Source organism: Streptomyces sp. NPDC059003, assembly GCF_042740445.1.
Taxonomy (GTDB): Bacteria; Actinomycetota; Actinomycetes; order Streptomycetales; family Streptomycetaceae; genus Streptomyces.
Window position 1 is genome coordinate 1 of sequence record NZ_JBHYJH010000008.1, and the last position, 57,671, is coordinate 57,671.

A 57,671-nucleotide genomic window follows, 5' to 3' on the forward strand; every position below is an offset into this window, starting at 1 on the left:
GGTGGAGGGGGCGGCGAACGAGCCGAGGGCGCGCTGTCCGGGCTCCTGGAAGACGAGGCCCGTCGCGAACCGGGTGACCCGGTTCAGGAGCGTCTGGAAGACGCCCTCGCTGAGGATCTGCGGCAGGTTGCCGCGCAGGATCTCCAGGAGGCCGCTGCTCCACACGAAGAACACCGGGTCCGCGCCCGCGGCCGTGTACACGGGGTCGAGCCGCTCGGCCGTCGCGAAGCCGAGCTCGTCGTCGATGAGGCCGCCGTGGAAGTGCAGGACGACGCGCGGCCGGCCCTTCAGGCGGGCGACGAGCGCGTCGATGTCGTCGGTGGTGGTCGAGGCGAGCCGCCCGCTCGTCCCGGTGTGGATGCAGCGCGTGCGGGAAGGGTGCATGTCCGAACCTCCGGCCCGCCCGAGCCTTCCGCAGCCTTCTGCGGAACCCCCTGTGCTCCTGGCGGGAGCCCACCGTAGAACCGCGGGGGGCGCCGCGTCCCCGGGGGCGGGCCCAGGGATTACCCCGGGAAACGGCCCCCGCGTGTCCCCGTGCGCCCTCTCGTGCCTCCTGGGGCGGCGCCGCCCCGGAGCGGTGCCTTCCATGGGGCGGCGCCTTCCATAGGGCATCGCCGCACGCGCTGCCAAGCGATCGGCCGGTTCGTCATGCTCCCGCGTGACGCGCCGCGCACGGCGGCGGCGGGCTCGGGACAATGCCGCCATGGCTGACGACTGGAAGCGTCAGATCGACGCGCTGCACGACGAGTTGGTCCGCCGTGACGACCCGGCCGCGTGGGTCAGCGAGGCCGACGCGGTGGACGCCTCGTATCTGTATCCGCATCTCGCGGTGCGCGGCCCCGTCTTCGGCCTTGCCGCGCGGGAGGCCGGGGACCCGGCGCCGTGGCGGCTGCTCAGCGACGTCGCGGACGGCACCCCGCAGCAGGCGCGGGACGCGCTGAACTCCTTGCTGTGGTTCCGGGCCAAGGACGCCGCCGACGGGCGGGCCCAGCGCCGCCAGCTGCTCACGGCCGTCGGCGCGCTCGAGCGGGAGCGCGTGAACGAGGTGACGGTGCTCGGCACCCGCTACCGGGTCGTGCGCGGCGAGGAGTTCGCGCGCGTCGGCGAGCGCGGCCTGGAACCGCCGCGGCCGACCGACCCCGAGCCCGCCGTGCCGTCGTGGGACGAGACGCCGTCGCCGCCGTCGCACGACGTGGGCTTCGCGCTCGACCCCGGCCGGGACTGCGGCCTCATGGCGGGCGCGTTACGGATCGCGCTGCGCGGCTTCGCGTACGTGGGCGACGACTACCCGGCGGCGACGCGCGAGGACGCGGAGCAGGCCGTGCGGGAGTACCCGGACGTGGTGCTGCTTCCGGTCAGTTTCGGGGTCGCCGAGCGGCACGGCGAGCGGTGGCGGCCGCGCGGCGCCCTGATGCCGACGCCGCACGACGCGCGGCGGCTCCTCGTGCACGGCCTGACCGAGTTCTGGCCTCTCCTGTACGACCTCGGCGAGGCCGACCGGGCCGCGTTCGCCCGCGCCGCCCACGAGTTCAAGGCGGCCGGGCGCGCGAACGAGGTCGTCGTGGGCGACCAGTGCTTCCGGATCTGCCGCGTGGAGCGCATGGTCCGGGTCGGCCCCGGCGGCCCCGAGCCCGCGCGCCCGTCGGACGTGGAGACGACGGAGCCGATGAAGCTCCATCCGACGATGGACGAGGACGGGACGATCCACTACGACGACTGAGCGCGCGGCGCGTACGGCGCTGTGTGCGGCGGCCGCGTACGACGGCTGCGTACGGCGCTGGGTGCGACGGGGCTGCGTACGACGACTGCGTACGTGCCGTGTGCGACGGCTGAGCGCGCTCCGCGCCGCGGTGGCGGCCCCCGCGTCAGGCGATCCGGCGCGGGCGGCGGGCGGTGGCCGCGCGGGGCGTGCCGTCCGCGGCCAGCGCCGCGGCCATGCGGCGCACGGCCTCGCGCAGCGCATCGGCGGGCGCGGTGTACGGGATGCGCAGGCGCTGCTCGAAGACGCCCGGGTGGGCGGCGAAGCAGCCGCCGCTCTCGATCCGCACCCCGCCCGCCAGGGCCCGTTCGGCCAGGGCCGACGCGACCGGCTCGCCGAGGTCGACCCAGAGCGAGAGGCCGCCGGGCGGCGGGCGCCAGGTCCAGTGCGGCAGGTGCTCGGTGAGGGCGGCGCCGAGGGCGGCACGCTGGGCGCGCAGCCGGGCGAGCCGGGGCGGCAGGAGTTCCCCGGCGCGGTCGAGCAGGCGCAGGGCGAGGAGCTGGTCCACCACGGATCCGCCCAGGTCGTTGGCCATGCGCTGCCCGGCGAGTTCGGTCACCACCTGCGTGGGGGCGCGCAGCCAGCCGATGCGCAGGCCGCCCCAGTGGCTCTTGCTCATCGAGCCGACGGTGATGACCCGGCCGCCGCCCCCGGGCCTGGCGAGCGAGGCGAAGGGCGGCGGGGCGGGGACGTCGAGGGCGAGGTCGGTGAGGGTCTCGTCGACGACGAGCCAGGTGCCGGAGCGCTCGGCGGCGCGCAGCACGCGGACCCGCTCGTCGGCGGGCATGAGGCAGCCGGTCGGGTTGTGGAAGTCGGGGACGAGGAAGGCCAGGTGCGGCGCCACCTGCCGCAGCGTCGACTCGACGGTCCCGATGTCCCAGCCGGTGTCGGTCACCGGGACGGAGACGGTGCGCAGCCGGGCGCGGCGCAGGGACTCCAGGGCGTTGGGGTAGGACGGGTTCTCGACCAGGACGCGGTCGCCGGGGCGGCACAGGAGTCCCACGGTCAGCGTGAGCGCGTGCTGGGCCCCGGCGGTCACCAGGATCTGCTCGGGCACGGTGGCGAGGCCCCGCCGGGTGAAGCGGTCGGCGACGGCCGCGCGCAGCTCGGGGAGGCCGTAGGGGTGGTAACCGGGGGTGTCCGCGTGTTCGGCGAGTTGCGGGGCGATGTGCGTGAGCGCGTCGACGAGCGTCCGTTCGGGGAATCCGGGGGCGGCCCGCGCGAGGTCGATGGCGGCGTCCGGTGCCGCGAGGACCCGCGCGATGCCCCGGGGCGTACGGCTCGGGGGCAGGGCCGTCCAGGTGCCCGCGCCCTGGCGGCTGTGGGCGTGGCCGCTCTCGCGCAGCAGGTCGTAGGCGGCGGTGACGGTGGCCCTGCTGGTGCCGATGGCGGCCGCGAGCTCCCGTTCGGCCGGGAGCCTGACGTGCGGCGCGACCCTGCCGTCGAGGATCAGCGCGCCGATCCCTCCCGCGAGGTGCCGGAAGGCGGGCTTCACGCCCGTCAGGTCGGGCAGCATCGCGGCCAGTTGCCGGCCGCCCAGGGTTCCGCCCGCGCGTCCTGACCGGTCTCCGTGCGCCGCTGGAGATCGCCGAGCGATTCCGACCACTCCCCCACGATTGGTCATGTCGTACCGGCCGATCAATGTACAGACTCGCCGCCCATGACCTCGCGACACCTCGGCGGGCGCCGTACGCCCACGACCGCACGGCGTGCGTCCGCGCCGCCCCTGGCCTATGTCCCCCTCGGCGAGCGCCCGCTGCGGCGGCTCCCCCAGCTCCTGCTCGGGCTCGCGCTGTACGGCTTCAGCATCGCGGTCCTGATCCGGGCCTCGCTGGGCGCGAACCCCTGGAGCGTGCTGCACGAAGGCGTGGCGCGGCGCACTCCGCTGAGCTTCGGCGGGGCCAACGCGGTCCTGGGTGTGCTCGTGCTCCTGCTGTGGATTCCCCTCAGGCAGCGGCCGCGCCTCGGGACGGTCGCCAACGTCGTGGTCGTGGCGGTCATGTCGGACGTCGGGCTCGCGCTCGTGCCCGCGTACCAGGACCTGCTCGTCCGGGCGGGCCTGCTCGGCGGCGCGGTCGTCCTCAACGGGCTCTCCGTGGCCGTCTATGTCGGCGCGCGGCTCGGCCCCGGTCCCCGCGACGGCCTGATGACCGGCGCCGCCGAGGTGACGGGCCGGTCCCTGCGGTTCGTGCGCACCCTGATCGAGCTGACCGTGCTCGCGGCGGGCTGGCTGCTCGGCGGGACGGTGGGCGCGGGGACGGTTCTGTACGCGGTGGCGGTGGGGCCGGTCACCCAGGTCTTCGTCGCGCGCGCCGCCTATCGGGGCGTCGGCGAGGCGCCCGTACGCGACACGCCCTCGCCCGCACGCGACACGCCCTCGCCCGCACGCGGCGCATCCTCGCCCCCACGCGACACACACCCGTCACCCCGAACCCGCCCATTCCGCCGTAACCGCATGAAACGCCTGTAACGGACAGTGGTGTCGGTGTCCGGGTGACCGGACAAAGCCGCACCGTCCGGATACCGGTTCCCGCCATCTATCCGGGTTGCGGCCCCTGCCCGGCTTCTGGTTCCGTCGCGCGGGCGACACTTGAACCGCGGCCCGACCGCCTGCCCGACCCGACGGAGTGCTGATGACCACCGAACCAAAGACGCCGACCTCGCCCGCCTGGGTCAACTCGACTCCCCCCGCGGCCCGTTGGCTGCGCCGGCCCCAGCCGCGGCCGGGGGCCCGCACCACCCTGGTGTGCTTCCCGCACGCGGGCGGCACCGCCTCCTTCTTCCTGCCGTGGGCGAGCCTGCTGCCCCTGGACGTGGAGTTGGTCGCCGTGCAGTACCCGGGCCGTCAGGACCGCCTCGCGGAGCGGCCCTTCACGACCATGACCGAGCTCGCCGACGCCGTCACGGAGATCCTGCGCACCAGCCTGCGCACCGACCGCGACGTCGTCTTCTTCGGCCACAGCATGGGCGCGGCGCTCGCCTGGGAGACGGCACTGCGCCTGGAGGCGGGACCGGGTCCCGCGCCGCGGCAGGTCTTCGTGTCGGGCCGTCAGGGCCCGCGCCTCATGCGCCCCGGCACGGTGCACCTGCTGCCGGAGGAGGGGCTCGTCGAGGAGGTGCGGAAGCTGGGCGGCACCGACCCGCAGCTCCTTGCGGACCCGGACGTGCGCGAGATGGTGCTCCCCGCCATCCGGGCCGACTACCGGCTCATCGAGACCTACCGCCCCGACCTGACCGCCCGACTCCGCTGCCCGCTCGGCGTGTTCACCGGCGACGAGGACATCGAGGTGTCGCCCGAGGACGTGGAGGCGTGGCGCGAGGCGAGCAGCGGTGACTTCTCCGCGGAGGTGCTGCCCGGCGACCACTTCTACCTCGCCACGCAGCCGGGCCGGATCATCTCGTCCATGTTCGGCACCCGGTACGGCGCCGAACACGGGCGCGCGGGCGAGGAGTCGACGGCGCCGGGCGACCACGGCGGCCCCGCGCGTCCGTGAGCGGGTCACGCCCGGCGTCGGGGGGCGGCGCGTGGTCGTGCCGTGCCTCGGCGGGGGCGCCGCAGGGGTGCGGGAGCGCCGTCGGGGCGTGGAGGGCGGAGAAGCGCATCCGGGCATGGGACTGCGCCACGAGGGCCCGGGGCAACCCGAGTTGCCGCCCTCGCGTCCCGCGCGCGTCCGCCCGGCTATGCCAGCGGTGCCGTCACCCCCTGCCGTCCCGCCCGTATACCAGCGGGCAGTTGACCGTCCGGACGGTGAGCGAGCACGCCGAGCGTGGGCGCCGGGGCGGGCACGGCCCATCCCGACGGACAGATGCACTCCACCCTGCCGCAGTACGGGCAGACGGGAACCTTGGTCGTCATGAACGGCACTATGCCCTGCCGAAGTCAAGATTCCGTTAGAACCTGATGATTATCGGCTCTCACGTTCCGCCACGTGCCTTCACCATCCGGTCACCCCGCACAGCGTATTCGGCCATCAGCGCAACGCCGGACGGACCTGACCCCCTCCGTTTTAAGGTGACCATGTGACCGAAAAACACCGTCGTGTGACCGAAACGTGGGGACCTGGTGACGCAGGGGTATTACGGCTGCCGTCGGGCCGGCTAGTGCGCGGACGCGGTCTGCGCCGGCCGCTTCCCGAAGGCCCCGAACCGGCGTTCGCCGTCTATCTCCTGGGCAAGCCCGCGCCCGCGGTCGACTGGGAGGCGCGCTGGCTGCGGTGGCCCGACTTCCGGCTGCCGTCGGACCGGGAGCAGACGCGGCAGGCGCTCGCCGAGGCGTGGGCGCGGGCGGCCGTCGAGCGCGTCGAGATCGCGTGCGGCGGGGGCGTCGGCCGCACCGGGACGGCGCTCGCGTGCCTCGCCGTCATCGACGGCGTGCCGCCGGGGCGGGCGGTGGCGTACGTCCGCGAGCACTATCACCGGCGGGCCGTGGAGACGCCGTGGCAGCGTCGCTTCGTACGTGACTTCCGCGTGGACTCGACGACGCCGCCGCCCTGAGGCACCCTCAGTTCACCCTCTTCCGCCCTCAGTCGTCGAGGGCTTCGAGCGTGGCGTCCAGGTCCACGGACCTGGGCTTGTTGTGCGGGAGCAGGGACAGGACGCGGGCCATGCCGCAGGTGTCGGTGACCGCAGAGAAGACCAGGCCGCCCGCGACGCCCGCGGCCAGCCAGCGGGCCCGCGGCCGCAGCAGTCCGACGGCGAGCCCCGTCAGGACGAGGGCCCCCGCGGCGAACCGGACTTGGCGCTCCATGGACCAGGTGGCGCGGGCGCCCGCGACGCGCTGGACGTCGTACCCGTGCCGTGACCAGCCGGTGGTGCCGCCGGTCAGGCTCGCGGCGGTGATGCCGTGCTCGGCCAGCGTGGCGCAGGCGGTGGCGGACCGGACTCCGGACGCGCACACCAGGAGCAGGTCGCGGCGGGCGGCGGCGCTCTTCAGGGCGGGCAGGGCGGCCGTGAGGTGGTCGAGGGGGATGTTGTGGGCGCCGGGCAGGTGTCCTCCGGCGTATTCGCCGGGGGCGCGTACGTCGATGACCATCAGCTCGGCCAGGCGGGTCCAGGCCTGCTCGGGGCCGATTTCGGTGGGGGACGTCATGGTGGTTCTCCTGTTCGTCACGGCGGTGCGCACCCTTCGCTACGGTACCCGCAGGGGTATGTCGGGGCGGGACGCCCGGGACCGGGCAGCACCGAGGAGCGTCGTGTGGAACTGACGATGGCGGCTGAGGAACTCAAGACCGCGGTGAACCGGCTGCGCCGGGCACAGGGGCAGATCTCCGGCGTGATCCGGATGATCGAGGAGGGGCGCGACTGCGAGGAGGTCGTCACGCAACTGGCCGCCGCGTCCAAGGCGTTGGACCGGGCGGGGTTCGCGATCATCGCCACGGGGCTGCAGCACTGTCTGGCCGACTCGGGCCCGGCGGAGGACGGCGACCGGGAGCGGATGCGGGCGCGGCTCGAGAAGCTGTTCCTGTCGCTGGCCTGAGCGGGGGCCGCGGCGGCCCGGGGCCGGCCCGGGCGTGGGCGTGGGCCGGGGAGCCGTCAGCCCGCGGCGCGCACCACCGCGTCGACCAGCATCGCGCCCGCCACCACGAGCAGCACTCCGGCGAACGTACGCCGCAGCGCGTCGCCCGAGAGGCGGGACGCGAGGCGCTTGCCGTCCCAGGCGCCGAGGACGGCCGCGCCGGTGAAGGGCGCGACGACCGCCCAGTCGAGGCCCGTCGTGGTGGAGCCGCGGGTGGCGAGGGAGGCCAGGGAGTTGACCGCGATGACGAGCAGGCTGGTGCCGGTCGCGGCCCGCATCTCGAACGCGAGGACGCCGACGAGGGCGGGCACGACGAGGAACCCGCCGCCGACGCCGAGCAGCCCGGTGAGCGCCCCGAGCCCGGCCCCCACCGCACCGGCCCGCCCCGGCCGCACGCCGCGAGCCGAGTTCCCGGTGGTGCGGTCGGATCGAGTGGGGCGCACCCGATCACGGACGGCCCGCCCGAGGTGAGCCCGAGCCGCCCCCGCATCGCCCTCCCCTCCCGCCGACAGCCCCGCCGCAGGGCCACCGAGGCCAGCGCCAGCCGACCGATCCCCAGCGGCCCCGTCAGATCGACTGCGACGTACCCAATCGCGAATGACACGCCTGAGGTGAGCGACGGCCGACGGCCGCCCCGACCCCACATCACCCACCCCACCCGCCGACAGCCCCGCCACAGGACAACCAGACCGGACGTTGCCCGACGACCTCGCCGCAAGGCCACCGAGGCCAGCCCCAGCCGACCGGTCCCCAGCAGCCCCGTCAGATCGACTACGACGTACCCAATCACGAATGACACGCCTGAGGTGAGCGTGGACCGACGGCCGCCCCGACCCCACATCACCCACCCCACCCGCCGACGGCCCCTCCGTAGGGCAGTCAGGTCGGACGTTGCCCGACGGCTCCGCCGATTCCGTCGACCCCGCCCCCGCCGCCCGCGCAGGCCTCCCCACCTCCGATCCCGCCGCCCGCGTAAACCCCTCAACCCCCGATCCCGTCCCCGACCCCACCGCCCCCGAAGCCGTCCCCGAAGTCGCCGTCCCCTCCCCCAGAGCCCCGCGCGGGCGCAGCATCAGTGCTGCCGCCAATGCCGCGACCGCGGCGAACGCTGCTGTCAGGGTGGCTTGGGGGAGGTGGCCCGCGACGGCGCCCGCCGCTGCGGCCGGTGGGATTCCGGCGGCGGCGAACAGGCCGCCGGCGCGCCAGCGGACGTGGCCCGCGCGGGCGTGGGCGTACAGCGCGCTGGCGGAGGTGGCGGCGACGATCAGGAGCCCCGCCGTGGTGGCGTCGGCCGGGGTGAAGCCGAGGCCGTAGATCAGCGCGGGCACCGCGAGCATGCTGCCCCCGCCGCCGAGTCCGCCGAGCGCGAGGCCGACCACCGCGCCGGAGACCAGGGCCAGGACGAGCACGCTCACGTCGGGGCGCCCCACCGCGCACCCACCATCGGGAGGCCGGCCGCACCCGCCGCGTCGAAGGCGTCGTCGACGGCGACCACGCGCCGCCCGGCGGCGTCGAGGAAGGAGGCGCCGATCGCCGCGCGCATGCCGCTGCCGCAGTGCACCCACACCTCGCCGCCCGGCACGTCGCCGATGCGGCGGGGCAGTTCGTGGAGGGGGACGTGCACGGATCCGTCGACGTACCCGGTGGCGCGCTCGGCGTCGCGGCGCACGTCGAGGACCACCACGCCGTGGCCATCGGCGCGGGCGGCGGCGAGCGAGGCGAACGTGCCGCGCGGGAAGGAGGCGAGCCGTTCGCCCGCGAGCACCCATGACTGCGGCGCGCCGGTGGCGCAGGCGGCGGGCCGGTCGATGCCGACGCGCACGAGTTCCCGCTGGGCGTCGGCGATCCGCGCGGGCGTCCCGGCGAGCAGGGTGACGGGCTTGCCCCACGGGATGAGCCAGGCCAGATAGGTGGCGAGCCCGCCGTCGCCCTCGAAGTTGACCGCGCCCGTGACGTGCCCGGCGGCGAAGGCAACGCGGCCCCGCAGGTCCACGACCCACTCGCCGGCCGCGAGGCGCGCCGCGATGTCCGCGGCGTCGGCGGGCCGCGGCGGGGTCAGGTCGACCGGGGCCGGGCCCGCCGCGTTGGCCGGGGCCATGTGCGCGTAGTACGCGGGCACGTCGTCGAGCCCGGCGAGCAGCGCCGCGACGAAGGCGTCGACGTCCTGGGTGAGCGCGGGGTTGCAGGACCGCTCCGCGCCGACGGTGGTCGCGTGGCCCTCGGCGCGGGCCGACGCACAGAAGCTCCCGAAGCCGTGGGTCGGCAGGACGCGGACCGCGTCGTCGAGGGCGTCCGCGAGGCGGCGCGCGGAGGCGTGCTGGGCGCGCGCCAACCGCTCGGTGAGCCGCGGCTCCACCAGGTCGGGCCGCCCCACGGTGCCGATGAGCAGGGACCCGCCGGTGAACGCCGCCACGGCGCGGCCGCGCTCTTCGAGGACGTACGCGGTGTGGTGCGGGGTGTGGCCGGGCGTCGCCATGGCGCGCAGCACCAGGTCCTCGTCGACGGTCAGGGTGTCGCCGTCGGCGACGGAGGTGTGCGGGAAGGACACGGAGGCGCCCGCCGGCACGAGATAGGTGGCCCCGCAGACGCGGGCGAGCTCCAGGCCGCCGCTGATGTAGTCGTTGTGGACGTGGGTTTCGGCCACGTACGCGATGCGGACGCCGCGCCGGGCGGCGAGCGCGATGACCTGGTCGATGTCGCGCTGCGGGTCGACCGCGACGGCCGCGTTGGCGCCTCCGGCGAGATAGCTGTGGTTCCCCAGGCCCGTGAGCTCCAGGGTGTCTACGAAGTGCACGACGACGCCTCCTTCCCGACGGTATGGGTCGCATACCCAGGGGGGTATCGTCGACGCCCCGTCGGCGGGAGTTGGCGCGGTTCTTTCGCTCGCCGCCGTCTCCCGCCCCCGCGCGCGGGGGCGGGAGGCCCACGTCGGGCTCAGGCGCGGCGGAAGACCGCGACGGTGCGGGCGGGAACGCGGAAGGTGCCGGAACTCTCCGCGTACGCCGCGCCCTTGACCACGGCGTCGGCGCCCCGCGCCTGTGCGGGGTGGAGCGTGTACGCGCTGCCTGCGAGCGCCGCGACGCGCTGGCTGTGCTCCTGGGGCGTGGCGTTGAAGACGACCACCAAGTCACCGAGGCGCATCGTGATGACGCCGGGGGTCTCGTCCGGTGTGCCGGAGAGAGGGAAGGACAGCGTCGACTGGACCTGCTCGCGGGTCGCGAGCGCGAAGTCCGGCTCGGTGGCACGCAGTTTCAGCAGGTCGCGGTACGCGGCCGCCGCGCCGTCGATCTGCGCGCAGCCGGGCACGAGGGCCGGGTCCGCGAGCAGGGGCTCGGCGTAGGGCCACTTGTCCTTGTTGTCGGCAGCGGGCGGCAGACCGCGGCCGAAGCCGTTGCCGTCGGCGCAGCGCCAGTGGAGGGCGTTGAACCAGTCGCCGCTGTCGTACGAGTTGCGGTCGAGGGACTTGGAGCGGAGCAGGTCGCTGCCCGCCTGGGAGAGCGCCGGGCCCTGGGAGAGCGCGGCGGTGGCGAGGGCGATGACCTGCATGCGGGCCCGGTCGTCGGCGGAGGTGCCCTGGGGGAGCTTGTAGGCGAGGGCGTCGTAGAGGGTCTCGTTGTCGTGGGCGTCGACGTAGGCGAGCGCGTCGCCGGGGGCGGCGGCGTATCCGGCGGGGGCGCCGTTGTAGTCGACGTCCGCGCCCTTGACCTCGCGTCCGGAGGAGTCGGTGAAGCGGTAGGCGGCCAGGTTGCCGGTGAGGCCGACCTTGACGAGGTCCTGGTAGCGCAGGAGCCGGGCCTTCTGTTCGGCGCGGCTGCCGTTGGCGGGCGAGGAGTTGGGGTCGGTGTAGAGCCCGCTCGCGAAGCCCTGGACGCGCGGGTCGGCGTCGAAGGGGCCGCCGCCGCGCACCGCGTCGCGGGCGCGGTCGGAGAAGGTCGCGATGCCCGTGCCCGCCATGTTGCGCTGGGTGGCCTGCGGGAAGCGGGCGTCGTCGGCGACCTCGCCGAAGTTCCAGCCCTCTCCGTAGAGGACGATCTTCTTGCCGTCGACGCCGTCCTTCGCGGGCGTCAGGGCGTCGAGGGCCCTGCGCACCGCGAGGATGTTGGCCTTCGGGTGGTGGCCCATGAGGTCGAAGCGGAAGCCGTCGACCTTGTACGCGCGGGCCCAGGTGACGACCGAGTCGACGACCAGCTTGCCCATCATGGCGTTCTCCGGCGCGGTGCCGGCGCAGCATGTGGAGGTGGCGACGGAGCCGTCGGCGAGCAGGCGCTGGTAGTAGCCGGGCACGATCTTGTCGAGGACGGACCTGTCGGCCTGCCCGCTGGCGACGGTGTGGTTGTAGACGACGTCCATCACGGTGCGCAGGCCCGCGCGGTTGAGGCCCTGGACCATCTCGCGGAACTCGACGGTGCGGCGGGTGCCGTCGGGGTCGCCGGCGTAGCTGCCTTCGGGGACGGTGTAGTGCAGCGGGTCGTAGCCCCAGTTGTACGCGTCCTTCGCCGCGGTGCGGGCGACGCAGGCCTGCTGTTCGTCGGACGCGGGCCCGAAGGACGCCAAGTCGCAGTCGGGGTCGGCCTGTTCGGCGGCCTTCTCCGGGACGGTGCCGATGTCGAAGGCGGGCAGCAGGTGCACGTACGACGTGCCGGACTCGGCGAGCTTGCGCAGGTGCCGCATGCCGTCGGAGCGCGTGTCCGTGAACGCCCAGTACTTTCCGGGGTGCTTGGCGGTGCGGTCGCCGATCGAGAAGTCGCGGATGTGCAGCTCCTGGATGCGCGCCGCGCGCAGCGGGGTCGCCGGCGGCTTGCGCAAGTCCTTCCAGCCCTTCGGGGCGAGCTTCGGGTCGCGCAGGTCGACGACGAGGCTGCGGTCCGAGTCGGCGGTGAGGGCGGTCGCGTACGGGTCGGTGACCTTGTTCGTGACGACCTTCCGGACGCTGGGCGCCCACACCTTCACCACGTACCGGTACGGCTTGCCCGCCCAGCTCCTGGGGCCGCTCGCCGACCAGACGCCGGAGTCCGCGTCGCGGCGCATCGGCACCGTGCGGCCGCCGATGGCGAGCCGCACGTCCTGCGCGGTGGGCGCCCACACCGACAGGGAGGGCCGCCCGCGCGTGAACACCGGGCCGAGGCCGGCCCGGGTGGCGGCCCGGCTGTACAGGTCGTCGAGGACGCCCTGGGTCTGTACGCCGGTCGCGGCGCGCGCGGTGCCGTCGGCGTCGCGCAGGACCGCCGCGAGCTGGCCGGTCAGGGCGGTGCGGACCCGGTTCCGGTCGCGCGGGTCGACGCGGAAGGCGGCGTAGTCCTTCAGGTGCGGGTACGCCGCCCGCTGCGCGTCGGTGAGGCCGCCGGGGACCCGGTCCAGACGGATGCGGTGCGCCGGGCCGCGCACGTCGCCGCCGTCGGTGGTGAGGCCGCCGTCCCGCGCGTACAGGACCTCGGCGGCCTTGCCTTCGGCGCCGTCGCGGGGCCAGGCGAGGGTGGCACGGTCGAGCCACTGGGCCCTGGACGTCGTGAGGTCGAGCGCCGCCCGGGGTGCCGCCGGGGCCGGGGAGGCGAGGGGCACGGCGGCCGCGAGCAGCGCGAGGGCCACGGCCGCCGTCAGACAGGTGCGGGACATCAGCAGCTCCTCGCCCCGGTGTGCAGGGCGAGGGCGGTGTTCGGGGCCACGGACGCCGTGAACCGGCCCGAGCCGTCGACGGTGACGCTCCGGCCGCTCTGCACGTCGCAGTAGCCGCCCGCGGGCAGGGACGTCTGGAAGGTGCGGTCCACCGCCGCGCCCTCGTGGTTGACGACGACGTACGCCTTGTCGCCGCGCCCGAACGCGATGGCGTCGTTGCCGTTGTCCCACCAGTTCGTCACGCCCGTGCCGCGCGCGGTGTTGCGGAGCTTCACCATGCCGCGGATCTCGGGCCAGGCGTGCTGGCACTTCCAGCCGTCGCGGTAACAGGCGTCGACCCGGCCGCCGTTCGGGGGCCCGGCGTCGCGGTCGGTGAACTCGTAGCCGGAGTGCACGTCCGGGGCGCCGTACGGCCAGGCCAGCATGAACACATGGGCCAGGGTGTGGTCGGCGCCGTCCTTGTACGTGAGGGTGTCGCCGCCGCGCTCGGTGTCGTGGTTGGCGACGAACACCGCGGAGCTGTTCGAGGGCAGGTATCCCCAGCCCTCGCCGTAGTTCTTCAGGTACGCCAGCTTCTCGCCCTGGAAGACCCGCTTGAGGTCGCGCGCGTACCGGAACTCCTGCACGTCGCCGTTGCCGAGGTACTCGTCCGGCGCCACCGCCTCGCCCGCGCCGAAGATGGCCTCCTGCTTCCAGTAGGCGTTCGGTTCCTTCAGGCGGGACTTGATGTTCTTCAGGTCGCCCGCGGCCATGTGCTTGGCGGCGTCCACGCGGAACCCGTCGACGCCGAGAGTCAGCAGGTCGTTCAGGTACGCGGCGATCCGGCCGCGCACGTGGTCCTCGCCGGTGTCCAGGTCCGCGAGGCCGACGAGCTCGCACTCCTGGACGTCGAAGCGGTCCCGGTAGTTGGAGATCGGCGCGGTGCAGTTGTCGAAGTCGGGGCGTGAGTAGACGCCCGGATAGCCGTACTTGGTGTACGACGAGCCGCCCGTGCCGGTGCCGTCCCCGGCCGCCATGTGGTTGATGACGGTGTCGACGACGACCTTCACGCCCGCCGCGTGACAGGTGTCGACCATGCTCCTGAACGCGGCCCGGTCGCCGAGCCGTCCGGCGATCCGGTAGCTCACGGGCTGGTACGAGGTCCACCACTGCGACCCCTGGATGTGCTCCTGGGGCGGCGACACCTGGACGTAGCCGTAGCCGTCCGGGCCGAGCCGGTCGGTGCACGCCTTCGCCACCGAGCTGAACGTCCACTCGAAGAGCACGGCGGTGACGTCCTTGCCGCCGGGCGGCGCGGCCTCGGCCTGCGGGGCGGCGACGACGCTGCCGCCGACTGCCGCGCACAGGGCGAGCGTTACGACGTGCGCCGGTGCACGGCGCGAGCCGCTCCTCCGGGATATCAGGGGTGTCACGGGGGCCTCCTGAAGGTTCTTGCAGCAAACTTGCGGCTCAGTTTTCGCCCGTGACCGTACGGCGCTCAACAACCCCGGTCAACCCTTCGGACATGCCTCCGTCACACCGCTGAAATCCTTCACCTGCGCCGTGGAACCGCGCACGACCAGCTCCGGCTGGAAGACGAACTCGGTGCGCTGCACGGGGTTTCCCTCGATCTCCTCGACGAGGGCGCCCACCGCGGCCGACGCCATCGCCCGCACCGGCTGCCGCACCGTGGTCAGCGGCGGGTCCGTGAAGGCGATCAGCGGCGAGTCGTCGAAGCCCACCACCGAGAAGTCGCCGGGCACGCTGAGGCCGCGCTGGCGGGCCGCCCTGACCGCGCCGAGCGCCATCATGTCGCTGCCGCACACCACGGCCGTGCAGCCGCTGTCGAGCAGTGCGCCGGCCGCCGCGTGCCCGCCCTCGACCGTGAACAGCGTGCGCCGCACGAGCAGTTCGGCCTCCCCCTGCTCCAGGCCGAAGTGCTCGTGCAGGGCCGCCGCGAACCCCTCGGCCTTGCGCCGCGAGGGCACGTACCGGGTCGGCCCGATGGCGAGGCCGATCCGCTCGTGTCCCAGGTCCACCAGATGGCGCACCGCCATCCGCACGGCGGCCCGGTCGTCGGACGACACGAAGGAGACGGGGACGTGCTCGTTGTAGCCGTTGACGAGGACGAACGGCACGCCCCTGCCCGCGAGTCCGAGATAGCGCCCGGGGTCGGCCGTCGTGTCGGAGTGCAGTCCCGAGAGGAAGACGATGCCGCTGACGCCGCGCGCCTCCAGCTGCTCGACCAGCTCGTCCTCGGTGGCACCGCCCGGCAGCTGCGTGCACAGCATCGGCGTGTAGCCGTGCCCGGCGAGGACCTGCTCGATGACCTGCGCGAAGGCCGGGAAGATCGGGTTGGTGAGCTCGGGGATCACCAGGCCCACCAGGCCCGCGCTGCGCCGTTTCAGACGCAGCGGCCGCTCGTAGCCGAGGACGTCGAGCGCGGCGAGGACCCGGCGCCGGGTGGCGTCGGCCACGCCCGCCCTGCCGTTGAGCACGCGGCTCGCGGTGGCCTCGCTGACCTCGGCCTGGGCGGCGATGTCCGCGAGCCGCGGGGCGCCGCGCTCAACGTCACGAGGGCTCCGGTCGGCGTCCCGCGGCGGGGACGTCGTCACACCTCCCACCAGACGGTGGTGTCGGCGGGCAGGTTCACGAGACCGTCCACGGCTTCGACGACGTCGCCGCTCGAAAGGAGTGCCCGGCCGGGGGCCGGAATCCGCACCGCCGCGCCCGTGGTGTTGGCGGTGCACACGAATCCGTCGCGCCGGAACGCGAGGACGCCGTCGGGCGCGTCCAGCCACTCCAGCGCGTCGCCCGCGCCGAGCCCCGCCCGCGCACGCCGGACGGCGAGCGCCTCGCGGTACAGCTCCAGGGTCGAGCCGGGCACGCCGGTCTGCGCCTCGACGCTCAGCTCGCCCCAGCCGGACGGCTGCGGCAGCCAGCTGCCGCCGGACCCGAAGCCGTACGACGAGCCGTCCTTGGTCCAGGGGATCGGCACGCGGCAGCCGTCGCGGAACCCGTCCTGGCCCTGCGCCCGGTGGAACGACGGGTCCTGGCGGGCCTCGTCGGGCAGGTCGGTGACGTCGGGCAGGCCGAGCTCCTCGCCCTGGTAGAGGTACGCGGAGCCGGGCAGCGCCAGCATCAGGAGCGTCGCGGCCCGGGCGCGCCGCAGGCCGAGCTCCCGGTCCCCGGGGGTGCGCAGCTGGGTGCCGAGCCCCGGCTCGTTGGCGAAGCGGGTGGCGTGCCGGGTGACGTCGTGGTTGGACAGGACCCAGGTGGCGGGGGCGCCGACGGGGCGCATCGCGGAGAGGGAGCCGTCGATGACCGCGCGCAGCTCGGCGGCGTCCCAAGGGGTGCCCAGGTACTGGAAGTTGAAGGCCTGGTGCATCTCGTCGGGGCGCACGTACAGGGCGGTGCGCTCGACGGTCGGGGTCCACGCCTCGGCGACCAGGACCTTGTCGCCCGCGTACTCGGCGAGGACCTGCCGCCAGCTGCGGTAGATCTCGTGCACGCCGTCCTGGTCGAAGAACGGCATGGTGTCGTTGCCGAGCAGCTTCAGCTGGTCGCGGTGGCCGATGTCGGGCAGTCCCGCGGCCTTGACGAGGCCGTGGGCGACGTCGACGCGGAAGCCGTCGACGCCCATGTCGAGCCAGAAGCGCAGGATCGAGCGGAACTCGTCGCGTACGGCGGGGTGGTCCCAGTCGAAGTCGGGCTGCTCGGGGGCGAACAGGTGGAGGTACCACTCGCCGGGGGTGCCGTCGGGGTTCTCGGTGCGGGTCCAGGCGGGCCCGCCGAAGATGGACTCCCAGTCGTTGGGCGGGAGTTCGCCGCGCTCACCCTTGCCGGTACGGAAGTGGTAGCGGTCCCTGAGGGGCGAGCCCGGTCCTTCCTTGAGGGCGCGCCGGAACCAGTCGTGCCGGTCGGAGGAGTGGTTGGGCACCAGGTCGACGATGACGCGCAGGCCGAGCCCGTGCGCGTCGCGGATCACCGCGTCGGCGTCGTGGAGGGTGCCGAACATGGGGTCGATGGCGCGGTAGTCGGCGACGTCGTAGCCCGCGTCGGCCTGCGGCGACGCGTAGAACGGGCTGAGCCAGACGGCGTCGACGCCGAGGTCCTTCAGATAGGGCAGGCGGGCGCGGATGCCCGCCAGGTCGCCCATGCCGTCGCCGTCGCCGTCGGCGAAGCTGCGCGGATAGACCTGGTAGATCACCGCGTCGCGCCACCAGTCCGTACGCGTACCGGAGGCGGGGGCGGCGGGGGCAGCGAGGTCCTTGGTCATGTCGTCCCTGTGAGATGGAGGCAGAAGAGAGCGGCGGAGCGGAGAGCGGGGGCGGGCGTCAGGACTTCGTGGCCCCGGCCGTCAGGCCGGAGACGAGGTGGCGCTGCACCAGGCCGAAGATCACCGCGGCGGGCACGGCCACGATCACGGCGGCGGCCGTGAGCGAACCCCAGTCGCTGGTGTACTGGTTGACGAAGGTCTGCAGGCCGCCCGCGAGCGTCAGGTTCTCCTCGCCCGTCATGAAAGCGGAGGCGTAGGCGACCTCGGCCCAGCCGGTGATGAAGCTGTAGAAGGCGGTGACGGCGAGGCCGGGCTTGGCGAGCGGCAGGATCAGCCGCCAGAACGTGCCGAACGGGTTGAGCCCGTCCACGCGGCCCGCCTCGTCGATCTCCACCGGGATGGTGTCGAAGTACCCCTTCATCATCCAGGCGCTGAACGGCACCGCGATGGTCAGGTAGGTGAGGACCAGGCCCATGGGCTGGTTGAGCAGCTCCAGGCTCGCGAGCAGGTTGTACAGCGGCACGATGAGCACGGCGACCGGGAACATCTGGGTGATCAGGAGCAGCCACATCAGGGGGCGCATGCCGGGGAACCTGAACCGGCTGACGGCGTACCCGGTGGTCGCGGAGATGAACACGCCGATGACGGTGGTCAGGCCGACGACGAGCAGGGAGTTGACGACCCAGTCGAGGAACTTGGTCTCGTTGAGTACGTGGTCGTAGTTGCCGAGCGTGAAGTCCTTCACGAGGGCCGTGGAGAACGCCTCGCTCTCGGGCTTGAACGAGGTGACGAGCAGCCACAGCGGCGGAAGCACCGCGACGGCGCTGGCGATGAGCAGGGTCGTGTGCAGCGCGACGGACGCGAGCGGCCCGCGCTCGCCGCGCGCCCTGACCTTCTTCGGTGTCACGGAGGTCACCACACCTCTCCTTGCTTGCGGAGCGCGCGGCGGTAGACCACCGCGAAGAGCGAAAGGAGCAGCAGGATGAGCACGCCCCAGGCCGCGGACCCGGCGAAGTCGCGGGGGCTGACGACGAACGAGAGCCGGTAGGCGTACGTCACCAGGATCTCCGTGGCGTCGCCAGGACCGCCCCGGGTGAGCAGGAAGATCACCGGGAACATGTTGAAGGTCCAGATGGCGCTGATGAGGACCACGGTCGTGGCGACGGGCCTGAGCCCCGGCAGGGTCACGTACCGGAAGCGCTGCCAGGCGCTCGCGCCGTCCATCTCCGCGGCCTCGTACAGCTCGCCCGGGATGGACTGGAGCCCGCCGAGCATGGCGACCAGCATGAACGGCACGCCGAGCCAGACGTTGACGGCGATCACCGAGAGCTTCGCCCAGGTCGGGTCGTTCAGCCACGGGACCGCGTCGATGCCGCCGCCTTCGAGGATCTTGTTGAGGAGGCCCTTCTTCTCGTTGAAGAGCAGCCGCCAGGTGAAGACGGAGACGAACGCGGGCACCGCCCAGGGCAGGATCAGCGCCATCCGGTAGACGGAGCGGCCCTTGAGCTTGCGGTTGAGCATGTTCGCGAGGACGAGTCCGAGGGCGAACGACAGGGCGACGCAGGACACCGTCCAGACGACGGTCCAGGTCAGCCGGTCCCAGAAGACGCCGTCGTCGAGGATCGCCCGGTAGTTGTCGAGGCCCACCGACTCGTACGTCGCCGGGATGTGGTTGACGCCGATGGTCCGCTCGACGTTCGCCTCGTTGGCGTTCGTCGTCGAGAGGAAGACGCCGCGGGCCAGCGGATAGCCGACGATCACGCCGATGACGATCACCACGGGGGCGACCATGGCCCAGGCGTACCAGTGGGTGGTGAGCGTCCTGCGCAGGCGCCCCGGGTTCTTGCCGTGGCCGCGGGCGCGGCCGCGCTCGGCGGCCGCGCCCCGCTGTGCCTTCACGACCGGCCGGCCGCTGTCGACAGCCATGCCTACTTGTAGTCCTTCAGGAGCTTGCGGTACGCGTCGCCGATGCCCTTGGCGCCGTCGCCGGGCGAGGTGTCGCCGTTCAGGACCTTGCCCATCTGCAGCCGGATCGGCTCGAACAGGGAGTTGGCCTCGGGGATCCACGGCCGCTGCACGGACTTGTCGACGGCCGGCTTGAAGAACTGGACCATCTGGTTGCCCTTGACGGACTTGACCTCGTACACGGAGGTGCGGGTCGGAAGGAGGCTGAGCTTCTCGGTGGTCTGCTGCTGCACCTTCGCCGAGCTCATGTACTTGATGAACGCGTAGGAGGCGTCGAGGTTCTTGGAGCCCGCGTACGCGGCGAGGTTCCAGCCGCCCTGCGGCGAGGCCTGGCGCGCGCTGCCGCCGGGCACGGGCGCGACGCCCAGGTTGGCCTTGTCCTTCTTGAACTGCTTGCCCTGCAGGGCGCCCTCGATGGACCAGGGGCCGTCGAGGGCCATCGCGACGTCGCCGTCCTTGAAGGCGTTCAGCTGGTTGTTGTAGCCGTCGCTGGCGTCGGTGACCGCGGCCTTGGAGTCGACGAGGTCCTTCATGACCTTGAAGGCGGCCTCGCCCTCGGCGTCGTCGACGGTGATCTCCTTCTTCTTGGTGTCGAGGAGGTCACCGCCCTCGCCGTAGAGGTACGGCAGGTAGAAGTACGGGTCGTCGCCGCGCAGGTACAAGCCCGTCTTGCCGGACTTCGACTTGATCTTCTTGGCGGCGGACTTGACGTCGGCGAAGGTCTTGGGGACCGCGACGCCCGCCTGCTTGAGCATCTTCTTGTTGTAGAAGAGCGCGAGGGTGTCGATGGTCTGCGGAGCCGCGTAGGTCTTGCCCTTGAACTTGGTGCTCGCGGCGGCCTGCGGCAGGTAGTCGTCCGGCTTGTCGAGGGCGGCGGTGCCGTCGAGGGGCGCCAGGTAGCCGAGGTTGGCGAAGTCGGCGACCCAGGCGACCTCGGTGCGCATCACGTCGGGGGCACCGGAGTTGCCGCCCGCGGCGTTCTTGAACTTGGCGTTGGCCTCGCCGAACGGGACGCTGACGTAGTTGACCTTGACGCCCGGGTGCAGGTCCTCGAAGCCCTTGGCCAGCTTCTCGTACGTGCCCTTCTCCGCGTCGTTCGAGGTGTCCCAGAACGTCACGGTGCCGGAGAGCTTGCCGCCGCTCTTCTTCCCGCCGTCGCCGTCGTCGCCGCCGCACGCTGCCGCTGTCAACGTGAGGGCGGCGACCAGTGCGGTGGCCGCTGTGCCACGCCGCATGTGAACTCCTTCAACTGGTCCCGGAAAGGCCCGGGATGATCCCGGAATGACCCGCAGACGAGGGGAGACGAAGAGGTGCCTCCCGGGGCCGCACCAGGACCTGTCCGAGGGGTCGGCGCGGCGTCGGGCTGGCAGGAACGTAACAGGCTTGAAAACGTCTCGAAAGACCTTGCGGGAAATTTCTGCAAGAGACGGCAATCGTTACCGCCGCGTGTCCTGTCCATTACCGATGCGCCCCGGACCACCCATGCTCAGTTCTTGCTGCAAGCTTTCGCAAGACGTGGGCAAGACGCCGTCCGGCCTGTACAGTCCGCTGCATGACCGCACGGCTCGTCGACATCGCAGCCCAGGCGGGGGTCAGCGAAGCGACGGTGAGCCGGGTCCTGAACGGCAGGCCCGGCGTGGCCGTGGCCACCCGCGAGGCCGTCCTCGCCGCGCTCGACGTGCTCGGCTACGAGCGCCCCGTCCGGCTCCGCCGCCGCGACAGCGCGGGCCTGGTCGGCCTGATCACGCCCGAGCTGGACAACCCGATCTTCCCCGCGCTCGCCCAGGTCGTCGGCCAGGCCCTGACGCGCCAGGGCTACACACCGGTCCTCGCCACCCAGACCCCGGGCGGCTCCACCGAGGACGAGCTCACGGAGATGCTGGTGGACCGCGGTGTCGCCGGGATCATCTTCGTGTCGGGCCTGCACGCCGACACCACCGCCGACATGGGCCGCTACGAGGCGCTGCGCGCCCAGGGCGTCCCCCACGTCCTGGTCAACGGCTTCTCCCCCAAGGTCGACGCGCCCTTCGTGTCGACCGACGACCGGGCCGCGGTGCGGCTGGCCGTGCGGCACCTGGCCTCGCTCGGCCACACCCGCATCGGCCTCGCGGTCGGGCCCAAGCGCTTCGTGCCCGTCGTCCGCAAGATCGAGGGCTTCCACCTCGGCATGCGCGAGCTCCTCGGCCTGTCCACGGCGGAGTCCGAGGAGCTGGTCGAGCACTCCCTCTACACGCTGGAGGGCGGGCAGGCGGCCGCGACCGCGCTGATCGCCCGCGGCTGCACGGGCGTCGTGTGCGCCAGCGACATGATGGCGCTCGGCGCCGTCCGCGCCGCCCGCGAACAGGGCCTCGACGTGCCGCGCGACATCTCGGTGGTCGGCTTCGACGACTCGCCGCTCATCGCGTTCACCGACCCGCCCCTGACCACGATCCGCCAGCCCGTGCAGGCGATGGGCCAGGCGGCGGTGCGCGCGCTCCTGGAGGAGGTCGGCGGCACGCCCGCCCCGCACAGCGAGTTCGTCTTCCTGCCGGAGCTGGTGGTGCGCGGCTCCACCGCGTCGGGGCGGCGGGCCGCCCGCTAGCGGGACCCGGCGAGGCGGCGGCCCGCCGCCCCGTACACGTACTTGACGGGCAGCCTGACCACCAGGCGCCGCTCCCTGACCATCGCCGAGCGGAAGCGCTCCCAGTCGGGGTGCTCGCCCTGGAACCCCCGGAACACCTCGACGAGTTCGTCGGCGACCGCGTCGTGCGGGTCCGTCGTGATGGGGGTGAGCTCGGCCTCGCCCTCAGCAGCCATGTACGCGTAGCCGTTGGGGCTGCTCACGAAGAAGGTCGCGCGCGGATCACGGCGCAGGTTGCGGGTCTTGGCGCGGTCGTAGGTGACCATGAGCCGGACGACGCGCGCGTGCGGGTCGTACGCGTAGCCGACGTTCGACAGCTGCGGGCGGCCGTCGCGCTTGAGGGTCACGAGCGTGCCGACGCGCTGCGCGGCGAGCAGCTCGAACAGGGCGTCGTCGCCGGTCTTCCCCCTGTGGTCAGCCATGGGTCTTCCCCCCTGTGGTCAGCCGTGGGTCACTCCCCGAGTGCTCGGGCACGGGGCTCCCCCGAGTGTTCGGTCGTGGGGCGAGCGTAGGGCGGACGGGTGGGTGTCCACCGCTTTCGCGGGCGCGTGCACCTTCCGCGGAGGGGGACGAAGCGGTGCCCTCGCCGTCCTGCGGGGGATTCGGACGTGCGAAGGCACCGCGGCAGGGGGTGTCACGTGGTGGCGAGGGCCTCCGTCGGGGGCAGCCGGGCGGCGCGGACGGCCGGGTAGAAGCCGGCCAGGCCGCCGATGACCAGGGTCGCGCCGACACCGCCCGCCATCGCCCACACCGGCACCACCGAGGGCCAGCCCTGGTAGGCGGCGTACCCGGAGGTGACGGCGATGCCGAGCAGGACGCCCCCGAGCCCGCCGAGCGCGGAGAGCAGCAGCGCCTCGCACAGGAACTGGGTGCGGACCTGCCCGCGCGTCGCGCCGAGGGAGCGGCGCAGGCCGATCTCGGAACGGCGCTCAAGGACGGAGATGACCATGGTGTTGGCCACGCCGACGCCGCCGACGAGCAGGGCGACCGCGCCGAGCCCGAGGAGCAGGCCGCTGAGCGTGTCGTCGGTGGCCTCCTTGGCCTCCAGGGCGTCGGACGGCCGCGAGACGTTGGCCTCGCCGGGGTTCTCGGGGTTGGCGGTGGCGCCGAGCACGGACTGGACGTCGGTGACGGCCGCGTCGTCGGTGCGCGTGTACACGGTCGTCGGGTAGCCGTCGAAGTCCAGCTCCGCCTCCGCGACCGGCCAGCCGACGAGGGCGGCGGAGTCGAGGTCCGGCACCAGTTCGTTGGGCGCGAGCAGGCCGACGACGGTGAACCACCGGCCGCCCAGCCACACCTTCGTGTCGGCCCCTGCCCGGAAGACCCCGAGCTGCTCGGCGGCCTTGGGGCCGAGGACCACCGCCGGATAGCGGGCGTTGGCGGCGTTCAGCCAGCGGCCGTCGACGACCTTCGCGCCCGCGGGTCCCGGCAGATCCGTGCGGGCCGCGTACACGGTGAGGCCGCCGGTCTCCTCCTTCGGCACGTGGTCGTTGCGGTACACCTTCGCCGCCGTCCTGCCGACGGCGGAGACCGCGTCGACGCCGTCGATGTTGCCGATCATCTCCACGGACTCGTCGGGCAGATGGGCGGCGCCGCCCGCGAAGGACTGGCCGGGGGTGACCGTGAGCAGATTGGTGCCGAGCGCGGCGAGGCGCCGGTCGAGGTCCTCCGTGCTCGACGTCGAGATGCCGACCACGCTCACCATCGCGGCGATGCCGATCGCGATGCCGAGGGCCGAGAGGAACACGCGCAGCGGCCGCGAGCGCAGGCCCGAGCCGCCGACCCGCAGCACGTCGGCGGGGCGCAGCCGGGCGGGTTTGGGGCGCGGCCGGTCAGGGCCCTGCCGCGGGGCGGGAGACGTGCGCTCCTTCGCCGTACTCGCTGTCACGGGCCGCTTCGCCGTCCTCCTTGTCGCGAGCTCCTTCGCCGTACGCATCGTCGCGAGCCCCTTCGTCGTACTCACCGCGCGGCCTCCCCCGTCAGCGGTCCGGCCGGGACGAGTGCGCCGCCGTCGTGCCGCCCGGACGCCGTGTCGTGCTCGACGCGGCCGTCCTTGATCCGCACCTCGCGCGGCAGGGCGCCCGCGATGTCCCGGTCGTGGGTGATCACGACGATCGTGGTCCCGGCCCGGTGCAGCTCGTGCAGCAGGTCGATGACCACCGCGCCGGAGCGCGAGTCCAGGGCGCCCGTCGGCTCGTCGGCGAGCAGGAGCATGGGGCCTCCCCTGCTCGAAGAGCTTGGGGAAGGGTCGCCGAGCACCGCGCGGGCGAGGGCCACGCGCTGCTTCTCGCCGCCGGAGAGCTGGTGCGGCTCGTGCTGGAGGCGGTGGCCGAGCCCGACCCTGCGCAGCGCGCGCTCGGCGAGGCGGCGCCGCTCGCCGCGGGAACGGCCGCTGTACAGGAGCCCGTCCGCGACGGAGTCCACCGCCGGGACGCCCGGCGCGAGATGGAACTGCTGGAAGACGAACCCGATCGTCTGGGCCCGGAGCGCGGACAGCTCCCGGTCGGTGAGGCTCCCGACGTCGTGGCCGTCGATGCGGACGCTCCCCGTGCTGGGCCGGTCCAGGGTGCCCATGATGTTGAGCATCGTGGACTTGCCGGAGCCGGACGGGCCGACGACCGCGAGGAGTTCGCCGCGCCGGACGACCAGGTCCACGTCCTTCAGGGCGTGCACGTCCCCGTACGTCTTGGAGACCCCGGAGAGCTCCACCACCGGGTGGTCCCCCGCGCTCACTTGGGCACCCCCACGACCGTGCCGACGGAGATCCCCTTGCCGGAGACCTCGACCGTGCTGTCGGCGAACATGCCGACCTCGACCGGCACGCGCCGCACGTCGCCGTCGGACTCGACGACCTCCAGGGCGTAGCCTCCGCCGCGCCGGGCCACCAGGGCGGTGACGGGGACGACGAGGACGTTCTCCCGGGTCTCGGCCTTCAGGGAGACGTCGACGGACGCGGCCTGGTAGCGGCCGAGGCCCCGCTGCGACGCGACCTTCAGCTCGACGGGCAGCGTGGCCTTGTCGTCAGCGCCGTTCCCGGAGTTCCCCGAGCCCTCGCCGGACGAGCCGCCGTCCCGCGGCGTGGTCGGCGTGCCGACGTCGGTGACCTCGGCCCGCACGGTGGTGTCGTCGGGCAGCGTGACCGTGGCCTTGGTGCCCTTCTCGACCAGGTCCTCGTACTGCGCGTCCAGGTCGACGGTCACGGCGCGTTCGGTGCCGGTCCAGCTCAGGACGGTGCCGCCGAGGGGTGCGCCGGGCTGGGCCCGGACGTCGGCGACGCGCCGGGCTCCGGAGGCGACCACGGCGTCCCCCGGCCGCACGGCGCCGGTCTCCTCGCGGCCCAGGTCGCCCTGCCAGTCGCGGACGGCGGCGGCGGTGTCGGAGGTGTACGTGTCGTCGACGGTGAAGCCGGTGTGGCCGAGCGCGGCGAGGTTCCGCTCCAGGACGCGGACGTCCGGGCCCTCGCTGCCTGTCTGCAGCGGCCGGTAGAGCGGCAACGAGCCGTACAGGAGCGGCACTTCGCGTTCGGCGACCTTGTAGACCGGGTCGCCGCGCTCGATGACGTCGCCGTCGTCGGGCACCCAGGTGACGACTCCGGCGCTCCCCCGCGCCCCCGCCGGTGCCTGAACGGCCGTCACATCGCCGTACCCCAGGGTGCCCTTGACGGTCTCGGTGCGGGTCAGCGTCGTCCGCTGCACCTTGGCGGTCCGCGGCGGCGCGGAGGGCGCGGAGCCGTCGGAGCCGTCCCCGTCACCTCCGAAGACCCCGGCGCTCGCGGCGCCCGCGGCGGCGACCACGACGACCGCGACAGCGACGATGACGGTGGTGCGCAGGGGGCGGCGCCTGCGGTGGCCGGTGGGCGCCGCAGCCTCGCCGTCGCCGCCGTCGCCGACCTCGCCGCCCTGTCCCGCGCTCATCTCCACGTCGGTGGAGGGCGGTTCAGGGGACTCGGCCAGCTCGCCCGGTTTACGCAGCTCCAGGGCGCCGGAGGTGTCGGCGGACCGGTGCGGTTCCTGGGCGCCCGCACGGCCTGCGGACTCGGCGGACTCCGCGTCGTGTTCCCGTTCTCTGGTCTCGTCGGGTGCGGTCACTGGCCGCCGCCCGTGCCGGTGAGGCCGCCGCCGGGCCACTTGTCCTGGCAGGCGACCCTGGCCTTCTGGAACGCGTCGCCGCCGGGGTTGATGCCGCTGCCCGCGAAGTCGATGGCCATGGAGCCGCCGTTGATCTCCGGGTCGGGCAGGTTGGGCAGTCCGTTCTTGCGCATGCACTTGGCCCACGCGGCGACCTTGCCCGAGTCGAGCGGCTTGCCGCCGCCCGCGCCGCCCCCGCCGAGCTGGCCCTGGGGCATCTTGTCGCGGCAGGCCTCCATCGCCTTCTGGAACTCGGGGGAGTTGGGGTCGACGCCCTCGCCCGGCGAGAGCTGGAGGCCGCCGCTCCCGGCCTGCTGCGGGTCGGGGAAGCCGGGTACGCCGTTCGCGCGCATGCACTTGGAGAAGGCGAGGGCCTGGTCGAAGGGGCTCGTCGGGGAGGGGTCGGCGCCGGCCGACGCGTTCGACTTGGCCTCGTTCGACGACCCGCCGTCGTCGGAACAGCCGACGAGCAGGGCTCCGGCGACGACCGCCGAAGCCACGAGCACAAAGGGTGCGGTTCGCTTGGGTGAGGTGGACATGGGGCCAAGTTGTACGCGGGCGCCGGTCACACGGCGGACACAAGCGGCGCCCCGCGTACAGACACCGCAGGGCGCCGCAGGACACCGCAGGACACCGGGCGCGCCGCGGGCCGTCGGCGTCGTTCACCGGCGGGCCGTCAGCGTCGTTCACCCAGCTCCCCCACCCCGGCGACACCCCGCTCCAGGAGGTCCACGAGCGTGTGCCTGCTCTTGCCGCGGGCCTCCGGCGCCAGGCCGCCGTCGTCCGGTTCGGCGAGGTCGTACAGCGCGGCGACGACGCCGGCGAGTTCCTCCTGGAGCCGGGTGAGGACGCCCGCGACCGCCGCCGCGTTGGACTCCACGATGTCGCCCCACAGGCGCGAGTCGCCGCCCGCGATCCGCGTGACGTCGCGCAGGCCCTGCCCGGCGAGCCGCGCCGCCGTACCCGGTCCGTCCCTGAGCCGTGCGGCCATCAGGCTGGCCACCAGGTGCGGCGCGTGGGAGATGAGGGCGACGGCGTCGTCGTGCGCGCGGGCCCGCATCACGCGCGGCACCCCGCCGCACAGCGCGATCAGGCCGAGGGCCCGGTCGAAGGCGGGCTTCGCGGTGCGCCGGGTCGGCGTGAGCACCCAGGGCCGGTCCCGGAACAGCTCCGCGCGGGCGGCGAGCGGCCCGGACCGCTCGCGCCCGGCCATGGGGTGGCCGCCGACGAAGGCGGACGGGTCCGGCGCGGTGTCCAGGATCTCGCGCTCGGGCCGCGCCTTCACGCTGGCCACGTCGGTGTAGCTGAGCGCGAGGCCGCGCGCCTGCTCCGCGGCGAGCACGGGCGCGATCTGGCTGGGCGGCACCGCGAGCACCGCCAGGTCCACGGGGTGCGGCGGGGGCCCGGCCCGGCCCGCGCCGAGGACCGCGGCGGTGCGGGCGGCGGACTCGTCCCGGTCCGAGAGGTAGACGGTCACGCCGTGCCCGCTCGCCGCGAGCGCCACGGACGTGCCGATGAGGCCGGTGCCGACGACGGCGAGCGTGCGGATCGTCACGGGGCACCGCTCGGCAGCGACTCGGTGATGACCGCGGCGAGCCTGTCGAGGCCCTGCTCGATCCGGTCGGGCGTCAACGTACTGATGGACAGGCGGAGTTGGTGGTGGCCCGCGGTGGAGCCGTAGAAGTGGTGCATGGGCGTGAAGAGCACGCCGTGGTGGCGGGCCGCGTGGGCGAGGAGGTCGTCGTCGACGGTGAACGGGACGGTGACCACGATGAAGAAGCCGCCCGTCGGGGCGTTCCAGGACACGCCCTCGTGGTCCTTGAGCCGCTGGGCGAGGCCGTCGAGCACCTGGTGCAGATTGCGGCGGTAGACCTCCGTCTCGCGGCGGTTGGCGGCGGCCATGCTGCAGCCGTGGGCGAGGAGCTTGCCGCCGATGACGGCCTGCACGATGGGCGGGGTGTTGACCGTGAGCATGCTCTTGATCTTCGAGAGTTCGTCGGCGAGCAGGGTGCCGCCGCCGCGGGCGCCGGTCACGCGCTGCCCCGCGACGGCGTAGCCCACGCGCGCGCCGGGCATGCCGGTCTTCGCGAACGACCCCAGGTAGACGACGCGTTGGTGCCGGTCGAGCGACTTGAGCGTGGGCGGGCGCTCGGCGGCGCTGTTCAGGAGGCCGTACGCGTTGTCCTCCAGGAGCAGCAGGTCCTCGGCCGCGGCGATGTCCAGGAGCCGGTGCCGGTCGGCGAGCGACAGGCTCACGCCGACGGGGTTGGCGAAGTCGGGCGTGACGTAGCAGGCGCGGACGCGGCGGCCCGCGGCGCGCGCCCGGCGGGCCTGTGCCACCAGGTCGTCCAGGTCGATGCCGTGCTCCCCGGTGCGTACGGGAAGGACCGGCAGGTCGGCGAGGAGTGCCGCGCCGGTGAGGCCGACGTAGGTCGGGCTCGGGGCGAGCACGGCGTCCCGGTCGTTCGCCCGGAGCGCGCGCAGGACCAGGAACATCGCCTCCTGGCAGCCGACGGTGACGACCACGGACGCGGGGTCGGCCGTGATGCCCTCGTCGACGGCGAGGCTGCGCGCCACGAGGTCGCCGATGATGCCCTTGGTGCCGCCGTACTGGAACAGTGTCCGGGCGACCTCCGCCTCGCTCAGGTGCAGGTCGTCGCGGAGGTGCGCGCAGAACGTGCGCAGGTATTCGTGGAGCAGGGCCACGTCGTAGAAGCCCTCGTAGGGGCGGCCCGCCGCGAACGAGATCGCGTCCGGGTACGTACCGGCGATCTGGTTGAGCAGATTCATGGACTCCATCGACGCGTCACCGAGCGACGCGTGCAGCGTGGCCGCCTGCAGAGTGGCCGCGTCCAGCTCGGCCCGGGTGATTTCCGATTCCAGGATTTCCATCACCTGCGTCCTTTGTCGGGAGGGTGCGGCTTGTGGGTTCGGCGAGTGGGTTCGGAGGGCGGTTCGGCACCGCTTTGACAGGTGCGGGGAACCGCCGGGCGACCGTACGATCGGGGCCGCATCAGAAGGTGCCGCAGCAGAAGTATTCGGCCTCGCCGTCCGGCGGTAAAGACGCACCCCGGAAGAGGAATTGAGCGATCCATGTGGCGCATTCCGTGCGGCGGGCGCCGGTTCATCGCATCCACATCCTTCCGTGTACGAGGACTCCCATGACGGATTTCCCCGCAAGGGCCCACACGGGCAGCGAACCCACCGATCTCACCGAACTCACCGATCTCGCCATCGATTACGTCGAGTTGTACGTCGACGACCTCGACGCGGCGGTGTCCGCCTGGGTCGACCGGTACGCCTTCGCGGTCGTCGGCACCGGCGGATCCGCCGTGCACCGGGGCGTCGCCCTGCGCCAGGGGCGCACGACCCTCGTGCTGACCGCCGCGACCTCGGGGGCGCACCCCGCGTACGGCTATGTCGCCACGCACGGCGACGGCGTCGCCGACATCGCCCTGCGCACCGCCGACGTGGCCGGGGCCTTCGCCGCCGCGGTGGCGGGCGGGGCGCGCCCGGTGCGGCGGCCGACGCGGCACGCGGGCGGCGGTCCGCGCGTCACGGCGGCCGTCGCGGGCTTCGGCGACGTCGTGCACACGCTCGTGGAGCGGGATCCCGGGGAGGGGCCCGGGCTGCCCGCCGGGTTCGTTCCGGCCCCGGAGCCACGGAGGCCGGGCGGCGGCGAGGCGGGGCTGCTCGACGTCGACCACGTCGCCGTGTGCCTGGACGCGGGCGACCTCGACTCGACGGCCCGGTTCTACGAACGCGCCCTCGGATTCCGGGAGATCTTCCAGGAGCGCATCGTCGTCGGCGCCCAGGCCATGGAGTCCAAGGTCGTGCAGAGCGCGGTGACCGGCGCGGTCACGCTGACGCTCATCGAGCCCGACCCGAAGGCGAAGGCCGGCCAGATCGACGAGTTCCTGAAGAGCCATCACGGGCCCGGCGTCCAGCACCTGGCGTTCTCCAGCGACGACGCGGTCCGCTCGGTACGGACCCTCGCCGCGCGCGGCGTCACGTTCCTGCGGACCCCCGCGGCGTACTACGACCTGCTCGGCGAGCGGATCGGCCTGAAGACGCACGCGCTGACCGACCTGCGGACGACGAACCTCCTGGTCGACGAGGACCACGGCGGCCAGCTGTTCCAGATCTTCACCGCGTCCGCCCATCCGCGCGGCACGCTCTTCTACGAGGTCATCGAGCGCCGGGGCGCGCGGACCTTCGGCAGCGCCAACATCAAGGCGCTGTACGAGGCCGTGGAGCTGGAGCGGACGGGACGGCGTGCCGCACCCTGACGGGATGGACCCCGACGGCACGGAACCCCAGGGCACGGAACTCCACGGCACGGAACCCGGCAGGACCGGCCCCGGCGGGGCGGCCGCCGACGCGCTGCGCGGCCTGGACGACCTGGACGGGATCGAGCGGGCCGGGGTGGCCGCGCTGCCCCATGACGTGGCGGACTTCGTCGCGGGCGGCAGCGGCCGCGAGCGGACCCTGGCGGCCAACCGGGAGGCGTTCGACCGTCTCTTCGTCACCCCACGGGTACTCAGGGACGTCTCCCGGTGCACGACGGACGCGACGCTGCTCGGGCGGCCGACGCGCCTGCCGGTGGCCCTCGCGCCGGTCGCCTACCAGCGGCTGCTGCACCCCGAGGGCGAGCTGGCCGCCGCGCGGGCGGCGCGCGCCGCGGGCGTGCCGTTCACCGTCGCGACCCTGAGCAGCGTGCCGGTGGAGGAGATCACGGCCGTGGGCGGCACGGTGTGGTTCCAGCTGTACTGGCTGCGCGGTGCGCGGCGCTCCCTGGACCTGGTGCGCCGGGCGGAGGACGCGGGCTGCGCGGCGCTGATGCTGACGGTGGACGTGCCCTGGATGGGGCGCAGGCTGCGCGACGTACGCAACGGGTTCGCGCTGCCCGCCCATGTGCGCGCGGCGCATCTGGACTCCGGTGCCCCCTCGACGGCGCACCGGTCTAGGGCGCACCGGTCGACGGCCGCGGCACCCGCGACGGCATCGGCGGTCGCCGCGCACACCGCCGAGGCGTTCTCCCCGGCCCTGACCTGGTCGTGCGTGGAGGCGGTGCGGTCCGTGACGCGCCTCCCGCTCGCCCTCAAGGGCGTCCTCGCGCCTCAGGACGCGGTGCGCGCGGCCGGGCTCGGCGTCGACGCCGTCGTGGTCTCCAACCACGGCGGACGGCAGCTCGACGGCGCGCTGCCGTCCGTCGACGCGCTGCCCGCCGTGGCCGCGGCGGTCGGCGGGGCCTGCGAGGTCCTGATGGACGGCGGCGTGCGCGGCGGGACGGACGTCCTGAAGGCCCTCGCTCTCGGCGCGTCGGGGGTCCTGGTCGGGCGGCCGCCGCTGTGGGGTCTCGCCGTGGCCGGGGAGGCCGGGGTGCGGCGCGTCCTCGACCTCCTCGCGGCGGAGCTCAGGGACGCGCTGGGGCTCGCGGGGTGCGACGGGGTCGCGGGGGCGCGGGAGTTACGGGTGACGCGGGTGCCGTAATCGCTGCGAGGAATTCCCGGGAACTGGGGGAATCGCCGGGGAACTGGGGGAATCACCGTGAGGGCGGTGATCAGTACATCATCCGTGGATCCACGTAGTGCTTGAATTCCAGGAGATTCCCTGTCGGGTCGATCAGGACGAAGGTGCGGTGTTCCTCGACGGTCCCGTCGAACCGCGTCCGCACCTGCTGGAATACCGGCACTTTCCGGAGGTCCACGAGCCGCAGCAGCGCGTCGAAATCGGCACCGGACCGGAACGTCACCCCGAAATGCCGTGGATAGAGCCGGGGATGCGCCCGCACGGGCTCGTCCGGCGCGTAATGGCAGACGAGTTGGTCACCGAAGAAGTCGAACGTGACGCGGTCGGGATAGCGCCGTGCGAGCGGGCAGCCGAGCAGCTGGTTGTAGAAGCGTGCCGCGGCGTCCAGGTCGCGGGCCGGTACGGCGATGTGGAAGGCGTCGTCGGATTTCCTCATCGGCCCGCCTCCGCCGTCCTCACCGGCCCGCCCGGAGGGCGCCGTCGTGGTCGAGGAGCGTGTCGGCGCGCAGTCCGAGCCGCAGCGTCTCCAGGGAGATGACGTCGGCGAGGGCGACGTTGCCGAGGTTGACGTCGCCGCCGACGCGTTGGATGAAGTACGTCTGCAGCTGTTTCGTGGGCGCCTCGAAGATGAGCCGGTCCGTGGGGATCCCGGCGGTGAGCACGTCCTCGATGAGCCCGAACCTGACCTCGCCGTCGGGCCTGCAGATGCCGCTGGTGCCGCTCTCGCGCGCCTCCAGGATCACCGAGCGCGCCCCCGCGTCCAGATCGCGGCGGATCGCCGCGATCCACTGGCTCGGCGGGAACGTCTCCGAGCGGTGCGGGTCCTTGAACCCCACTTCGGAGACGACCTCGAAGTCCGCGACGAGCCGGGCGATGAAAGCGGCCTTGCGCTCCGCGTCGAGGTCGATCGTGCCGTTGGACACCTCCACGCGTTCGCAGCCGTGCGCGAGACACAGCGCGCGGTAGTCGTCGAACCGGCCCCGCAGCACGTACTTCTCGAAGAGCGTGCCGCCGAACATGTACGGGATGCGGTGCCGGCGCAGGACCTCCGTCTTGGCCTCGATGCCCGCGGTGACGAGCGCCGTCCCCCAGCCGAACTTCACCAGGTCGACGAACTCGCCCGAGCTCTCCACGACGTCCTCGAACCAGCGGACCGGCGCGCCGCCGTCGATGACCATCGTCTGGCCCCTGGTGCGCGGCTTGGGCGGGCGCTCGGGCAGCTCGAGCGGGCGGGGCGGGCGGGGTGTGCGGGGCCGCACCGACTGGGTCATGACCGCTCAACTCCCTTGGTATTCGGCGGGTTTGCAGCTGGGCTCGGGCTGGTCCTCGGCCGGCCTGCGGGCCTCTGGGTGCGCTCCGCCACGAGCAGGCCCTTGTGCACCTTGCCGAGCGCGGTGCGCGGCAGGGCGTCCACCACGTGCAGCTCCTGCGGCAGCTTGTACGGGGCCAGGCGCGCGGCGAGGAAGGCGGCGAGGGCCGCGCGGTCCGGCGACGCCGCGACGACCCAGGCCGCGACGCGCTGCCCGAGCCGGTCGTCGGGCAGCCCGACCACGGCGGCCTCGGCGACGTCCGGGTGGGCGAGGAGCGCGTCCTCCACCTCCCCGGCGCCGACGCGGTAGCCGCCGCTCTTGATGAGGTCGGTGTCCTTGCGGCCGAGCAGCCGCAGCCGGCCGTCCGGCAGCCACGCGCCGAGGTCCCCGGTGCGGAACCAGCCGTCGGCGTCGACGGCGGGACCGCGTCCCAGGTAGCCGGAGAAGAGCCCGGTGCCGCGCACCCACACCTCGCCGCCCGCGTCCGCCGCACCGCCCGTGTCGGCCGCACCTCCCGCGTCCGCCGCGTCCGCCGGGGCGAGCCGCACCCGCATCCCCGGCACCGGCCGCCCCACCGCGCCCGGGTCCCCGTCCTGGCGGAGGTCCGCGAGACGCGGTGACGTGACGACAAGGGTCTCCGTCATGGCGTACCGGTTGAGGATCCGGTGGCCGGCGAGCCTGCGGACGCGCTCGGCGACCGCGGGGCGCAGCCGGTCGGCCCCGGACACGAGGAGCCGCGCGGCACCGATGTCCTTCAGATCGGCGGCGCCCAGGGAGCCCCAGAGGGCGGGCACCCCGAAGTAGACGGAGGCGCCCGGCACCGGGGTGAGGTAGCGGCCGGTGTGCACGAGCGGGGAGCCGACGCGCAGCGGGCCGAGGCCGCCGAAGACGAGGCCGTGCACGTGGGACAGGGGAAGGGCGTGGGCGAGTACGTCGTCGGGGGTCCAGCGCCACAGCTCGGTGAGCGCGTCGAGGCTCGCGGCGATCGCGCGGCGCGGGATGACGACGCCCTTGGGCGGTCCGGTGGAGCCGGAGGTGTAGAGGATCAGGGCGGGCGACTCGTCCGGCGGCGGTGCGTCCGGCAGGGTGTCACGGGCGGTGAGGTCGGCGCCGTCGACGAGGAGGTCGGCCCGGGCGTCGCGCAGGACGTGCGCGCGCTCGTGCGGGCCTGCCGCCGGGTTCAGCGGGACCGCGGCGGCCCCGGCGGTCAGGACGCCCGCCACGGCGACGAGGCTCGCGACGCTCGGGTGCGCCACGACGACAACCCGGCGGGCGCCCGCCACGGACCGGGCGACGGCGCCGACGGCGCCCGCGAGGTCGTCCCCTTCGAGCCGCAGGCCCGCCACGTCGACGCTCGCCCTGCCGTCCGCGAGCGCGGGCAGCAGGCCCGGCACGCGCTCCGTCGCCATGCCCGCCGCCTACGCGGCCGGTCCGTCGACGAGCGCCGCGACCGCCGCGACGAACGCGCCGAGCGTCGGGTTCTCCCAGATGTCCCGCAGGCCGCCCAGCTCCACCTGGTACGCGTCCTCGACCGCCGCCAGCACGTGCAGGGCGGCCAGCGAGTGCCCGCCGAGCGCGAAGAAGTCGTCCTCGTCGGCGACTTCGGGCACGTTCAGGGCCTCGCACCACAGGGGGGCGACGACGTCCCGTACCGGTGTGTTCATGGCCTCGCGGACCGGTGTGTCCGTCATGTCTCCTCCAGGTGGTGGCGGTCCGGGACGATCTGTACGCGCATGGTCGGCTCCCCTTGTCACCCCATGTCCCCCCCTCGTCCTCACCAGGTGACCAACAGGCGGTCGAGGCCGTGGGCGAGCGCGTGGACGCGGAAGCGCACGACTTCTTCAGGGGCCGCTCCTTCGGGGGCGGCGAGCCGCAGCCCGGGCAGGCCCCGCAGCAGCGCCGGGCAGGCGACCGCCAGGGTCACCCGGGCCAGGGCCGCGCCCAGGCAGTAGTGGATGCCGTGGCCGAAGGTGACGTGCGGCGCGGGCGGGCGCGTGATGTCGAAGCGGTCGGGGTCCGCGGTGAGGGCGGGGTCGCGGTTGGCCATGGGCAGGGAGCAGATGACGTGCTCCCCCGCCCTGATGAGCTGTCCGCCGACGGTGACGTCGGTCAGGGCGACGCGCGGGGTCGGGGCGTGCGGCACCGCGAGGTGGCGGAGCAGTTCGTCGACCGCCCGGTCCACCGCGGTGGGGTCGTCGCGGACGGCGGCGAGCTGGTCGGGGTGTTCGAGCAGGGCCAGCGTGCCGAGGCCCAGCGTGCCCGACAGGTTGTCCAGGCTCGCGAGGACCAACAGGACGCACACGCCCCGCAGTTCCTTGTCGGTGACGTCGTCGCCGTGCTCGCGGACGAGCGTGCCGAGGAAGCCGTCGTCGGGGTCGCGGCGCTGCCGGTCCACCATCGCGGCGACGTACCGGGAGAGGAGTTCGCCGACCCTGGCCCGCCGCGCCCGCCCCTGTCCGGCGGCGAGGAAGCCGTGACAGCGGCGCAGGAAGTCGCCGCGGTCGTCGCGGGGCACCCCGATCAGCTCGCACAGCACGGCCCCCGGTACGGGCAGCGCGAAGTGCTCCACCAGGTCGGCGGGCGGCCCGGCGGCCCGCAGGGCGCCGATGCGTTCGGCGACGAGGGCGTCGAGGCGCGGCCGGAGCCGACGGATCCTGCGGAGGGTGAACTCGGGCGTGAGGATGCCCCGGAGCCGGGTGTGCTCGGGCGGGTCGTAGTCCATGAGCTGCCCGACCATCGCGTCCGGCCGGACGCCGGGCTCCCGTCCGTGCGCGGTCCTCGCTCCGAAGCGGCGCCGGGTGGAGAACCGGGCGTGGTCGCCCAGGACTTGGCGCACTTCGGCGTGTCCGGTGACCAGCCACACGGGCAGTCCGTCGGTGCCCGGACCCACCTCGATCCGCGTGACGGCCTTGCGGGCGGCGAGGTCGCGCAGGGCGGGGGCCGGGTCGAGGCGGTCGCGAAGGGTGTGGACGGGGGGCGCGGCTTCGTTGGACAAGGCTGACGTCGCTCGGTCGGACGCGGCTGACGCGGCTTCGTTGGACGCGGCTGACGTGGCTTCTTGGGACGTGGCTGCGGACATGGCTCCTGCTACCAGGTGACGGGCAGTGTTTCCACGCCGTACGGGGCCTGCGGCCGGAAGCGGATCTCTTCCGGGGGCACGGCGGCCCGCAGCGCGGGGAAGCGGCCGAGGAGCGCGGGGAAGGCGCCGCGCAGCTCCATCCGGGCGAGCGGCGCGCCGACGCAGTAGTGGATGCCGTGGCCGAGGGCGACGTGGGCGGCGGGCTCGCGGGTGATGTCGAGGCGGTCGGGCACGCCCTCGGGGGTGCCGCGGTTGGCGGCGATCAGGGAGCAGGCCACCCGGTCACCGGCCTTGATCACCTCGCCGCCGAGCGACACGTCCTCGCGTGCGGTGCGGGGCGACGCGGTCGGAATCACCGAGAGGTAGCGGATCAGCTCCTCTACGGCCCGGTCAGTCAACTCCGGCTGTTGCCTGAGGAGTTGGAGCTGTCCCGGATGTTCCAGGAGAGCGACGAGGCCGAGGCCGAGCATCGCGGCCACGTTCTCGACGCCGGAGCCCATCACGAACGCGCTGAGTCCGACCAGCTCCTCGTCGCTGACGTCCCCGCCGTGTGCGCCCACGACCCGGCCGAGGAGGTCGTCGCCCGGGTCGTGGCGCTTGCGGGCCACGAGGCGGGCCATGTACGCCATGTACGCGGCGCCCGCGGTCACCTGCGTCGCGCGGCCGCGGAACGCGGGGCGGCCGACCTTGAGCAGCCGCGCCAGGTCCGCCCGGTCGTCGCGCGGCACGCCGAACAGCTCGCACATCACGAGGCCCGGCACCGTCCAGGCGACGTGGCGCATGAAGTCGGCGGGCCGCCCGGCCTTCTCCAGGGCGTCGAGGCAGTCCGTGACGACGCGGTCGACGGCGGGTTCGAGGCCCCGCATCCGGCGGACGGTGAACTCCGGCGCGAGGAGCTGCCGCAGGCGCCCGTGCTCGGGCGGGTCGTACTGCACGAGGTTGCCGGCCTGGGCGGGCCGCCCGGTGCCGCGGCCGCTCGCCGCGGGCAGCCGGGTGCTGAACCGCTCCGTGTCGCCGAGGACGGCGCGCACCTCGTCGGGCCCGGTGACGAGCCAGCCGGGCCCGGCCGACGGGTCGTCGGAGAGGTCGGCGCGGGTCAGCGGTGCCCGTGCGCTCAGGTGCGTGAGTTCGGGCAGCGGGTCGAGCCGGTCGCGCCGGTTGTGCATCGAGAGGTCCGTCGGCCGCGCCATGTCACGGACCCCCTCACTCGCCTGCCGCGGCCGGGCCGCCCGCCGCCGGGCCCGGGTCGTCCGGAACGCGCCAGCGCATGCCGTCCGGCGACGGCACCAGGCCGCCCTCGAACAGCGGGGTCTCCGGTTCGGCGTCGTCGCCGAGCAGGGCGCGCATCTGGACCTGGCCGCCCTCCTGCATCACCTCGCGCACCACCGACGACTTGAACAGCGGCACCATGCTGTCGTCGGCGCCGCCCGCGAGCGTGCCCACCGCGTCCGCGAACTCCGCGGAGCCCTCGGTGAAGCGCTTGGCGACGACGTCCGCGTCGGTGAGGACCTGCTCGCCGGAGGAGACGCCGCCGATCAGCTCGACGAACGACTGCAGTTCGGGCCGGTCGGTCCTGGTGACCTTCTTGGCCTGCCAGAAGTACGAGTCCTCGTCGTGGTGCATCTCGTAGAAGGACAGCAGGAACTCGTAGAACACGCCGAACTCACGGCGGTAGCGGGCCTCGAACTCCTTGACGGCGCGCGGCTCGTCCACGCCTCCGGCGAGCACGCTGTTCACGGAGCGCGCCGCGAGCAGCGCGCCGTACGTCGACAGGTGGACGCCGGAGGAGAACACCGGGTCGACGAAGCAGGCCGCGTCGCCGACCAGGAGCATGCCGGGCCGCGCGAACGTCGTGTGGTGGTACGAGTAGTCCTTGCGGACCCGCAGCTTGCCGTACGGCCCTGTCGTGACCCGCCGGGCGTCCGCCAGGTACTCGGCGATCAGCGGGCACTCGTCGATCAGGGCCATCAGCGCCTTGTGCTGGTCCCCCTGGATCTTCTCCGCAAGCTCGCGCCGCACGACCGCGCCGACGCTGGTCAGCGTGTCACTCAGCGGGATGTACCAGAACCAGCCGCTGTCGAACGCGACGGACAGGATGTTGCCGGAGTTGGGCTCGGGCAGCCGCTTGCCGCCCTCGAAGTAGCCGTACAGGGCGAGGCTGCGGAAGAACTCGGAGTACTCGCGGGTGCCGCCGACGCGGTGGTGGATGCGGCTCTTGTTGCCGGACGCGTCCACGACGAACGTGGCGAGCGCCCGCCGTTCGGCGCCGTCGGCGTCCGTGTACCGCACGCCGCGGACCCGCTCGTCGTCGGCGATCACATCGACGGCCGCGCAGCCCTCGCGCACGTCGGCGCCCACGCGCCGGGCGTTGTTCAGGAGGATCTCGTCGAACCTGGACCGCTCGACCTGGTAGGCGTACGACGTGGGGCCCGACATGCGCGGGGAGACCGCGAAGGCGAACGTCCAGGGCTCCGGGTTGGTGCCCCACTTGAAGGTGCCGCCGCGCTTGCGCGGGAAGCCCGCCTTGGCGAGCTCGTCGGCGACGCCGGTCATGCGGCACACGCCGTGCACCGTGGACGGAAGGAGCGACTCGCCGATCTGGTGGCGGGGGAAGTGCTCCTTCTCCAGGACCAGCACCCGGTGGCCCTGCATGGCCACGAGCGCGGCCGCCGTCGATCCGCCGGGCCCGCCGCCGACGACCACCACGTCGAATTCCTCGGAATCCGGCAAGGTCATCCACCTGCCCTTTCCCTTTTCGCTTCTTCGGGTGTCTGAGTTCTTCGGGTTCTTCGGTGCTCACGTTCTCCGGTGTGGGGGACGGCCCGCTCAATTCCTGTTCCGGGCCGCCCTTTTCAGAAGGTGCCGATTCGAGTCTCGTGACGGGACCGTGAGTGCGTCAAGCGCGTCCAGAAGGCGCTCCGGGCGCGGGCTGCTCGGCAATTCCCGGACGCCCCGGGGCCCTTCTCCGGCCGCCGCGCCGGATCAGCGTCAGCAGCGGTCCCGTCATGAACGTGGTGACCAGGGCCATCAGGACGAGGGCGGTGAAGAGCCGCTCGCCGATGACGCCGGCGTCCAGGGCGACGTTCAGGACGATGAGTTCCGTCAGGCCGCGCGTGTTCACCAGGGCGGCGACGACCGCCGAGTCCCGGGCGTCGAGGCCGCCGACCCGCGCGGCGGCGTACGCGGGCACGAGCTTGCCGAGGATCGCGACGGCCAGGATCAGCGCGAGGAGGGCGCCCGCCGTGCCGTTCAGGGAGCCGATGTCGAACGACAGGCCGGTGGTCACGAAGAACAGCGGAAGCAGCAGGCCCGAGGTCTGCTCCAGGGGGCGCAGGACATCGGCCTGCGGCACGCCGTTCTCGCGGGGCATCGCCAGGCCCGCGAGCAGCCCGCCGAACACCGCGTGCAGGCCGAGCTCGGCGGTGACCCAGGCGCTGCCGAGGGCCAGCGCGAGCGCGACGGTGACCTGGTGCTCGCGCACGGCGGCGGAGCGGTCGACGAGCCGGGCGAGGAGGGGCCGTACCACCAGGAACAGGGCGGCGACGAACAGCACGAGCGACAGGAGCGACACGGGCCAGGAGAGCTCGGTGGCATGGCCGGTCCCGGCGAGGGCGGCGGCGAGCACCAGCCACGCGACCACGTCCATGCCTCCGGCGGCGGCCGTGGCCACCGTGCCCGGAGTGGTGCCCGCCAGGCCGCGTTCGCGGACGATGGCGGCGAGGACGGGCAGCGCGGTGACGGACAGCGCCACGGACATGAACAGGAAGAACGCCCGGGAGTCCACCGCGGCCGCGCCGTCCGGCTGCACCGCGGCGAACGGCCCCTGGAACGCGGCCACCGAGCCCGCGCCGAGCCCCGCGGGCACGAGCAGCGCGCCCAGGGCGACGGTCACCGCGGCCCTGCCGCCCTGCCGCAGTTGCCGCCCGTCCGTCTCGTAGCCCACGACGAACATGAAGAGCACGATGGCGATCTGGGAGAGCACGGTCAGGAACGGCAGGACCTCGTGCGGGAAGAGCCGTTCGGTCGGGTCGCCGGGCAGCCGGCCGAGCAGGGTCGGGCCGAGCGCGATCCCGGCGACGATCTGGCCGATGACCGCGGGCTGGCCCACGCGGCGGGCGAGCCCGCCGAGGAGGGTGGAGACGACGACGATGACGGCGACGTCGCGGATGGCCACGGCCGCCAGGGACTCGGTGCTCATCTCGCCCCTAGGTCGCCGTCGTCCCGTGGTGGCCCGCCTCCGCGGCGCCGTGCCGCCGCATGTCATCGACGAGGCTCTTCGGGCGCATGTCCGTCCAGTTCCGCTCGATGAAATCGAGGCATTCCTGCCGGGGCGCCGCGTCGAGCGCGGTGGTCCAGCCCTCGGGGATTTCCGCGAAGTTCGGCCACAGCGAATGCTGTCCCTCGTCGTTGACGAGGACGACGAAGGTGCCGTTTTCGTTGTCGAAGGGATTGGTCATGATTCCGTCCTTTCGAGTTTCTCCGTGACGACGCGTCCGACGCTCGCCAAGGGCCCGGGCTGCAACATGTCGTAGTGGTTGACGGGCAGGTCGTGCGACTCGATGTCGCCGTGCACGAACGGCCGCCAGCTCATCGCGGCGCCGGCCGCCGGGAGGCCGTCGGGCCGGTCCTCGGTGGCCACGAAGAGCAGCAGGTCGCCGCGGAGGGGCCGGGGGGTGTGGCCGGGTGTGAACGCGGCCAGGTTCCGCAGCACCTTCTCCAGGTTCGCCAGCGACTGCTCGCCTAGGCCCGTGGAGCGGTAGAGGTCGGCGATGCCGCCCTCGTCCTGCTTCAACAGGGCGTAGCCGTCGGCCGGCCGGCCGTCGCCGCGGCGTTCGTCGCCGCGCATCCGCGCCTGGGCGGAGCTGGTGGGGTAGGCGTCGAGCAGCGCGAGCAGGGCGACGTCCTCGCCGAGTTCCTCGAGGCGGGTGGCGACGGCCTGGGCGAGCGTGCCGCCGATGGACCAGCCGAGCAGGTGGTAGGGGCCGGTGGGCTGGAGGGCGCGGATCTCGTCGGCGTAGTCGGCCGCCATCTCCTCGACGCTGCCGGGCAGCGGCTCCGGCCGGGCGAGGCCGCGCGCCTGGATGCCGTACACCGGCAGGTCCGCGGGAAGGTACGGCAGGAGGGCCGCGTAGCCCCAGCTCAGGCCCATGCCGGGGTGGATGCAGAACAGCGGCGGGCGGGCGCCTTCCGGGCGCAGCGGCAGCAGGACGTTCAGGTCGCCGCGGCCCGTGCCGCCCCGGCCCGGGCGCCGCTTGGGTGCGGGTGCCGTGGCCCGCCGTACGTCGAGTGCGCCGGTGGTGGTGCGCCGCGCCCGGTCGCCGGTGCGGAACATCCGCTCGCCGGGGGCGCCGAACGGGCAGGCGACGAAGCGCTCTCCGGTCGCGCCGGGTTCGCCGAGGTAGCCGCGGGCGAGCGGTGCCCCCGCCACGTACAGATCGCCCAGGGCGCCGGTCGGCACGGGCCGCAGGAAGGCGTCGAGGACGTACGCGCGGGTGTTGTCCAACTGCTCGCTGGACGGGGGCTGTCCGGCGGTGGGGAGCAGCCAGGTGCCGCCCGTCTCGGCCGAGCCGTGGCCGCCCGCCGGTGCGTGCTCCTGCGCGGTGGCGCCGAGGGTCACCTGGCCGCCCGCGCACAGCGTCGCGAGCAAGGGGGTCACCAGGTCCGTGAGCGGGGCGCGGCTGTCGAGGGGCAGGACGTCGCCGGTCTCCGGGGTCGTCCGCATGCGGTACGCCACGTGCTGGGCGAGCGCGCTGTGCGGGACGGCCGCCGCCGCGCCGGGGCGGGCCGCGTCGAGGACGAGCGCCGGGTGCGCGGGCCGCGCCGTCTCCCGGGCACGCCACCGCGCCGGGGTGGCCGGGGAGTCGTCCGTGACCGGGTCGTCGAGGGGCACGAGTGCTACGCCGGTGTCCGCGGGGCGCGGCCCGGTCGCGTCGTACACCAGGGCCACGGGCGGCGCCGCCGTGAGGTCGATGCCGTCCCAGGGCCGGGCCGGGTCGGCGAAGCGGCAGGCGGCGCCCGTCTTCAGGACGGCGAGCAGCGCGATGACGAGGGCGAGCGTGGGCGGCACCGCGACGACGACCACCCGCTCGGGCCCCGCGCCCCGCTCGGCGACGCGCCGGGCGAGGTCGTCCGACGCGGCGGCGAGCGTCCCGTACGTCATGGACGCCTCGTACATGCCGGGGATGCGCTGGTCCAGGACGGCCACGGCGCCCGGGGCCCGGGCCGCGCGCTCGGCGAACAGCTCCACCACGGTCGACGCGGGCGGCGGCACCGCCGTGTCGTTGCCGAGCGCCAGGGACCGGCGCCGCTCGTCGTCGTCGAGGTGCACGTCGACGGCGCTGAGGCGCACCTGCGGGTCGGCGGTGACCTGGTCGAGGACGCGGACGAGGCGCCGCGCGAGGCCCGTGGCGGTGGCCGCGTCGAACAGCTCGGCGGCGTACCGGAGGTGGCCGTCGACGCCGCCGAAGTCGCCGTCGGACCGATAGCGCTCGGTGAGCTCCACCGACAGGTCGACGTCGATGGCGCGCGGCACCGGGTCGAGGCGGGTGGTGCGCACGCCCGGCAGCTCCCAGGGGTCCCAGGCGTCGGCGAGGCTGTCGTGGACGTCGAGGACGACCTGGAACACCGGGTGGCGCCCGAGCGAGGGCGGCAGGTGGAGGGCGTCCACGACGTGTTCGAAGGGCACGTCGCGGTGCGCGGCCGCGTCCTGGTACGCCGTGTGGGCCCGGCCGAGCAGGTCGGTGAAGGCGGGGTCGCCGGACGCGTCGGTGCGCAGGGCGAGGCCGCCGGCGAAGGGGCCGACGACGCCTTCGAGGCCCGGGTCGTCGCGGCGTGCCTGCACCGTGCCGAGGGTGATGTCGTCCCCGGCGCCGAGGCGGGCCAGGAGCAGCACGAGGGCGGCCTGGACCACGCTGAACAGGGTGGTGCCCGCGGACTCGGCGACGTCCATGAGGCGGGCGTGCGCGGCGGCGTCGAGGCGCAGGGGGACGGATCCGGCCCGGTGGGACGCGACGGGGGGCCGCGGGCGGTCGGCGGGCAGGTCGAGTTCGGGGGCGAGGCCGTCGAGGGCGTCCTGCCAGTGGGCGAGCTGGTCATTGACGAGGCTCTCGCGGTCCCGCTCGCCGTCGAGGAGCTGCCGCTCCCAGAGCGCGTAGTCGGCGAACTGCACGGGCAGCGGGGCCCGTTCGGGCACGCGGCCCTCGCGGCGCGCGCCGTAGGCGGTGGCCAGGTCGCGCAGGAGGACGTCCACGGACGCGTCGTCCGCGGCGACGCGGTGCAGGACGAGGAGCAGCACGTGCTCGGTGTCCGACAGGGCGAACAGGGCCTGGGTCCAGGGGACGTGGCGGGCGAGGTCGAAGGGGTGCCGAGTGCGGGCGGCGAGCAGCTCGGGGAGGCGGGCCTCGTCGGCGGGCTCGACGGTGAGGGGCGGCGGCGCCTGGTCACCGCTGAGGACCCGCTGGCGCAGCCGCTCGCCCCGGTCCCCGGGGGACGCTGTCCGGCCCCCGCCGGGCACGATCCGGCCTCCGTCGAGCGCCACCCGATCCCCGTCGAGCACCGTCCGCAGGATGTCGTGCCGGGCCGCGACGTCCGCGAGCGCCGACCGCAGCGCCGACCGGTCGAGGTCGCCGCTGAGCCGCAGGGCCACCGGGATGCGGTCCGCGCCCGCCGCGTCGTCGTCGTACCGGGAGAGCAGCCAGGTCCGCAGCTGCCCCGCCGTGACGGGGACGCCGTCCTCGGCGGCGTCCCGCCCGGCCGCGGCGCCCAGGACGGGCCGGGCCTTGGTGGCCAGGAGCCGGGCCACTCCCGCCGGTGTGGGCGCGCCGAAGAACTGGCGGATGGGCAGCTCGGCGTCGAACTCCTCGCGGATGCGTCCGGCGAGCCGCATGGCGAGGCCCGAGTCGCCGCCGAGGTCGAAGAAGTTGCCGTCGGAGCCGACGCGTTCGACGTCGAGCACCTCGGCGAACAGGCGGCACAGCGTTTCCTCGGCGGCGGTGCGCGGCCCGCGGCCCGGGGTCCGGTCGGCGAAGTCGGGGGCGGGCAGGGCCGCCCGGTCGACCTTGCCGTTGCGGGTCACCGGCAGCGCGCCGAGGGCGAGGACGGCGGCGGGGACCATGTACGCGGGCAGGCTGCGGGCGACGTGCTCGCGGACGGCCCGGGTGTCGAGGCCCTCCGCGGCGGCCGGGACGACATAGCCGACGAGGCGGCGCCCGCCGGGTCCGTCGTCGCGGGCGACGGCGACGGCCTGGGCGACGTCCGGGTGGCCGGTGAGGGCCGCCTCGACCTCGCCCAGCTCGACGCGGAAGCCCCGGATCTTGACCTGGGCGTCCGCGCGGCCCACGAAGACCAGCTCGCCGTCGCCGGTGAAGCGGGCCAGGTCGCCGGTGCGGTACATCCGTGCCCCGGGCGTGAACGGGCAGGCGACGAAGCGCCCGGCGGTCTGGCCGGGCCTGCCCCAGTAGCCGCGGGCCAGAGAGGTGCCCGCGAGGTACAGCTCGCCGGTCGCGCCGGGCGGCACGGGCTGGAGGAAGGCGTCGAGGACGTACGCCTGGCGGCCGGGCAGCGGGCGGCCGACGGGCAGCACCGGCAGCTCCTCGTCGCCGGGCCGCACGGGGTGCCAGGTGAAGCACAGGGTGGTCTCGGTGGGCCCGTACATGTGCCGGACGGCCACGTCCGGGCAGGTCTCGCGCACCCGCGCCACCGCGGCGGCGGGCACGACGTCGCCGCCGGTGAGGACCTCCCTCAGGCCGGTGAAGCACTCCGGGGTCTCGCCCGCGAGCACCCGGAAGGTGCCTGCGGTCAGATGCAGCGTCGTCACGCCGTCGGCGACGTACCGGCGCACTTCCCTGGCGTCGACCACGCCGGGCCCGGCGACGACGACCCGGCCGCCCGTGGTCAGCGGCACCCACGCCTCGAAGAGGAACGCGTCGAAGGCGTGCGGGGCGTGCAGCAGCACCGTGTCGCCGGGGCCGACCCGCCAGCCGCGCTCGCCGACGAGCGCGGCCACGGCGCCGTGCTCCACCGCGACCCCTTTGGGCTCCCCGGTGGAGCCGGAGGTGTACATCACGTACGCGACCTCCCGCGCGTCCACGAAGACGTGGGGCCCGGCGCCGTACGCGGCCACCTCCCGCTCCACGGACGGGGAGTCGAGGACGACGACCCGCGGCGCGCTCTCCGGCACCGCCGCGCGCGTCCCGTGCGCGCACAGCACCACGGACGGCGCGCTGTCCCCGAGCAGCGCGGCCACCCGCTCCAGGGGGTGTCCGGCATCCACGGGGACGTACGCGGCCCCGGCCCGCCACACCGCGAGCAGCGCCACCACCACGTCCGCCGACCGGTCGAGCACCACGGCGACCCGGTGGCCCCGCGCCACGCCCGTGTCGGCGAGGTACGCCGCGAGCCGCCCGGACGCGGCCCACACCTGCGCGTACGACAGGGTGCGTTCGCCGTCGACGAGCGCCACCGCGTCCGGGGTGGCGGCGGCCTGGGCGGCGATCAGCTCGGGCACGGTGCCGCGCGGCGGCGCACCGGGGGTCGCGGTGCCCGCGGGGTGGTGCGGGCCGACGGCGCGGATGCGGCCGACGGGGGCGGCGGGGTCGGCGACGAGGTGCTCCAGGACCCGTACGACGGACGCGAAGACGGACTCGGCGGTGGGGCGGTCGAACAGGTCCGGGCGGTATTCGAGCTTGAGGCGGGTGCGCTCGCCGGGGGCGACGACGAGGGTGAGCGGGTAGTGCGCGGCCTCGCGGGCCAGGCCCTCGGGGCGGATGGTGAGCGCGTCGCGGGCGCCGGGAGTCCCTTGAGCGGCGGCGGGCCCCGCGGGCGGCTGCGGGAAGCTCTCGTACACCATGAGCGTGTCGAACACCGCGCCGGGCCCGGCGAGTTCCCTGATCTCCAGCAGGCCCAAGTGCTGGTGGGACAGCAGCGCGGTCTGCCGGTCCTGCAGCGCGCGCAGGAGGGCGGCGCCCGGCTGTGCGCCGTCGATCGGCACCCGTACCGGCAGCGTGTTGATGAGCAGGCCCACCATCGACTCGACGCCGGGGAGCTCCGGCGGGCGGCCCGCGACGGTCGCGCCGAACACCACGTCGGTGCGCCCGGCGAGCCGCGCGAGAACCAGCGCCCACGCGCCCTGCACCACGGTGTTGACGGTGAGTTCGTGGGCGCGGGCGAGCTCCGTCACCCCTCGGCTCAGCGCGTCGGGCAGGGTGCCGCTGACGTGGTCGGGGAAGGCGGGCGGCCGGTCGGGGACGGCCGGGGCGACGAGGGTCGGCTCGTGGGTTCCGGCGAGCTCCGTGCGCCAGGCGGCGCGCGCCTCCTCCTTGTCCTGCTTGCCCAGCCACAGCAGGTAGTCCCGGTAGGACGTGGTGCGGGGCAGGCGCCCGGCGTCGCCGCCGTGGGCGTAGAGCGCGGAGAGCTCGGCCACCAGGACGGGGGCGGACCAGCCGTCCATGAGGATGTGGTGGCTGGTCAGGACCAGGCGGTGCCGCTGGTCGGAGACGCGGACGAGCAGGACGCGCAGCAGCGGCGCGACGGCGAGGTCGAAGCGCTCGGCCCGTTCGCGCGCCGCGAGCCGCTCCATGGCCGCGCGGCGCTCGGCCTCGGGAAGGCGCGACACGTCTTCCGTGCGCCACGGCAGCGTCACGCCGCGCGCCACGACCTGGACCGTCCGGGCGCCGCTGACCTGACGGAAGCAGGCGCGCAGCGCGGCGTGCCGGGCGAGCAGCGCGTCCCAGGACGCCTTGAGGCGGGCCTCGTCGAGAGGGCCTTCGAGGGCGAGCGCGGACTGCACGGTGTAGACGTCGGGTCCCCGGTCGTCGTAGGCGGCGTGGAACAGCAGGCCTTCTTGCAGCGGCGACAGCGGCCACACGTCCTCGACAAGGGATCGGGTCATCGCTTCTCTCTCCTCAGCACGGCGTGGCCCGGTCGTGTCCCGGTGCCACGGGTGGGCACAAGGGGCCGGTCATGCCTGGTCGTCGGCGAGACCGGCTTCGAGCTCCTCGATCTGGCCCTGGGCCAGATCGAGGAGGGGGAAGTCGGAGGGCGTGTGGCCACCGGCGGCGGGGGCGGTGGTGTGGGCGGCGAGGCCGTCGAGCTGGTCGAGCCAGGCCTGGCCGAGCCGGGCCGCGGCGGCGTCGTCGAGCAGGCCGCCGGGCCGGGCGAGCGACAGGGTGAGCCGGGGCCCGTCAGGCGTGTCCACGACGACCGCGCCCGCTTCCAGGGTGTGCGCGGACGGCATGTCGGGGTCGGCGGAGCCGCCGATCTCACCGGCCGGCTGCCAGGCGGCGAGCGGTCCTTGACGGGTGCCCGCGGTGAACCGGCCGAGGTAGTTGAAGCCGATCTGCGGGCTCGGCAGGGCGGCGAGGACGGGCGCGGTCTCGGGGTTGAGGTGGCGCAGCAGGCCGTAGCCGAGCCCGTCGCCGCCCGGGACCGCCCGCACCTGTTCCTTGACGGCTTTCAGGAGCGCGCCCGCCGTGGGGCCGCCGGACCGGGCCTCGTCCAGGTCGAGTCCCGCCAGGTCCAGGCGTACGGGATGCGCGCTGGTGAACCACCCCACCGTGCGCGACAGATCCACCCCGTCGACCGGCTCGCGCCCGTGCCCTTCGACGTCGACCAGCAGGGCCGAGGTGCCGGCGCCCCGCTCCTGTGCCACCGCCGCCGCCAGGGTGGCGAGCAGCACCTCGTGCACCCCGCAGTGGAACAGCGCCGGAGTCACGCCCGCCAGTGTGGCCGCCTGCACCGCGGGCACCGTCCAGGACGCGCGGCACGCGGTGGCCGCCGTGTCCACGGCCGGGTCCAACGCCCGCTTCCCCAGCGGCGGTTCGGCGATGTCGAGCAGCGCGGCCCACGCGGGGAGCTCCGCGACGCGGTCCGGCGCGGCGGCCTGTTCGGCGAGGATCCCCGCCCAGCGCCGGAACGACGTGCCCACGGGGTCGAGTTCGGGGCTGCGCCCGGCCGCCGCGGCCGCGCAGGCCTGGGCGAGGTCCGGCAGCAGCACCCGCCAGGACACGCCGTCCACGGCGAGGTGCTGGCCGACCAGGACGACGCGGCCGACCCGTTCGGGCCCCGCGTCCACCCAGACGGCCTGGAGCAGCACGCCCGCCGACGGGTCGAGCCGTCCGACGGACTCCCGCGCGGCCCGCGCCACGACGGCGTCGAGCTCGTGGTCGGCCGCGCCCCTGGCGTCGACGCGACGCACAAGGCCTTCGGCGGTCACCGACGCCGCGTCCCCGACGACGAGCAGGTGCCCTGCGCCGACGCGGGCCCGCAGCATGGCGTGCGTCTCCAGGAGGGCGCCGACCCCGGCCGCGAGGACGTCGAGGCCGAGGTCCGCCGGGGCCCCGACGGCCGCCCACTGCGCGAACCGCGGGCTCAGGGCGCGCTCGCCGAGCTCCCGCATCACCGGGGTCAGGGGCACCTCGCCCTCGGCGACGTCCTGGGCGTCCGGCCCCGCGGACGCGGCCCGCACGGCCACGGCGGCGAGCCGTTCGGGGGTCCGCTCCTCGAAGACCTGCCGGGGCGTCACCACCAGGCCAGCGCGGCGCGCCCGGGACGACAGCTGCAGGGACGAGATCGAGTCGCCGCCCAGCTCGAAGAAGCTGTCGTCGGCGCCGACCCGCGCCAGGCCGAGCACGTCCGCGAACAGCGCGCACAGTTCCGCTTCGGCGTCGGTACGCGGCGCGCGGCCCGTGGCCTTCCCGGCGAAGTCGGGCGCGGGCAGCGCGCTCCGGTCGAGCTTGCCGCTCGGGGTGCGGGGGAGCTCCGGCAGCGGTACGTAGGCGGTGGGGAGCAGGTGGTCGGGGAGGCGTGCGGCGGCGAATTCCCGTACGGAATCGGCGAGTACGCCGGTGTCGGCGGCGGACGAGCCGGTGTCTACGGAGGATGGGCCTGCCTCTGCGGAGGACGGGCCCGCGTCTACGGAGGGCGAGCCTGCGTCCACAGAGGACGGGCCCGCGTCTACGGAGGGCGGGACCACGTCAGCGGAGGACGGGACCGCGTCGACGGCGTGGGCCCGCGCCACCACGTACGCCACCAGGCGCCGCTCCCCGGGCCGGTCCTCGCGCGCCACCACCGCGGCCCCCGCGACGCCGGGGTGCGCGGTCAGGACCGCCTCGACCTCGGCGGGCTCGACGCGGTGGCCGCGCACCTTGACCTGGCCGTCGGCGCGCCCGGCGAGGACCAGCTCGCCGTTGTCGTGCCAGCGGGCGAGGTCGCCGGTGCGGTACATCCGCTCGCCCGGCAGGAAGGGGCAGGCGACGAAGCGCCCCGCGGTCAGGCCGGGGCGGCCGCCGTAGCCCCGGGCGAGGCCGGGCCCCGCGACGTACAGCTCGCCGACCGTGCCGGGCGGCAGCGGCTGCAGGAAGGCGTCGAGGACGTAGCCGCGTACGTTCGTCATGGGGCGGCCGACCGGCACGGTGTCCGCGCCCGGTGACAGGGGTTCGCTCATCGCCGCGCACACGGTCGCTTCGGTGGGCCCGTACGCGTTCACCATCCGCCGCTCGCCGGACCAGCGGTCGGCGAGGCCGGCAGGGCAGGCCTCCCCGGCGACGACGAGGGTCCGCAGCGAGCCGGGCAGGTGCTCCTCCGTCGCGAGCACGCTGGGCGGCACGGTGACGTGGGTGGCGCCCCACTGCCGTACCGCGTCCGCGAGCGTCACGCGCGGGGGCAGCCCGTCCGGGCCCGGCACCACGAGCGCGGCGCCGGACAGCAGCGCCATGCACAGCTCGGAGACCGCAGCGTCGAAGGTGAGCGGGGCGAACTGCAGGACCCGCGCGTCGGGTCCGACCGCGAACCGTTCGATCTGCGCCCGCGCGAGATGCGCCAGGCCCGTGTGCGGCACGACGACGCCCTTCGGGGTGCCGGTCGAACCGGAGGTGTAGATCACGTACGCCGCGTGGGCGGCGCTCAGCGGCGCGGACAGCTCCCCGTCGTGGAGCGGCCCGCCCGGGCGGCGCGCCACGCTCGCCGCGACGTCCGGGTCGTCGAGGACGACGAGGCGCCCCCGGTAGTCGCCGGGCACCGCGTCCCGCGTCCGGCCCACGCACACGACGACCGCCGGGTCCGCGTCCCGGAGCAGGAACGCGACGCGGTCGGCCGGGTGCCCCGGGTCCACGGGGACGAAGGCGCCGCCCGCCATGGAGACGGCGAGCACGGACACCACCGCGTCCGCCGACCGCGGCACGAGGACGGCGGCACGGACCTCCGGCCGCACGCCCACGCTCACGAGATGCCGGGCGAGCCGCCCGGCACGGTCGGCCAACTCCGCGTACGACAGGCTCTGTTGACGCCCCTCACGAGCACCGGATCCAGGCTCACCCGACACCAGCGCCACCGCGTCCGGCGTGCGCTTGGCCTGGCGGCGGAAGAGCTCGGGCAGCGGCGCGGCATCCACCGGCCGCCGCGCGCCGCTCCAGACGTCGAGGACCAACTCCCGCCGGGCCGGACCGAGCACGCCGACCCGGCCCACGGGGACCGCCGGGTCCGCGGCCAGCTGCTCAAGGACGTGGGCGAGCGACGCCGTCATGCCCTCCGCCCAGGACCGCTCGAACAGGTCGGGCCGGTGGATGAACTCGCCGTGCAGCCGCTCCCCCGGGACCGCGATCAGCGTCAGCGGATAGTGGCCGGTGTCCTCGGGCCTGCCGCCGGGGCGGATGGTCAGGGTGTCGGGCGAGGGCTCGGCGAGGGCGGGGCGCGGATAGTTCTCGTACACGAGCAGCGTGTCGAAGGCCGCGCCGGGGCCCGCGGCCCGGCGGATCTCCGGCATGCCGATGTGCTGATGGGCCATCAGCGCGACCTGCCGCCGCTGGAGATCGGCGAGGAGGTCGGCAAAGGGCCGGGCACCGTCGAGCCGGACCCGCACGGGAACCGTGTTGAGGAAGAGGCCGACCATCGACTCCACGCGCGGCAGCTCGGCGGGGCGTCCCGCGACCGTCGCGCCGAACACCACGTCCGTGCGTCCCGCGCAGCGCGCGACGAGCAGCGCCCAGGCGCCTTGTACGACCGTGTTCAGGGTCAGGCCGCGGGTGCGGGCGAAGTCGTCGACGGCGGCGGTGAGTTCTTCGCTGAGTGCGAACGGGACGCGGTCCGGGACGGCGGGCACCCGGGCGAGCTCCTCGGGCACCACGAGCGTCGGTTCGTCCGCTCCGGCGAACTCGGCCCGCCAGGCGTCCCGGGCCGCGCCCTTGTCCTGCCGCGCCAGCCAGGCCAGATACGCGCGGTACGAGGTCGCCGGAGGCAGCGCCCCGGCGTCGCCGCCCGCCGCGTAGAGGGCGGACATCTCGCCGATGAGCACGGGCAGCGACCAGCCGTCGGTGACGATGTGGTGGTTGGCGACGATCTGCACGTGCCGGTGCTCGGCGAGCCGGACGAGGGTGAGGCGCAGCAGGGGCGCGGTCGTCATGTCGAGGCGGCGGGACCGGTCCTCCGCGACCAGCTCGTCGAGCCGGGCCCGCGCCTCGCCGTCGGGCAGTCCGGACAGGTCGGCCTCGTGCCAGGGGAGTTCCACGTCACCGGCGATGGTCTGCACGGCCTCGCCCTCGGTGCCGTGGTGGAAGGCGGCGCGCAGGATCGGGTGCCGCGCGGTCAGGGCCCGCCAGCAGGCCCGCAGCCGGGCGACGTCCAGCGGTCCGTCCAGGGCCAGGACCCGGCGGCCTTCGTACAGGTCCGGGCTCCGGTCGTCGTACGCGGCGTGGAAGAGGAGCCCTTCCTGGAGCGGTGACAGGGGCCAGACGTCCACCAACTCCGGTACGCGCTCCTCCAGTTCCGTCACGCTCTGCTGCGTGAGGGTGAGGAGGGGGAAGTCGGAGGGGGTGTGGCCGCCCGCGGCGGGGTCGGCGGTGGTGTGGGCCGCGAGGCCGATGAGCAGGTCCCGCCAGCTCCGCCCCAGGTCGTGCGCCGCCGACGCGCCGAGGAGACCGCTCGGCCAGCTCAGGGTGAGGGTCAGCACGGGGCCTTCGGGGCCGTCCGCCACGGCGGCGGCTGCTTCCAGGGCGTGCTGGGCGGGCATGTCGGGGGCGACCGATCCGCCGAGTTCGCCCGTCAGCTGCCAGGCGGCGGGCTGGTGGTCCTGGTGGGTGCCGGTGGTGAAGCGGCCGAGGTAGTTGAAGCCGATCTGGGGGCGCGGGAGGGCCGCGAGGACGGGCGCGGTCTCGGGGTTGAGGTGGCGCAGGAGGCCGTAGCCCAGCGCGTCGCCTCCCGGGATAGCGCGGGCCTGTTCCTTGACGGTCTTCAGGAGTACGCCCGCCGCAGGGCCGCCGGACAAGGCCTCATCCAGGTCGAGCCCCGCCAGGTCCAGGCGTACGGGATGCGCGCTGGTGAACCACCCCACCGTACGAGACACATCCACACCCTCGACCGCCTCACGGCCATGGCCCTCGACGTCGACCAGCAGGCTGGGCGCGTCGTCGGCGCGCGCGTGCGCCACCGCCGCCGCGAGCGTGGCGAGCAGCACCTCGTGCGGACCGCAGTGGAAGGCCGTCGGGGTGTCACCGATGAGGGTGCGGGCGTACGGCTCGGGCACCGTCCACGTCTGGCGGCGCAGGGTGGCGGCGGTGTCGCATGCCGGGTCCAACTGCCGTGTCCCCAGGGCGGGTTCTCGCTCGCCGATCAGTGCGGTCCAGGCGTCGAGGTCGGTGGTGCGGGTGGTGGCGTGTTCGGTCAGCTGGGCGGCCCAGCTACGGAAGGAGGTCGTGGCCGGTTCGAGGCCCGGCTCGTGCGCGGCGGCGATGGCCTCGCAGGCGGCCTGGAGGTCGGGAAGCAGGATGCGCCAGGACACGCCGTCCACCACCAAGTGATGCACTACGAGGACCAGTCGACCCACGCGATCGGGACCCGCGTCCACCCACACCGCCTGAAGCATCACACCCCCGGCGGGATCGAGACGCCGCACCGCATCCCGCGCCGCCCGGCCCGCGACCGAATCCAGGTCGTCGTCCGCCGTGGCGTCGACCCGCGTCACCAGCCCGCCCGCGTCCACCGAACCCGGCTCACCCACGACGAGCCGCAACCCCTCACCGACCCGCGCCCGCACCATCGCATGCGTATCCAGTACGACCCCCAATCCGGCCGCCAGCACATCCCGCCCGAGCCCCGCCGGAGCCCCCACGACCACCCACTGCGCGAGCTCGGGGTCGGCGGCCCGCTCGCCGAGGGCCCGCATGGCCGGGGTCGACGGCACCTCACCGACGCCCTCGTCCATCCGGCCGGACGAGGCCGCGTCGTCGTCCGCGCGCCCGGCGCACGCCGCGAGCCCGGCCGGTGTCTCCCGCTCGAAGACGTCCTGCACCTTGAGCACGAGCCCCGCACGCCGGGCCCGCGCGACCAACTGCATCGACATGATCGAGTCGCCGCCCAGCTCGAAGAAGCTGTCCTCGACCCCCACCCGCTCCAGCCCGAGCACGTCGGCGAACAGCCCGCACAGCGTCTCCTCGACATCGGTCCGGGGCCCCCGGTCCGACACCCGCCCCGCGAAGTCCGGCGCGGGCAGCGCCGCCCGGTCCACCTTGCCGTTCCGCGTCACCGGGAAAGCGTCAAGGACGAGGACGGCCGACGGCACCATGTACTCGGGCAGGGCTTCGGCCACGTACGCGCGGACCGCGTCGCCGTCCACGGGGCGGCCGTCGGGCACGACGTACCCGACGAGGCGGTGCTCCCCCGGTCCCGTCTCCGGCGCGGTGACCACGGCCTGGGACACGGCCGGGTGCGCGGCGAGCGCGCTCTCCACCTCGCCCGGCTCCACCCGGAAGCCTCGGATCTTCACCTGCGCGTCCACACGACCGACAAAGACCAGCTCGCCCTCGTCCGTCCACCGCACCAGGTCCCCGGTCCGATACATCCGCTCACCGGACACGAACGGGCACGCCACAAACCGCCCCGCCGTCACACCCGGCTGCCCCCAATACCCCTGTGCAAGCCCAGCACCCGCGACATACAGCTCACCCGTCGCACCCGAAGGCACCGGCAGCAGAAAGGCGTCCAGGACGTATGTACGCCGCCCCGGCAAAGCCCGCCCGATCGGAAGCACCGGGCCCAGCGGCTCACCGGGCCCCCACGTACGCCAGGTCGCGCACAGCGTGGTCTCCGTCGGCCCGTACATGTGCCGGACCCGCACCTCGGGACAGGCCTCCCGCACCCGCGCCACCGACGCGGCGGGCACCACATCCCCACCGGTCAGCACCTCACGCAAACCCGCGAAACACTCCGGCGACTCCCCCGACAGCACCCGGAACGAACCCGCCGTCACATGCACCGCCGACACCCCACCGGCCACGAACTCCCGCACCCGCCCGGCATCCACCGCGCCAGACCCCGCAACCACCACCCGCGCGCCCGCGGCGAGCGGCACCCACACCTCGTACAGCGAAGCGTCAAAAGCATGCGGGGCATGCATCAACACCGCATCGCCCGGCGCCAGGGCCCACGCACGCTCACCGGCCAACGCCGCCACACTCCCGTGCGGCACCGCCACCCCCTTCGGCACACCCGTCGAACCGGAGGTGTACATCACGTACGCCACATCACCCGAACCCACACCCACCAACAGCCCGTCCCCGTACGCCGCCAACTCCCCCACGACACACGGGTCATCAAGCACCACGACGTTCGCCGCGGTGTCCGGCACGACCCGTCGTGTCGTCTCCGTGCACAGCACTGCCGCCGGAGCGCAGTCCGAGAGGACAAGGGCGGCGCGGCGGGGCGGGGAGTCCGCGTCCACGGGTACGTACGCGGCCCCCGCACGCCACACCGCGAGCAGCACCACCACGACGTCCGCCGACCGCTCCATGACCACCGCCACACGGTCCCCACGGCTCACACCCTGGTCCGAGAGATACGCCGCCAGGCGACCCGACTCCTCCCACAACCGGCTGTACGTCAGGGACCGTTCGCCCTCCGTGACCGCCACCGCGTCCGGGGCCTCCGCGACCCGCGCCGCGATCAGCTCCGGCACCGGTCCGGTGGGCGGCTCGCCCGCCGTGGTGCCCCAGCCGGTCAGGAGCTCGCGGCGCTCGGCGGCGGCCAGGATCCCCACGCGTCCCACCGGCATCGACGCGTCGCGCACGAACTGTTCCAGGACTCCCACGACGCGCCGGGCGACCAGGCGGGCCGGGTCGTGGTCGAAGAGGTCGGGGCGGTAGGTCACGACGACGCGGAGCCGGGCGGCGGGGACGACGCCCACTGCCAGGGGGTAGTGGGTGCCGGCCACGGTGTGCAGCCGGGTGACGGTCACGTCGTCGGCGGACCGGCCGGGGCCGGAGAGGGTGACGGCGCCCCGCGGGTAGTTCTCGAACATCAGCATCGTGTCGAACACGGCGCCGGGTCCGGCGAGTTCCCTGATCTCGGGCAGGCCGAGGTGCTGGTGGGCGATCAGCGCCGACTGGTCTTCCTGGAGCCGCGCGAGCATCCGCCGCACCGGCTCGCCCGCGTCGAGACGTACGCGCACGGGGAGGGTGTTGATGAACAGGCCCACCATCGACTCGGCACCGGGCAGATCGGCGGGCCGTCCCGCCACCGTGCCGCCGAACACCACGTCCGTGCGCCCGGCGAGGCGGGACAGGACCAGGGCCCACGCGCCCTGCACCACGGTGTTGAGGGTGAGGCCTTGGGCGCGGGCCCACTCGGTGAGTTCCGCGGTCCGCTCCAGGGAGAGTTCGGCGGAGACGACCTCCGGGGTCACGGGTGTCCTGCCCGGCTCCGCGGGCGCGGCCAGGGTGGGTTCGTCCGCGCCCGCAAGCTCCGCGCGCCACGCCGCCCGCGCCGCCTCCTGGTCCTGGCGGCCGAGCCACACCAGGTAGTCGCGGTAGGACGCCGTCCGTCCGAGCCCTGAGGTATCGCCGCCCGCCGTGTACGCCGCCGCCACTTCGTTGAGGACGATCGGCGTCGACCAGCCGTCCAGGAGGATGTGGTGGCAGGTGAGGACGAGGTGGTGCCGGTGTTCGCCCAGGCGGATGAGGAGCAGGCGCAGCTGCGGTGCCGTCGTCAGGTCGAAGCGCCGCGACAGCTCGTCGGCGGCGAGGCGTTCCGCCGCCGCGAGCGCGTCCCTTGCCGGGAGGCCCGACAGGTCCTCCTCACGCCAGGGGAGTTCCACCTCGCGCGCGACGACCTGCACGGCCTCGCCCGACGGCCGCCGGTGGAAGCTCGCCCGCAGTACCGGGTGCCGGGCCACGACGGCCGCCCATGCCGCGCGAAGGCGCCGCGCGTCCAGGGGTCCGTCCAGGGCGAGCAGTCGCTGCGTCTGGTAGACGTCGGGCCCCTCCTCGTCGAAGGCCGCGTGGAACAGCAGGCCTTCCTGGAGGGGTGACAGGGGCCAGACGTCCATCAACTCCGGTACGCGCTCCTCCAGTTCCGTCACGCCCTGCTGCGTGAGGGTGAGGAGGGGGAAGTCGGAGGGGGTATGGCCGCCGGCTGCGGGGGTGGCGGTGTAGGCGGCAAGGCCGGTGAGCATACGCGTCCAGGTGTGGCCCAGGTGTTCGGCGGCCGTCTCGTCGAGGACGGTGGACGGCCAGCTGAGGGTGAGGGTGAGCTCCGGGCCTTGCGGGGTGTCGTGGACGGTCGCGCTTGCTTCGAGGGTGTGGTGGACGGGGGTTTCCGGGGGGATCGAGCCGCCGAGTTCGCCCGTCAGTTGCCAGGCGGCGGGCTGCTGGTCCTGGTGGGTGCCGGTGGTGAAGCGGCCGAGGTAGTTGAAGCCGATCTGGGGGCGCGGGAGGGCCGCGAGGACGGGGGCCGTCTCGGGGTTGAGATGGCGCAGGAGGCCATAGCCCAGTGCGTCGCCGCCCGGGATCGCACGGGCCTGCTCCTTGACCGTCTTCAGGAGTACGCCCGCCGCCGGGCCGCCGGACAAGGCCTCGTCCAGGTCGAGTCCCGCCAGGTCAAGACGTACGGGATGCGTGCTGGTGAACCACCCCACCGTACGAGACACATCCACACCCTCGACCGCCTCGCGGCCATGGCCCTCGATGTCGACCAGCAGCCCCGGGTCCGACTCCCTCCGTCCGAGGGCCACCGCGCCCGCCAAGGTCGCGAGCAGCACTTCGTGCACGCCGCAGTGGAAGGCCGACGGCGCGTCGCTCACCAGGGGGGCGGCCGCTTGCGGCGGTACCGTCCACGTGCGGTGACGCATGGTCGATGCCGTGTCCAGGGCGGGGTCCAACTCACGGGCCCCGAGGGGTGCTTCGCGCTCGCCGACGAGGTCGGTCCAGGCGTCGAGGTCGGTGGTGCGGGTGGTGGCGTGTTCGGTCAGCTGGGCGGCCCAGCTGCGGAAGGAGGTCGTGGCCGGTTCGAGATCCGGCTCGCGCGCGGCGGCAATGGCCTCGCAGGCGGCTTGCAGGTCGGGGAGCAGGATGCGCCAGGACACGCCGTCCACCACCAAGTGATGGACTACGAGGACCAGTCGGCCCACGCGATCGGGGCCCGCGTCCACCCAGACCGCCTGGAGCAGCACGCCCCCGGCGAGATCGAGACGCCGCACCGCATCCCGCGCCGCCCGGCCCGCCATCCCGTCGAGGTCGGCCTCCGCCGAGGCGTCGATGTACGTGACCAGCCCGCCCGCCTCCACCGAACCCGGCTCACCCACGACGAGCCGCAACCCCTCGTCCACCCGCGCCCGCACCATCGCATGCGCGTCGAGTACGACCCCCAACCCGGCCGCCAGCACATCCCGCCCCAGCCCCGCCGGAGCACCCACAACCGCCCACTGCGCAAACCCCGGTTCTGCGGCACGCTCCCCAAGGGCCCGCATCACCGGCGTCCACGGCACCTCACCGACGCCCTCGTCCGCCCCGTCGACGGGCGTGTCCGCACGCGAAAGACCCGCCAAGGCCGCGAGAGCCGCAGGGCTCTCGTGCTCGAAGACGTCCTGCACCTTGAGCACGAGCCCCGCACGCCGGGCCCGCGCCACCAACTGC

Annotated in this window: 37 protein-coding genes and 2 pseudogenes (1 of these 39 running past the window's edge); 8 read left to right on the forward strand and 31 right to left on the reverse strand. The window is 74.2% G+C overall.

Annotated features, from left to right (window positions below):
- On the reverse strand, positions 1–384 hold a 384-nt coding region (locus ACFWZ5_RS06300; RefSeq protein ID WP_384890479.1), incomplete at its 3' end, for a hypothetical protein.
- 319 nt (positions 385–703) lie between these two features.
- Here ACFWZ5_RS06300 and ACFWZ5_RS06305 point away from each other — a divergent pair.
- Positions 704–1,720: a DUF5954 family protein gene (locus tag ACFWZ5_RS06305; RefSeq protein ID WP_384802111.1), complete on the forward strand. Its 1,017-nt coding sequence runs from the start codon at positions 704–706 to the stop codon at positions 1,718–1,720.
- 145 nt (positions 1,721–1,865) lie between these two features.
- Here the strand turns inward: ACFWZ5_RS06305 and ACFWZ5_RS06310 are convergent, their stop codons facing one another.
- Complete coding sequence (locus tag ACFWZ5_RS06310; RefSeq protein ID WP_384802114.1) at positions 1,866–3,275, reverse strand: PLP-dependent aminotransferase family protein; 1,410 nt, start codon at positions 3,273–3,275, stop codon at positions 1,866–1,868.
- A 144-nt stretch (positions 3,276–3,419) separates the two neighbouring features.
- On the opposite strand from ACFWZ5_RS06310, the gene ACFWZ5_RS06315 reads away from it, so the two are divergent.
- From ACFWZ5_RS06315 to ACFWZ5_RS06325, 3 genes are all read left to right on the forward strand, one after another.
- The gene (locus tag ACFWZ5_RS06315) at positions 3,420–4,229 is read left to right on the forward strand and encodes a YitT family protein (RefSeq protein ID WP_384802117.1); all 810 of its coding nucleotides are present in this window, start codon (positions 3,420–3,422) and stop codon (positions 4,227–4,229) included.
- A gap of 163 nt (positions 4,230–4,392) precedes the next feature.
- Positions 4,393–5,253, forward strand: coding sequence for a thioesterase II family protein (locus tag ACFWZ5_RS06320; protein WP_384802120.1), 861 nt, complete (start codon positions 4,393–4,395; stop codon positions 5,251–5,253).
- Between the two features lie 547 nt (positions 5,254–5,800).
- Complete coding sequence (locus ACFWZ5_RS06325; RefSeq protein ID WP_384802131.1) at positions 5,801–6,253, forward strand: protein phosphatase; 453 nt, start codon at positions 5,801–5,803, stop codon at positions 6,251–6,253.
- A 28-nt stretch (positions 6,254–6,281) separates the two neighbouring features.
- On the opposite strand, the gene ACFWZ5_RS06330 is transcribed toward ACFWZ5_RS06325, so the two are convergent.
- A complete protein-coding gene (locus tag ACFWZ5_RS06330) occupies positions 6,282–6,848 on the reverse strand; it encodes a rhodanese-like domain-containing protein (RefSeq protein WP_384802123.1) in 567 nt (188 codons plus the stop codon).
- A gap of 105 nt (positions 6,849–6,953) precedes the next feature.
- Between ACFWZ5_RS06330 and ACFWZ5_RS06335 the strand changes: the two genes are divergently transcribed.
- Positions 6,954–7,235: a metal-sensitive transcriptional regulator gene (locus ACFWZ5_RS06335; protein WP_384802125.1), complete on the forward strand. Its 282-nt coding sequence runs from the start codon at positions 6,954–6,956 to the stop codon at positions 7,233–7,235.
- Between the two features lie 56 nt (positions 7,236–7,291).
- Here the strand turns inward: ACFWZ5_RS06335 and ACFWZ5_RS06340 are convergent, their stop codons facing one another.
- From ACFWZ5_RS06340 to ACFWZ5_RS06385, 10 genes and pseudogenes are all read right to left on the reverse strand, one after another.
- On the reverse strand, positions 7,292–7,951 hold the full coding sequence (locus ACFWZ5_RS06340) for a sulfite exporter TauE/SafE family protein (RefSeq protein ID WP_384890491.1): 660 nt from the start codon (positions 7,949–7,951) through the stop codon (positions 7,292–7,294).
- A gap of 261 nt (positions 7,952–8,212) precedes the next feature.
- Positions 8,213–8,689: pseudogene (locus tag ACFWZ5_RS06345) on the reverse strand (TSUP family transporter); the annotation flags it as partial.
- Positions 8,686–10,068: a rhodanese-like domain-containing protein gene (locus tag ACFWZ5_RS06350; protein WP_384794923.1), complete on the reverse strand. Its 1,383-nt coding sequence runs from the start codon at positions 10,066–10,068 to the stop codon at positions 8,686–8,688. The gene ACFWZ5_RS06350 and the pseudogene ACFWZ5_RS06345, both read right to left, overlap by 4 nt.
- A 140-nt stretch (positions 10,069–10,208) precedes the next feature.
- Positions 10,209–12,887, reverse strand: a complete 2,679-nt coding sequence (gene pulA / locus ACFWZ5_RS06355) for a pullulanase-type alpha-1,6-glucosidase (protein ID WP_384794925.1) — start codon at positions 12,885–12,887, stop codon at positions 10,209–10,211.
- 2 nt (positions 12,888–12,889) lie between these two features.
- Positions 12,890–14,233 (reverse strand): annotated as a pseudogene (locus tag ACFWZ5_RS06360) (alpha-amylase family protein); the annotation flags it as partial.
- Positions 14,234–14,377: 144 nt separating this feature from the next.
- A complete protein-coding gene (locus tag ACFWZ5_RS06365) occupies positions 14,378–15,490 on the reverse strand; it encodes a LacI family DNA-binding transcriptional regulator (protein WP_384794927.1) in 1,113 nt (370 codons plus the stop codon).
- A complete protein-coding gene (locus ACFWZ5_RS06370) occupies positions 15,478–17,145 on the reverse strand; it encodes a glycoside hydrolase family 13 protein (protein WP_384794929.1) in 1,668 nt (555 codons plus the stop codon). The genes ACFWZ5_RS06365 and ACFWZ5_RS06370 overlap by 13 nt, the downstream gene beginning before the upstream one ends.
- Positions 17,146–17,203: 58 nt before the next feature.
- The gene (locus ACFWZ5_RS06375; protein WP_384794931.1) at positions 17,204–18,061 is read right to left on the reverse strand and encodes a sugar ABC transporter permease; all 858 of its coding nucleotides are present in this window, start codon (positions 18,059–18,061) and stop codon (positions 17,204–17,206) included.
- Entirely contained in the window at positions 18,058–19,071 is a 1,014-nt protein-coding gene (locus ACFWZ5_RS06380) for a carbohydrate ABC transporter permease (protein ID WP_384794933.1), read from the reverse strand. Before ACFWZ5_RS06380 ends, ACFWZ5_RS06375 begins: the two co-directional genes overlap by 4 nt.
- A gap of 2 nt (positions 19,072–19,073) precedes the next feature.
- Positions 19,074–20,345 carry an extracellular solute-binding protein gene (locus ACFWZ5_RS06385; RefSeq protein WP_384794935.1) on the reverse strand — a complete coding sequence of 424 codons (1,272 nt, stop codon included), beginning with the start codon at positions 20,343–20,345 and terminating at the stop codon, positions 19,074–19,076.
- 317 nt (positions 20,346–20,662) lie between these two features.
- Between ACFWZ5_RS06385 and ACFWZ5_RS06390 the strand changes: the two genes are divergently transcribed.
- The gene (locus tag ACFWZ5_RS06390; protein ID WP_384794937.1) at positions 20,663–21,691 is read left to right on the forward strand and encodes a LacI family DNA-binding transcriptional regulator; all 1,029 of its coding nucleotides are present in this window, start codon (positions 20,663–20,665) and stop codon (positions 21,689–21,691) included.
- On the opposite strand, the gene ACFWZ5_RS06395 is transcribed toward ACFWZ5_RS06390, so the two are convergent.
- From ACFWZ5_RS06395 to ACFWZ5_RS06425, 7 genes are all read right to left on the reverse strand, one after another.
- Complete coding sequence (locus ACFWZ5_RS06395; RefSeq protein ID WP_384794939.1) at positions 21,688–22,152, reverse strand: PPOX class F420-dependent oxidoreductase; 465 nt, start codon at positions 22,150–22,152, stop codon at positions 21,688–21,690. The genes ACFWZ5_RS06390 and ACFWZ5_RS06395 overlap by 4 nt on opposite strands.
- Before the next feature lie 212 nt (positions 22,153–22,364).
- Positions 22,365–23,693, reverse strand: a complete 1,329-nt coding sequence (locus ACFWZ5_RS06400; protein WP_384794941.1) for an ABC transporter permease — start codon at positions 23,691–23,693, stop codon at positions 22,365–22,367.
- Positions 23,690–24,463: an ABC transporter ATP-binding protein gene (locus ACFWZ5_RS06405; RefSeq protein WP_384794943.1), complete on the reverse strand. Its 774-nt coding sequence runs from the start codon at positions 24,461–24,463 to the stop codon at positions 23,690–23,692. Before ACFWZ5_RS06405 ends, ACFWZ5_RS06400 begins: the two co-directional genes overlap by 4 nt.
- Positions 24,460–25,818 (reverse strand): peptidoglycan-binding protein, encoded by a 1,359-nt coding sequence (locus ACFWZ5_RS06410; protein WP_384794945.1) that lies wholly within the window; start codon positions 25,816–25,818, stop codon positions 24,460–24,462. The genes ACFWZ5_RS06405 and ACFWZ5_RS06410 overlap by 4 nt, the downstream gene beginning before the upstream one ends.
- A complete protein-coding gene (locus tag ACFWZ5_RS06415) occupies positions 25,815–26,396 on the reverse strand; it encodes a hypothetical protein (RefSeq protein ID WP_384794947.1) in 582 nt (193 codons plus the stop codon). The genes ACFWZ5_RS06410 and ACFWZ5_RS06415 overlap by 4 nt, the downstream gene beginning before the upstream one ends.
- Before the next feature lie 137 nt (positions 26,397–26,533).
- Positions 26,534–27,412 carry a prephenate dehydrogenase gene (locus ACFWZ5_RS06420; protein ID WP_384794949.1) on the reverse strand — a complete coding sequence of 293 codons (879 nt, stop codon included), beginning with the start codon at positions 27,410–27,412 and terminating at the stop codon, positions 26,534–26,536.
- Positions 27,409–28,749 carry a PLP-dependent aminotransferase family protein gene (locus tag ACFWZ5_RS06425; protein WP_384794951.1) on the reverse strand — a complete coding sequence of 447 codons (1,341 nt, stop codon included), beginning with the start codon at positions 28,747–28,749 and terminating at the stop codon, positions 27,409–27,411. Before ACFWZ5_RS06425 ends, ACFWZ5_RS06420 begins: the two co-directional genes overlap by 4 nt.
- A 269-nt stretch (positions 28,750–29,018) precedes the next feature.
- Here ACFWZ5_RS06425 and hppD point away from each other — a divergent pair, with 269 nt between their 5' ends.
- Both hppD and ACFWZ5_RS06435 read left to right on the forward strand, forming a co-directional pair.
- Entirely contained in the window at positions 29,019–30,146 is a 1,128-nt protein-coding gene (gene hppD, locus ACFWZ5_RS06430; protein ID WP_384794953.1) for a 4-hydroxyphenylpyruvate dioxygenase, read from the forward strand.
- A 4-nt stretch (positions 30,147–30,150) separates the two neighbouring features.
- Positions 30,151–31,350, forward strand: a complete 1,200-nt coding sequence (locus ACFWZ5_RS06435; protein ID WP_384794955.1) for an alpha-hydroxy acid oxidase — start codon at positions 30,151–30,153, stop codon at positions 31,348–31,350.
- 70 nt (positions 31,351–31,420) lie between these two features.
- On the opposite strand, the gene ACFWZ5_RS06440 is transcribed toward ACFWZ5_RS06435, so the two are convergent.
- From ACFWZ5_RS06440 to ACFWZ5_RS06490, 11 genes are all read right to left on the reverse strand, one after another.
- Entirely contained in the window at positions 31,421–31,825 is a 405-nt protein-coding gene (locus ACFWZ5_RS06440; protein WP_384794957.1) for a VOC family protein, read from the reverse strand.
- A 19-nt stretch (positions 31,826–31,844) separates the two neighbouring features.
- On the reverse strand, positions 31,845–32,660 hold the full coding sequence (locus ACFWZ5_RS06445) for a phosphosulfolactate synthase (RefSeq protein WP_384794959.1): 816 nt from the start codon (positions 32,658–32,660) through the stop codon (positions 31,845–31,847).
- On the reverse strand, positions 32,657–34,108 hold the full coding sequence (locus tag ACFWZ5_RS06450) for an AMP-binding protein (RefSeq protein WP_384794961.1): 1,452 nt from the start codon (positions 34,106–34,108) through the stop codon (positions 32,657–32,659). Before ACFWZ5_RS06450 ends, ACFWZ5_RS06445 begins: the two co-directional genes overlap by 4 nt.
- A gap of 9 nt (positions 34,109–34,117) precedes the next feature.
- Entirely contained in the window at positions 34,118–34,390 is a 273-nt protein-coding gene (locus tag ACFWZ5_RS06455; protein ID WP_384794963.1) for an acyl carrier protein, read from the reverse strand.
- 83 nt (positions 34,391–34,473) lie between these two features.
- Positions 34,474–35,694 carry a cytochrome P450 gene (locus ACFWZ5_RS06460; protein ID WP_384794965.1) on the reverse strand — a complete coding sequence of 407 codons (1,221 nt, stop codon included), beginning with the start codon at positions 35,692–35,694 and terminating at the stop codon, positions 34,474–34,476.
- Between the two features lie 92 nt (positions 35,695–35,786).
- Positions 35,787–36,968: a cytochrome P450 gene (locus ACFWZ5_RS06465; RefSeq protein WP_384794967.1), complete on the reverse strand. Its 1,182-nt coding sequence runs from the start codon at positions 36,966–36,968 to the stop codon at positions 35,787–35,789.
- Positions 36,969–36,981: 13 nt separating this feature from the next.
- Positions 36,982–38,514, reverse strand: coding sequence for a tryptophan 7-halogenase (locus ACFWZ5_RS06470; protein ID WP_384794969.1), 1,533 nt, complete (start codon positions 38,512–38,514; stop codon positions 36,982–36,984).
- Positions 38,515–38,674: 160 nt separating this feature from the next.
- The gene (locus tag ACFWZ5_RS06475; protein ID WP_384794971.1) at positions 38,675–39,976 is read right to left on the reverse strand and encodes a cation:proton antiporter; all 1,302 of its coding nucleotides are present in this window, start codon (positions 39,974–39,976) and stop codon (positions 38,675–38,677) included.
- A gap of 7 nt (positions 39,977–39,983) precedes the next feature.
- Entirely contained in the window at positions 39,984–40,235 is a 252-nt protein-coding gene (locus tag ACFWZ5_RS06480) for an MbtH family protein (RefSeq protein WP_384794973.1), read from the reverse strand.
- Entirely contained in the window at positions 40,232–46,666 is a 6,435-nt protein-coding gene (locus ACFWZ5_RS06485; protein ID WP_384890481.1) for an amino acid adenylation domain-containing protein, read from the reverse strand. The genes ACFWZ5_RS06480 and ACFWZ5_RS06485 overlap by 4 nt, the downstream gene beginning before the upstream one ends.
- 69 nt (positions 46,667–46,735) lie before the next feature.
- Positions 46,736–57,671, reverse strand: the 3' portion of a protein-coding gene (locus ACFWZ5_RS06490) for an amino acid adenylation domain-containing protein (RefSeq protein WP_384795046.1). 2,996 nt of this gene lie beyond the right edge of the window; 10,936 of the gene's 13,932 nt are visible here — the last part of the coding sequence; the start codon falls outside the window, past its right edge; it ends in the stop codon at positions 46,736–46,738.

Coding starts and splice junctions, on each gene's coding strand:
- ACFWZ5_RS06330 (WP_384802123.1), bottom strand. CDS start 6,848: ATGACGTCCCCCACCGAAATCGGCCCCGAGCAGGCCTGGACCCGCCTG.
- ACFWZ5_RS06455 (WP_384794963.1), bottom strand. CDS start 34,390: ATGACGGACACACCGGTCCGCGAGGCCATGAACACACCGGTACGGGAC.
- ACFWZ5_RS06450 (WP_384794961.1), bottom strand. CDS start 34,108: ATGGCGACGGAGCGCGTGCCGGGCCTGCTGCCCGCGCTCGCGGACGGC.
- ACFWZ5_RS06425 (WP_384794951.1), bottom strand. CDS start 28,749: ATGGAAATCCTGGAATCGGAAATCACCCGGGCCGAGCTGGACGCGGCC.
- ACFWZ5_RS06415 (WP_384794947.1), bottom strand. CDS start 26,396: ATGTCCACCTCACCCAAGCGAACCGCACCCTTTGTGCTCGTGGCTTCG.
- ACFWZ5_RS06380 (WP_384794933.1), bottom strand. CDS start 19,071: ATGGCTGTCGACAGCGGCCGGCCGGTCGTGAAGGCACAGCGGGGCGCG.
- ACFWZ5_RS06470 (WP_384794969.1), bottom strand. CDS start 38,514: ATGACCTTGCCGGATTCCGAGGAATTCGACGTGGTGGTCGTCGGCGGC.
- ACFWZ5_RS06310 (WP_384802114.1), bottom strand. CDS start 3,275: ATGCTGCCCGACCTGACGGGCGTGAAGCCCGCCTTCCGGCACCTCGCG.
- ACFWZ5_RS06445 (WP_384794959.1), bottom strand. CDS start 32,660: ATGACCCAGTCGGTGCGGCCCCGCACACCCCGCCCGCCCCGCCCGCTC.
- pulA (WP_384794925.1), bottom strand. CDS start 12,887: ATGTCCCGCACCTGTCTGACGGCGGCCGTGGCCCTCGCGCTGCTCGCG.
- ACFWZ5_RS06385 (WP_384794935.1), bottom strand. CDS start 20,345: ATGCGGCGTGGCACAGCGGCCACCGCACTGGTCGCCGCCCTCACGTTG.
- ACFWZ5_RS06440 (WP_384794957.1), bottom strand. CDS start 31,825: ATGAGGAAATCCGACGACGCCTTCCACATCGCCGTACCGGCCCGCGAC.
- ACFWZ5_RS06390 (WP_384794937.1), top strand. CDS start 20,663: ATGACCGCACGGCTCGTCGACATCGCAGCCCAGGCGGGGGTCAGCGAA.
- ACFWZ5_RS06395 (WP_384794939.1), bottom strand. CDS start 22,152: ATGGCTGACCACAGGGGGAAGACCGGCGACGACGCCCTGTTCGAGCTG.
- hppD (WP_384794953.1), top strand. CDS start 29,019: ATGACGGATTTCCCCGCAAGGGCCCACACGGGCAGCGAACCCACCGAT.
- ACFWZ5_RS06465 (WP_384794967.1), bottom strand. CDS start 36,968: ATGGCGCGGCCGACGGACCTCTCGATGCACAACCGGCGCGACCGGCTC.
- ACFWZ5_RS06480 (WP_384794973.1), bottom strand. CDS start 40,235: ATGACCAATCCCTTCGACAACGAAAACGGCACCTTCGTCGTCCTCGTC.
- ACFWZ5_RS06320 (WP_384802120.1), top strand. CDS start 4,393: ATGACCACCGAACCAAAGACGCCGACCTCGCCCGCCTGGGTCAACTCG.
- ACFWZ5_RS06435 (WP_384794955.1), top strand. CDS start 30,151: ATGGACCCCGACGGCACGGAACCCCAGGGCACGGAACTCCACGGCACG.
- ACFWZ5_RS06475 (WP_384794971.1), bottom strand. CDS start 39,976: ATGAGCACCGAGTCCCTGGCGGCCGTGGCCATCCGCGACGTCGCCGTC.
- ACFWZ5_RS06315 (WP_384802117.1), top strand. CDS start 3,420: ATGACCTCGCGACACCTCGGCGGGCGCCGTACGCCCACGACCGCACGG.
- ACFWZ5_RS06485 (WP_384890481.1), bottom strand. CDS start 46,666: ATGACCCGATCCCTTGTCGAGGACGTGTGGCCGCTGTCGCCGCTGCAA.
- ACFWZ5_RS06370 (WP_384794929.1), bottom strand. CDS start 17,145: ATGACCAAGGACCTCGCTGCCCCCGCCGCCCCCGCCTCCGGTACGCGT.
- ACFWZ5_RS06305 (WP_384802111.1), top strand. CDS start 704: ATGGCTGACGACTGGAAGCGTCAGATCGACGCGCTGCACGACGAGTTG.